We start from the raw sequence: 57,671 nt of genomic DNA, 5'->3' as shown, positions 1-57,671 counted from the left end.
GTGTATTACGTGCAATAGCAGTCGATAAAACAGGCACATTAACACAGGGAAAACCAGTTGTGACTGACTTTATTGTTCGTAAAGGAATAGATCGAGAAGCAGCATTGTCTATCCTAGCAGGGATTGAATCGCAATCAAATCATCCGCTAGCACAAGCAATCACTTCCTTTGCTAAAGCTGAGGAAGTAACTGTTTTTTCTCAGGTCACTATTAAAGATATTCCAGGTTGGGGTATAAAGGGTTACGTAAATGATATGGAGTATCTTGTTGGGAAACCTGATTTTGTGGGGGCAGAAGAGGCTAATTCCTTCGCAGATAGTGCTGCAGCAAAATTAGCAACAGAGGGTAAAACCGTTATTTTCATTCATGATAAAGACGGTATTGTCGCATTAACAGCCCTTAAGGATACTGTTCGTGATGAGGCAAAGAAAGCTGTCACATTACTTAAAGAGCTTGGTATTAATGTTATCATGCTAACAGGAGACAACGAGAAAACTGCCAAGGCTATTGCTAAAGAATCGGGTGTTACAGAATACGTTGCAGAATGCCTTCCTGAAACAAAAGTTACTGAGATGAAACGACTACTTTCGCAACATCAATTTGTAGGAATGGTTGGAGATGGGATTAATGATGCGCCAGCATTAGCAACAGCAACTACTGGTATCGCAATGGGAGAAGGCACGGATGTGGCCTTGGAAACTGCAGATGTTGTCCTTATGAAAAACGATTTATCAAAAATTGCCTATGCAGTACGCTTATCACGTAAAATGCAACGTATCGTCAAACAAAACATCTTCTTCTCTATTGGTATTATCGTATTATTAATTGCCTCAAACTTTCTACAAGTTGTCGATTTACCATTAGGTGTAATTGGACATGAGGGTAGTACTATTTTAGTTATTCTAAATGGCTTACGCATGCTTAATAAAAATATTTAAACAAACAGCCTCGTATCACAAAAAGTGATCATGAGGCTGTTTTCTTTCTAGCTATCCATTAGTGTATTTTGTTTAAGATCTTCCTTTTGTAAAGCCTTTTTCTGCATCGTCGCATTGAGAACGCCGCCAAAAATTAAAATAATACCTGTGAAATATAACCAGAGCATTAAAATAATAACTCCACCAATACTTCCATATGTAGCAGAATAATTTGCAAAATTACTAATATAAAACGAGAAAGCATACGTTACAGCTAACCAAGCAAAGGTTGAAAACAGAGCTCCCGGCCAAACGCCCATTAACTTCAATCTTGGATTTGTATTTGGAACAAATCTATAAATCGCCATTAATACAAGAAAAATTAATAGTGGCGGCATCGACCAGCGTAACCTCTGCCATATTATTTCAAACTGCTCCTCAATACCGACAATGGAAAACAAGAAATGACCAATTTGTTGTCCAAATACAGGTAATAAAAGTGCAACAGCAAATACTAAAACAAGGGCTATAGTGAAAACAAGAGACAATCCTCGATCCAATATCCCCGCCCTACTCTCCTTCGTATCATAAGCCTTATTTAAGGCTCTAATTAATGCATTAATGCCTTTTGATGCAGACCATATTGTACCCAATACCCCTATGGACAATAAACTACTATTACGATTATTTAAAATTTCGTTTAATGTATTCTCGATAAGTCTATATACTTCATCTGGCATGACATTTACTAAAAACGAATAGACCTGCGTCGTCTCTAAATTTAAATACGGTAGTAAAGTGACTAAAAAAATCAGTAGTGGGAAGAAAGATAGTAAAAAGAAATAAGCCAACTGGGCAGCAAGAGCCGATATATCAACCCGTTGTAAGCGTAGTATTAAATCTTGCAGAAAGCCTTTTGAGGTCGTTACATCTACAGTACCCTCATCAGGCATAACAAATGATTTCACCACACCAAATGCTGTATGCATGGATGTTTTATTCTTTTCCATACAATTCCCCTCCTATCGGACAAACTATTCTTTATGAGGTAGAGAAAAGGCTGATTTTGTATCATTTATCATTTCCTGAATCGTGGAAGGGAGTTCTTTGAATTCATCCACTTTTTCAGCAATTGTGTTGACATTTTCTGATACACTTTCACAAAGTACTTTAGCTGCCAATACTTTTTCCTCAACTAGAACCTGTAATTCATCACGATTAGTCGCATAATACGAAATCGCATCCTTCATCTTTTGTGTTGAAGCTATTGTTTTTTCGCGAGTAGTACGATCAAGCATACTTAAAGCAGCACCAACTACAGCGCCTGTTACAACAGAAATTAATAATTTACTTTGACCCATAATAAAAACCCCCTGCGTTTGTGTAAATGTATATTCCCTAAAATTTTATCATTAAACAATAAACGAGCTCATTACCATTACTTAGGATTGATTTTTCGTTCCCACTACAAAGAAGTATTCAGAATATTTTTTATACACGTTGCATTTAACCTAAATTTTGATAATGAGCCAATAACGACTTACTGCCCTTATTCTACCCAATAACAGTCTATTTTTAAAGCAATGCCCAAATACAGTGTTGACATTTTTTTTATTCAATGAAATGATATGTGCGAGGATGACGAAAGGAAGGTTTCAAAAAAATGGATTTATCAGTACCGTCAAAAGAGAACGTTATTTATATGGTTGACCAAATGAAAGACAAGCTACGAATGGTAAATGTTGATGCCATGAAATCGGAAAATTTTGATGAAGCAAATTATGAAGACTTAGTTTATTTATACGAAATGGTGATGAAACGAGAATCATTTAGCCCAAGTGAGATGCAGGCCATTGTTGCAGAATTAGGGTCATTACGCAAATAATAATTATTAGAGAAAAAGCTATTAGCAGGGGCAAAAGCCTTTGCTAATAGCTTTTTTCTATTGTGTACTTTTTGCTGCTGAACCATCCTCAGTAACAAGTGGTTGTATTAAAACTTCGACACGACGATTTTTCGCACGACCTTCAGCAGTGTCATTCGGAGCAATGGCTTTGTATTCACCCTCCCCTTTTGCACTAAAATATCTTGGGTCTAAATTTGAATTACTTCCCACTATAATTTTCAGGAAGTTAACTGAACGCATAACTGACAATTCCCAGTTTGAGGCAAATTCAATACTTGATTGTGGTACATTATCTGTATGCCCTGTAATTAAAATGCTACGAGCAGGATCCGATACTAATACGTCCGCAAGCTCCTTAGCAATTGGTTTATATTCTGGTTTAATGGTTGCTTTACCTGGATCAAACAGAATACTATCACGAATTGTTACTAGTAAACCTTCATCTGTCATTTCTGTTGCAAATTGACCTTCCATCTCATGAACAGCAATAAAATTTTCAACACTCTCTTTAATTTCTGCTAGCTCCTGCTGATCCTTTAAATAGGCTGAATTTTGCTGTGATTGTTGTGGCGTTTTATCACTTTCTGCATTCGGAGTTTGTACTGGCGAAGGCTGCTCTAAAAAGCTTGTGCCACCATCGAATACTTGATTAAAAACCGCTGACATTCTTTGCAATTTCTCTTGATCTACGGAACTAGATGCAAATAGTATAATAAACACAGCTAATAGCAATGTTAAAATATCTGCATATGGTACTAGCCAGGACTCATCAATATGCTCATCATGCTTTTTCTTCTTAGCTTTCTTTGCCAAGGCCACCCGCCCCGCTTTCACCCGAAATTTGACGACGTTCTTCCATCGTTAAATAAGAAGCTAGTTTTTGTTCAATAACACGTGGAGCCTCCCCTTCTAAAACCGAAAGAATCCCCTCAATCATCATTCTTTTTTGCTTAACTTCTATAGAAGATTTACGTTTAAGCTTATTTGCAAATGGATGCCATAAAACATAACCTGTAAAGATACCTAATAATGTTGCCATGAAGGCAGCGGAAATAGCGTGCCCCAATTTTTCGATATCATTCATATCTGCTAATGCGGCAATTAACCCTACTACCGCACCAAGTACCCCTAAAGTCGGAGCATATGTACCTGCTTGAGTAAAGATTGCGGAACCACTAGCATGACGATCTTCCATTGCCTCAACCTCTTCCGTTAAAACATCACGGATATAGTCAGCATTTTGTCCATCAATCGCTAATGTAAGACCATTTTTCAAAAATGGATCTTCAATTTCTGAAGCCTTACTTTCAAGTGCTAGTAATCCTTCACGTCGAGCTAAATCTGCCCATTGTGAAAACATCTTAATAATTTCTATATCATCCGCTAATTTAGTTTCTTTAAAAAGAATTTTAAATAGCTTTGGTACTCGCTTCAATTCCTTCATAGGGAAGGCGATTGTTACAGCGGAAATAGTACCGAAGATGATAATTAGAATGGCTGCTGGGTTATAAAATGCACCTAAGCTTACTCCTTTTAGCACCATCCCTGTTAATAGCGCTATAAACGCAAGTATTAACCCTACAATCGACGATATATCCATTCTAGAACCTCCAAATCTACTATTAATGTTTTTTTCGTCTTTTTTCCATATTTTTAAATATATTATATAGTATAAATGTATTTCACTAATTTTTCGATGTAATAAATGCTTTTTATTCACTTTAAGGTCATATTTGATTATATTGAATTAAGAATAGTACACTAAATTGTTTTTATTAGGAAGGAGTTAAGAATTTGTTATTATCTTTTGACACAAAATTACTAAAATATGCCGAATTAGCTGTGAAAGTAGGAGTAAATATCCAAAAAAATCAGTACCTCTATATAAGCTGTTCGACCGATAATTTAAAACTAGCACAAATTATTACTAAATTATCCTATGAAAATGGTGCAAAACAGGTATTTGTAGATTTATCTGACGATGAACTTGTACGTACTCGATACGAAAAAGCCCCAAAAGACTCATTTGATTTTTTCCCACCGTGGAAGGTACAGGAGCGCGAATGGCTTGCTGAGAATGGGGCTGCCTTTTTAAGCATTACTTCGCAAAATCCTGATTTACTAAAGGGCATTGAGCAGGAAAAAATTATGGCTTTCCAAAAAGCCTCAGGAAAAGCATTAGCTAATTATTATAGTTGGTTACAGGCAGATAAATTCAGTTGGACAGTTATTGCCGCTCCATCAGAACAATGGGCAGCAAAGGTATTTCCAAATTTGCCAGAAGATCAACAAATGAATGCTTTATGGGAAGCTATATTTGAGGCTACACGTATAAATCTCGAAAATCCAGTTGCTGCTTGGCTAGAGCATGACCAGCAATTACATAGCAAAGCTGATTATTTAACTAGCAAACAATATAAAGCGTTGCACTATTTGGCACCTGGCACAGATTTGACGATTGAATTACCGTCAAAACATATATGGACTGGCGGAAGTAGCGCAAACGTACAAGGGCAAACATTTATGGCTAATATGCCGACTGAAGAAATCTTTACCGCACCACTTAAAACAGGTGTTAACGGCTATGTATCAAGCACTAAGCCTTTGAGCTATGGTGGAAATATTATTAATAATTTCAAGCTAACATTTAAGGATGGTCGAATTGTTGATATAGTAGCTGAGCAAGGACAAGAAATTTTAACCTCTCTAATCGAAACAGATGAGGGGGCACATTATCTTGGTGAAATAGCATTAGTTGCACACAAATCACCTATTTCGCAATCTGGTTTATTATTTTACAATACATTATTCGATGAAAATGCCTCTAATCATTTAGCTCTAGGTAATGCCTATGCCTTTTGCATTGAAGGTGGCAAAGAGATGTCCTCTGAAGAACTACTTGCAAAGGGACTGAATCATAGTTTGACACATGTGGACTTTATGATTGGTTCTGAGCAAATGAATATAGACGGCATTACAAAAGATGACCAAACAGAACCTATTTTCCGCAATGGGAATTGGGCAATTTAAATAATTCATTCCTACTAATTTTCTTCTAGGTAAGGTATGTTATTGATGTCATAAATTATCCTTAGATTTTCCTAGTAACCTATTGTATAATTAATTTAGATAATATACTTGATTATTTTTAGTAAGGAGGAACTTTTATCATGTTTTTAACGACTGTCCTAGGCTTTTCAGCCGTTCTATTAATTGCTACGGCATTCTTCATCCACTATCTACAAGTTGGTTTAGATTCTAAATCTTCAGTCACTGTAGATCCAAAACCAAAAGAAAAATATTAATATTATTGAAAAACAGCTGCTTTCTAGTAGCTGTTTTTTTATGAACTTTCTTTCGATTCGCTAAATAATTTACTAAACTTCTTTCTTTTTCGTAAAAATTGCGTGAATATTGTCATTATTATTTGCATATTTAAAGTTTTGCTCTAAAATATTTTTGTAGGGAAGGGAGCAAACTTTCATGACAATGTTACAAGATATTCTGAAGTTTAATGTAGATTTCGTTCAAGAAAAAAAATATGAGCCTTTTATTACAACTAAGTATCCTGATAAACGCATCGTTGTTTTATCATGTATGGATACTCGTCTTGTAGAGCTATTACCTAAAGCGATGAATTTACGTAATGGTGATGTAAAAATTGTTAAAAGTGCTGGCGCATTAGTAAGTCATCCTTTTGGTGCAATTATGCGTAGTCTACTTGTAGCAGTTTATGAGCTGCAAGCAGATGAGGTGTATGTTGTTGGCCATTACGACTGTGGTATGAGCGCAGTCGATCCTGAAGCAATGCTTAGCAAAATGGTGGATCGTGGAATTAATCCAGAGACTATCAAGATGATGGAATACTCTGGTCTAGATTTAAAGGAATTTTTACGTGGCTTTGGCGACGTTGCGACAAGTGTAAAGAAAAGTGTTGATACTATTCGCAATCACCCATTAATGGTGAAGGATGTTCCTGTCCATGGATTAGTCATTGATCCAAATACAGGCCGTCTTGATTTAATCGAAGATGGCAGTTATTATCAAGGCTAAACACCATTTTTATACTCTGCCAAAACTTTGAGACAAAGGATCAACAGTCGATGCAGATAGAAAGAGTCTATCCTTCATTGTTTGAAAGATAGACCCTTCTTTTATTCATCCTCTAAACAGGCATACATGTAATGATCTACCCATTGACCATTGATATACAAAAGCTTTCTTAACAATCCCTCACGCTGAAATCCTGATTTTTCTAATACTCGAATAGAAGCACTATTTTGCGTTGAAACATAGGCCTCTACACGATGTAAGCCTACTTGCTCAAACGCAAAACGCACGACCATTTTCACAGCCTCTGTTACAATCCCTTTCCCAATATAAATCTCATCCATCGCATAGCCGACAAAAGCACTTGAGTAAGGTAATCGTTTGACTGCGTAAAGCGCAATATGCCCAATTAGATTATTAGTTCCTGGCTCATAAATACCAAAAGTAAATTCCCTTTTCGAGTCCATTAAGTATAGGCTTTCTTGAATTTTTTTGTATTGGGCATCAACTGTATAATATTCCGGTCGTTGTAATGGCTCGTATGTAGACCAAAAGTATTTATTACGGCTTACGAGACCAGTTAAACTTTGTGCATCTTTTTCTTGGAATGTGCGAATGTAGCATTTCTCTCCTTGAATTGATACCACATTTCCACCCTTTTTCCTTATTAAATTCCAAATTTTAAGCACCATTTTTCCACACTAGCCTTCCGATAATTGTCTTACTTGTTACTTGCTTCACCCAAAAATCAGTTAGTCACTTTATTGTATGTAAAAAAAGATGCTGCTACAACTAAAACAGCTCGTCTTGTTTGCACAGCATCTTACAATTATTATTTTGTTTTTTTCTTCTTCGAATTATCATTTAGTACTTCAAGGTTTGGTGATTCCTCATCCTCTAACTGAGCCTTATCTAAAACATTTGTTAAATGAAGCCCGCGCCTTTGTGCTTCCCGTTCAATATGCGCTATTGTTTCTTGCAGTACCTGCACACGTGCATATTTTTTATCGTCCCCTGCAACTAGAATCCATGGCGCATTCTTTTTGTCTGTTTTCTCAAACATATCATTTGCTGCTTCTACATACTTAGGTGTTTTCTCACGATTACGCCAATCTTCCTCTGTTAACTTCCAAGCCTTATAAGGGTTTTGCTCACGTTCAGTAAAACGTTTGAGCTGCTCTTCATCTGAGACATGGAGCCAAAACTTGATGATTATGTAATCCCCTGCAGTTAAGATCTTTTCAAAGTTATTAATCTCCTCAAAAGCTCGTGACCATTCATCCTTTGTTGCAAATCCTTCAATACGTTCCACTAAAACTCGTCCATACCATGAACGATCGAAAATAGCTATTTGTCCATGTTGTGGAAGCTTTCTCCAAAATCGTTGTAAATAGTTGTAGCGCAGTTCATGGGGCTGAGGTGCAGAAATTGGATGTACCACATAGCCTCGCGGATCAACACGTTCAATTAAACGTTTGATGGCCCCTCCCTTACCTGCTGCATCCATACCTTCAAATACTAATATTAGCCCAATTTTATTTTTTAATAAAAATTGCTGTGCATTTAACATTTCATATTGGAGTACTTTTAATTTCTTTTTATACATTTTTTTATCTAGTTCAATAGATAAATCTAAATCTGTTAAATTTTGAGCCATTAAAACTTCACTCCTTCTATTTGGATTATTCCTATTGTACTAAAGAATCATTTAGATGCCTATACAAATGGTAAATTGTAGATAGTTTATATGAAACAACGCGATACATTATTGGGAATTTCCGTTATAATGGAAAGAGTGCAGTCCTATACTTAATTGTCTTTTCCCTATACAATTTAATACGAAGGGAGAGGAAAACATGCCTCAATTTATTTTGATGACAATCACTTATATTGTCTCAGTCATCCTAACCTTTTCATCCTTTTTCATGAAAATAAATGGTCAATCTTCGTTAGACATCTCTAATCGTTTTCCTGTTGTATTTGCACCTTTTAATGTCAGTCATGTAATTTGGATCGTCATTTACATGTTACTTGGTTTTTGGTTAGTCATGAATTTTAAAAAGACAACAATTAAACAGACTGTTCTTTTTAGCAGCATATGTATATTGCAGATAATCACGATAGTCGTTTGGCATCAGGAGCTATTTATCGCATCTCTTGGCAATACACTACTTTTAGTTTTCTGTGTGTTTTCGCTGTACAATACATATCCTCTAAGCGATAAATCGTTGGCAGGACGTATCCCTTTCTCTATTTATTATGCATGGTCGACATTTATTTTGATGACAGATACAAGCTTTACATTGACAGCTTATGGATGGAACGGCTTTGGTCTTAGCAACCCTCTATGGGCAGTAATTTTATTGACAATCGGTGTTGCCATCGCATTACATATGCGCTTCCATCATTTCGATATTATGTATCCATCTGTATTTATTTGGGCTTATATCGGAATCGCGTTACATAATGGTTTTGAAGAGCTACTTGTAACAACAGCTGCTTTATTTTTATGTGGTGTACTATTAGTCGGTATACTTTTCATAAAAAAAAATCCTGCCTCCCCCAAATAATTGGGCAGCAGGATTTTTAATTTATGCCTCATCCAATGAAGTTAAAATAATTGGTTTGTCTTTTGTCACAATAATTGAATGTTCGATTTGGGCAACTAGTGATTTATCTGGAGTAACGAATGTCCAGCCATCACCAGCTTCAACAATATGCTCTGCTTTTGCTGAGATAAAAGGCTCAACCGCAAGTACCATGCCCTCTTTCATGATTGTAGAATCCCATGCATCATAATAGTTTAAAATATGATTTGGCTCATCATGTAAGGAAAGCCCTAAGCCATGACCTGTTAGGTTCATAATGACTGTTAAATCATTAGCATATGCTTCACGCTCAACAGCTTTACCAATTTGATTTAATTTTGATCCAGCCTTTACTTTTGTCATGGCACGATCAAAGGCACTTTTTGCCACACGACAGAGCTTTTCTTTATCTTCGTAGCCTTCTCCCACTACAAATGAAATGCCTGTATCTGCAAAGTAGCCATTTAATGAACCAGATACATCGATGTTGACGATGTCTCCTTCTTTAATCACGCGTTTTCCTGGAATACCATGTGCTACCTCCTCGTTGACACTAATACATGTGTATCCTGGGAAGTCATATTCTCCTTTAGGTCCAGAAATTGCTCCTGCCTCAGCAAACATACGGCCAGCAATTTCATCGAGTTCAAGTGTTGTTACACCAGGTTTTGTCGCAGCCTTCATTGCCTCACGAATTTCAGCACAAATACGACCGATTTTTTTAAAGGCTTCAATCTCTTCTTGCGTTTTTACAATCATTTTTAACGTCCCTTTCATCTAATATCTACTCTTTAATATAACATAACTTGTTTGACATAAAACGTTAAACGCTTTAAATATTGTATGCCCTCATAAATTGCAAAGTGCTAAAATGTAGCAATATTTCACAGCGAGTAGTTAAATACGATACAAAAACCCTCCACTACTGTGAAGGGTAGATTATTTATGATTTTCGCTGCATTAATTGTGGTGCTGCTGTAAATAACAGAACACCAACAATGGCAGTTAAAACTGTTGCTGGTAGCATATATGTTCCATTATAAATAATTGAATAAATCCATGCATTTTGATCGCCAGCATACTCCGAGAAAAATACAGCGCCAGCAATGGTATGTGCTGCATAGCGTAAAAATCCTGCTAATACAGTTCCAACAATAATATATACCGCCATTTTCGTTTTGTTTAGATTGTTTGCAGCCTCAAGAACTGGTTGACGTACGATTGCAGCCAAGCCTACTATTGTGAAGGCAACGCCATAATCGAGTAAGCCTTGTAACCAATGCACAACTGTAGCACCAAACATTGTTTGCATAACACCAATAAGTAAGCCCGTTGTCAGACCAGGTAAAAGACCCCAGCGAAAGGCTATTAAAATTATTGGTACCATCACTAGACTAACAGAGCCGCCTTGTGCCCATACTTTAAAGGAAATCTGATCAAGCACAAGGCCAATCGCTGCGAATATCGCGATCTCCACAAGCATTAAAAGTCTTTTTTTGTCCATATTATTCTCTCCTTTGTTCCGATGTAGGATACAAGAGCAGGAATAGAAATCAAATTACTTTTTGACTCTATCTGGCAAAAAAAAACAATGCCAGGACAGAGCCTCACATCGTACAAGTGTCGGTTTCTATCCACATCCCTACGCAAGTGTTAACTTACAGGTTCAAAGAGTTAAGGCATTACGTGCCCAGTCTCAGCTGACATCATCAGCTCCCCTTGTGGTCGTTACATCTTTTTTATTTGAACAACCTCATTGTACGCAAACATGGATATGATTACAACTCTCTTTCACAATTTTTTTTGAAACTTTGCTGTTTTTCATGCGTAAATATTAAAAAAGGAGGTACAACTATGGAGAACCAAAAAATTTTATCTGCCTTTAGTTATCTCAGCGTTTTTTTTGCACCCTTTATTGTGCCATTAATTGTTTACTTTGTTTCTAAAGATAGCGACGTAAAAAGACACTCTATTCGAGCACTTATATCGCATTTAATCCCGTTTGTATTTGGTATCATCTTCTTTGCTGTCTTTGTCTTCTCAACCATATCGTTTAACACCTTTGATCCACAATCAGGTAGCAATACGTTTATGATCGTTTGGTTTGCATCATTTGCCATTTACTTACTTGTCTCACTAGGGATTGTTATTTGGAATATAGTGCAAGCTGTTCGCGTTATTCGTTAATGTTTCATTTCTAATATCAATTTCGCCTTGGCGTAATTGCGTCCGGATTTTGAATTGTGCAGGCACAATTCATTCTTTTGAAAATCCGTGACATCCGCTGGAGGCTTTGGGCCAACAGATGTTTTTTGTGCGAAAGCGTAGTGTAACGCAGCGGCAGCAACATGATGTTTTTTGTGCGAAAGCGTAGTGCTAACGCAGCGGCAGCAACATGATGTTTTTTGTGCGAAAGCGTAGTGCTAACGCAGTTGCAGCAACATGATGTTTTTTGTGCGAAAGCGTAGTGCTAACGCAGTTGCAGCAACATGATGTTGGTCACTCAGTTGTGTGTTGCTGTCGCTTCGCTTTCGCACAGATAAATTGCCACAGGACGTGGCGTTCTTAGACTGAGTTCCTCTATTTCAGTAGGTGTTTGGACACCCACTGAAAAGAAACCAAAACCGCATTCATCTCACCCTATAGAGGTGGGAGTCTTCTGCTGAATGAAGATAAACAGGTAGAACTTTTAGTAAAAGGAGCTGTTTTTTTATGAAAGTATCTAAAGTTGTCAAAACCGCCGTAAAATTAGCACCTATCGTTATACCAATTGTCAAAAAAGTAATTGCTGCGAAAAAAGGAGCCCCCTCTTCTCCAAAAAACAGCTATAAGAAATAATACATCCCAAATAAAGAATCTGCTCATCTTTTTCCCAGCAGATTCTTTTTTTTGACTCTATAACTTTTTTCTAATTTGTACTTGGCATAGCAGATTTATATTAAAATAGGGTTTAGCACTACAGATGAGGGGTTGTTAAAAATAAATAGTGAAAAACAATTAATGAGCTTGGTTAAGGCAGCACAGGTTCTTACTTCAACACTCGATATTAACCAAGTATTAGAAAAATTAATGAATGAGGTACTTCATGTGATAGACGGTGCTGATGCAGGGGTATTGTTTATGTTAAATACAGAAACTAATCGTCTAGTTGCCAAGCATGCCATTGGTTATAACCTGGCTTATTTAAAAAAGATTCACCTTGCCTCAAATGAAGGGATGACTGGAAAGGTATTCTCTCAAAAACAAGCATTTAGATTTCACTCTAGCAATGATGTTACAGAAAGCATGGCGGATTTATTTCCACAGTATGAAGAAAACTATACAAAAGCAGTTGGTGATTTAACTTATCCCAAAAGTGCTGTTTGTGCTCCACTTCTTGATAAAAGTAATTCATGTATAGGCGTTTTAACAATTGTCAATTTTTCAGGAGATACACAGTTTGAAAATAGTGATTTAACGATGTTACAGGCATTTGCAAACCAATCCTCAATTGCTATTGAAAATGCAAAATTATTTACTCAAAACGAACGCTCTAAGCGCATTTATAATGCTTTAACACAGGTTTCCTTAACACGTGGCCGACTCAGCGATATGATTGATACGCTTGCATCATTACTAGACCAATCTGTAGCAATTATGACAGATTTTTACGATCTATTGTTTGCATCATCTCCTGTAGCTAAACTTGCTACTGACATTTTAAAAGAGCAAAAATCACAGCATCTTGATACAGTTGTACAGCAATGTGTAAGACATCAAGTATACATACCATTTAAAGATGAAACGTATGTAAGTTACTTATTTCCTATCCATACAGAACGAGGTGTTATAGGAATACTACTGATTGTGATGAATCAACATTTACAAATGGATCCTTTAGATTTATTTGCAGTAGAACAGGCAGGTGCATTATTTGCCTTACAGTTAGCTGAGGAGGAAAAGGAGCTAGAAAATTCCTTTAAATACGACGGATATTTGTTACAACAGCTTTTAAACTCAAATTTCAATGCCTTTTATAAACGTCAAGAAGTGCAACAAACTTCTCATTACTTATGTGCTACTCTACAACTTGATGGAAGAACATATCATGTTGCTCAGACTAATAAAATGCAGCACCAATTTAGTAAACTACTATATCGTTTAACTCGCTTATTTTCCTTACCAGTTTTCATCTCGGAGCATGATTTACACTATCATTTTTTATTTATGAACAATTTGCGAGTTTCAGTCGAACAGTTTAAAGAGCGTATTCAATATTTTTTTGTACTCCTCGAAAAAGACTCGACAAAGTACAATTCACTATCGTTTATGGTTGGTCTCGGAAGACACTTTGATACAATTGAAAACATTTTCAGTTCATATCGGGACTCCACAAAGTGTATTGACTATTTACAGACACTAGAACAGGCACCATTCATCATTTCCTATGATAAGCTTGGACCTTATACACTTTTTTTAAATAATGACCCACAGGAAATGGCAGAATATGTTGAGTTGAAGCTTGGACCAATTATGGAATACGATAATCAACATAAAACTGATTTGTTATATACACTAAAGCTATTTTTTGAACATAATCAAAACCGAAAAAAAACAGCTGAGGCATGCTTTGTACACCTAAACACCATTAAATATAGACTCCAAACGATTTTTTCATTAATAGGGATTGACGAGCAGAATGGGAAAACTATGTTCGAATTAAATCTTGCTATCTATATGTTTTCTTACTTACAAAATATAAAATTAGCCAAAACAGACAAAGGATAGTTCTTATCTTTGTCTGTTTTTACATAGTATTTTCATAGTATTCATTGTTATACTAAACCCTACTTGTTGAATTTTCAGAATATTTTTATTAAGCAGGAGGGCTGTCTAGGTATGGAAATATGGAGTTTATTTACGATTATTGCGTCACTGGCTTTATTAATATTTTTAGCATTACGTGGCTTCAGTATCATTATTATTGCGCCAGTAGCAAGTTTAATCGTCATCATTTTAAATCAAATGCCTATTTTAGATTCATTACAAGGCAATTATATGAGTGGGTTTATAAATTTTATGAAAAATTACTACCTTATCTTCTTATTTGCCGCAATTTTCGGAAAATTTATGGAAGAAAGTGGTGCTGCTCGTTCAATAGCTGAAAAACTTTTGAATATTATGGGACGTCATAGTAAATTTAACGCGCTAATGGCAGTCGTAATCATTTGTGCCTTTTTAACATTAGGTGGCATTAATACATATGTCGTAATTTTCGCCATTTTACCAATTGCTAAACCATTATTTAAAGCTATGAATATACCTTGGCATTTATTTACGGGGGCATTTTTCTTCGGAATGGCAACATTTACAATGACCATGCTACCTGGTTCACCATCTGTACAAAATATCATTCCAACAAAATATTTAGATACAACAGCTACTGCAGCACCTGTTGTTGGAATTGTTGCTACTATTACCATTATTCTTTTTAATTGCTTCTATTTAAAAAGACAATTATCTAAAACAGAGGCACGTGGTGAAACATATGAAAATATGAAAAATCCCGAAAAACAAGATTCAAAAGCTTTTGAGGCAAGTGTTAGAAGATATCCGCCATTTATCTTAAGTATTTTGCCACCTATCTTCTTAATTGTTACGTTAAACGTTTTTAAGGTAGATATCCTTTATACATTGATGCTTACTGTGCTTCTTTCTATCATTATTTTTTGGAAATACATAGACAACAAGCTACAAGCAATTAATGTGGGTGCAACAAATACCGTTCTACCAATTGTCAACACAAGTGCTGATGTCGGGTACGGTACAGTTATTGCAGCAACTGCAGGCTTTGGTGTAATAACAGAAATGCTTGCCAACATACCTGGAAGTCCCTTAATTTCTCTTTATGTCGCTATTGCAGCACTTGCAGGGATTACAGGTACTGCCTCTGGTGGACTTGGAATTGCAATGGAAACACTTGCTCAAACGTATTTAGATTTAGGGGTTGATCCAGAGGCACTTCATCGCGTTGCGACAATTGCCTCAGGTAGTTTAGATTCATTACCGCACAATGGTGCCGTTATTACTGTATTGGCTGTTATAGGATTAACACATAAAGATGCCTACAAACATATCTTTTTTGTTTCAGTAATTGGGCCCATTATTGCAGCAATACCAGCATTAATTACTGCGATCTTACTTTATTCTTAAGTAAATACTCTCAATTATTATTTAAACAGTAGGAGATGAACAAACATGAAAGTCTCACTTTTCGCAACATGTTTAGTAGATATGTTTCAAACAAATGTGGGCAAAGCAACTGTAGAACTTCTAGAACATCTTGGCTGTGAAGTTATTTTTCCAAAGGGGCAAATTTGCTGTGGACAACCTGCCTATAACTCAGGCTATGTTCAGGAAGCAAAGGAAGCCATGAAAAATATGATAAAAGCATTTGATGGTGCTGATTACGTGGTTTGCCCTTCTGGTTCCTGTGCTTACATGTTCCGAGAATATGAAAAGGTTTTTGTGAACGATGCTGAATGGGCATCTAATGCAAAGCAATTAGCTGAAAAAACGTATGAATTAACACAATTTATCGTAGAAGTTCTTGGTATTACGGACGTGGGTGCTAGCTTCAACGGAAATGTGACCTATCATATGTCTTGCCATATGACACGTTTGCTTGGTGTAAAAAGCGCACCTTTAACGTTACTAGAAAATGTTAAAGGCTTAACATATACTGAGCTTCCTAATAAAACAACTTGTTGTGGATTTGGTGGAACCTTCTCAGTAAAAATGACACCTATTTCCGAGCAAATGGTTGATGAAAAGGTACAACATATCATTGAAACTGGTGCCACTTATTTAGTAGGTGCGGATGAAGGCTGTTTAATGAATATTCGTGGACGTGCAGAACGATTAGGTACCCATATACAAGTACTTCATATAGCTGAAATTTTGAATTCTCGCAAAACGGAGGTGCGTGCATAATGCCAATGAAGGTCGGCAATGAGCCATTTAACAATCGTGTTGGAGAAGGTATTCAAAATACATTTATGCGCAGTGCCGTTTCAGGTGCACAAGATCGTTTAGAAACAAATCGTCAATTGGCTACAGATGAGCTTGGTCATTGGGAGGAGTGGCGTTCTCTTGGTGAGGAGATCCGTCAGCATGTACTTGCAAATCTTGATTATTACTTAACGAAATTAAGTGAACAGGTTGCTGCACGAGGTGGACATGTTTTCTTTGCGACTACTGCTGAGGAAGCCCAAGCTTATATTGCTAATGTTGCTAAGGAAAAAGAGGCTAAAAAAATTGTCAAATCAAAATCAATGGTAACAGAGGAAATAGACTTAAATCATTATTTAGAAAAACATGTTGGCTGTCAGGTTGTTGAAACCGATTTAGGAGAATATATTTTACAGCTAGATAATGATTTACCCTCACATATCGTGGCACCCGCTTTACACCGCAAGAAAGAGCAGGTGCGGGAAAGCTTCCAATCTCATCACCAATATGAAGGCTCTGCACGTCCTGAGGAGCTAACAAAGCATGCTCGTAAAATGCTGCGAGATGATTATTTATCAGCTGATATCGGCATTACGGGTTGTAACTTTGCGGTGGCTGAAACTGGCTCTGTTTGCATCGTAACAAATGAAGGAAATGCTGACTTATCAACAGCACTACCAAAAACTCAAATTACTGTAATGGGAATGGAAAGACTTGTACCAACATTTGAAGAGCTTGAAGTACTCGTCAATATGCTAACAAGAAGTGCAGTTGGTCAAAAACTTCCTAGTTATGTAACTGTTTTAAGTGGTCCTCGTCAAGATGGTGATGTAGATGGGCCAGAAGAGTTTCATTTAGTTATTGTTGATAATGGGCGATCTGAAATTTTAGGTAGTGAATTCCAAGCTATCTTACAATGTATTCGCTGTGGTGCTTGCGCTAATATTTGTCCTGTTTATCGACATGTAGGTGGCCATTCATATGGCTCAATTTACTCTGGACCAGTAGGAGCGGTCTTATCGCCATTGCTAGGTGGCTATGATGACTATAAGGAACTACCGTTTGCTTCAACACTTTGTGGCGCTTGCACAGATGTTTGCCCAGTAAAAATTCCTTTACATGAATTATTGCATAAGCATCGACAAACCATTGTCGAAAAAGAAGGTCGTGCACCTGTATCGGAACGCTTCCTTATGTCTATTTTCGGTATTGGTACCTCATCAAGCGGTATGTATAAATTTGGATCTAAGGTTGCTTCAAGTGTTTTAAAGCCATTAACAAAAAATGACCATTTATCAAAAGGTATCGGTCCGTTAAAAAATTGGACAAATATTCGTGAATTCCCTGCGCCTAAAAAAGAGCGCTTCCGTGACTGGTTCAAAAATCGACAAAAAGGAGATGAATAAGGAATGGTAGGTAAAATTCAAAATCGTGAGACATTTATTCGTCAATTATCTTCTAGACTTCAACGATTATCTATACCAGTGCATGTAGAGCGTCCTCAATGGCGATATTCACCACAACATAAAACATTACAAAACTTATCTCAGGATGAGCTGTTGATCATCTTACAAAAACAATGCACACGTATCAATACGAACTGCGTTGTCACATCCTCTTCTGATTTAGCTATGACACTGGAAAAAGTCATTGACGAATATGATGGTGGGCCAATTATGACTTGGCAGGATGAACGATTTGACGCTTATGGTCTGACGGGGCTGTTTTCAGATACATTACCTAAAAAGCAAATCGAACTACACACTTGGGACCCAACGATTGGCAGGGATAATATAGCACTAGTAGAGAAATCAAATATTGGAATTACAATTAGTGATATTACGCTAGCGGAATCCGGTACAGCTGTACTTTTTAGCAATCCAAATCACGGTCGTACTGTTAGTTTCTTACCTACCAAGTCTATTATCCTAATACCAAAAAGCTCTATTGTGCCTCGAATGACACAGGCAGCAATACAAATTCGAGAGCGTCTACAAAATGGAGAAACTCTCGCCTCTTGCGTTAATTTTATTTCTGGTCCTAGTAACTCTGCTGATATTGAAATGATTTTAGTCGTTGGAGTTCATGGTCCAATTTACATGACCTATATTATTATTGAGGATTTATAGAATAAAGAGGCAGGAACAAAAGTTTTTCAGCCAACAAAAATACCGAACTATCCTATGAAACGCTCATGAAGCGTTTCGGAATAGTTCGGTTTATCTATTTTTCTGTTTTGTTAATTTAGAGATTATTCGACTTTATTAAAGAACCATTTAGTTATGTCCCAGCCTCTATTTCACTTCAAAATAAGTTTGACTATAGCCATTCATTGTTTTTTCAACATGTAACACAGCAGGCATTGTAGCCTTTAACTCTGCAACGTGAGATATGACACCAATCATGCGTCCAGAATCCTGTAAATCAATCAATGTATCAATTGCTTTATTTAACGCTTCTTCATCAAGTGACCCGAAGCCCTCATCGATAAACATTGTTTCAATATGAATATTCCCCTGAAAGCTTTGAATCACATCTGCCATACCAAGGGCAAGACTTAATGATGCATTGAACTTTTCTCCACCAGATAATGTTTTCACATCTCGTAATTGATCTGTATAGGCATCATAAACGTCTAGCCCTAAACCACTTTGCTTAGCATGCTTCTCTAATCGATCAGAACGTCGAAGCTCAAATTGTCCATTGGATAAATGCAGTAAACGTACATTTGCTGCTTCTGTAATTTTATCTAAATAGTTAATTTGAATATAGCGTTCAAAGGATAGCTTTTTCGTATTCTGACCATTTAGCATTGCATAAAGCTCCTTTACTCGCCCCGCTTCTTTTTCAAGTAAACGAATCTCTTGTGCTGTTTCTTCAATTCTTTCAACAAAATCTTCGCAAGCTTTTGCAAATCCCTTCATTTGCTGCAATATTTTAAATGCTTCCTCATATGCTGCACGGTGCATTTCTAGCCTTTCTTCCATTAACGTTAAATCTTGCTTTTCTTTTCCTTGAAGATGTTTTGTTCCCTCAGTAATTTGTACCTGCAATGTGTGTATTTGTAGAGCAAAATCACTACAAGCCTTCCGTAAAGCCTCTAATTGAAACTCACTACGCTTTGCTACAGCAAACTCTTCAAAACTTCCAAAGCCTGCTTTCTTCATACTTTCTGAAAAATGCTCGTGCTTTTCATCCATTTTCAGCTTTAATTCCTCGAAAGTCTGTTTAGTTATTTCTACAGCCATTTTAGCACTATTCGCTGCTTCCTTAGAAGATTGTAGGTTTTGCTGGCTGGCATGCCATGCAGTTTGTAATACTGCCTTTTGTGACGATATATCCCCAATTGCCTGTTTTAACACTTGTAACGTCTTAATATTTTCAGGAATATGATTTTGCTGTTCCTCCACAATTGCCTGTTGTTTTGTTAATTCCTTCGTCTGATCAACAAAGTATTGTTCCAGCTTTATGTTCTTTTCTTGTAGCAACTCCAGACTTCCACGTTGATGCTTTTGTTTTATGCGTACACTAGCTAATTGCTGATTCACTACTTTTAAAATGGTAATTTGCTGCTCTACATTTTGTAAGGAAGTAACTATTTCTGTTTGATTGGATTGATCGATATGATTAGTCTCCAACTGCGCAAGTGCACCGTGTAAAAGCTCCTTGGTTGAATTCAATAAAGCTTCTTTTTCCAAAAACTTACGTTCATCGGTTGCTGCCCTTAACCGTAGAGCTTCCACTTGTGCTAATTCAATACCCTCAAATTGTTCTAAATGTGTTTCGAGGTGTGTTGTGCTACCGCAAACTGGGCATGGCTCCCCATCTTTAAGTTGCTGTGCTAAAATACTTGCCTGGCTAGTAATCCATTGCTGCTCCAGCTTTTGAAGTGCTTGTTTACTTTCTCGGTTATGGACATTAGCAGTCATTACATCCTGCTCTATTGTCTCTACTGCTTTCGTATATTTTTCAACTTGCGCTAATAATGATACTTGCTCCTTTAGCTTCGGCAGCTGCTCTAAATATCCTTCATACGGTTCTAGTTGTTTTTCATATTGTTCCATTGTTATTGTTAATTGCTTTAATTGGTTTTGTTCATTTTCTAGCAATGCAACATTATCTGCCAGTGCCCGTTTGGCTGTTACGACGTATTGCTCAGCTATTTGCATTTGCTGAAGATTATGTTCATACGCTTCAAATTTCGGTAATAATGCTTGGAGTTGTATTTCTTGCTGTAGAAGTTGCTGACGTTCAGGCTCTTTTTCCTCTTCAACGTTAAACTGTTCCTGTGCAACTATCAGCTGAGTCTCCGCCTTTTGCTGTTCTATCACCGCTTGCTGATAGGATTGTTCTTTTCTATTTTGCTCATTGCGTAAATCAATGCATTGTTGCTCAAGTAACACTAGACGTTCAGCTTTCTCTGCCAAAGCAATCTCACGTTCCTTTACAGCATACACATCCTGTTCCTGTAGTAATGCTTGCAGTTTGTTTTGGCGTTTGGATTGCTCATCAAACTGCTCATTCAGCGTTTTTGCCATACTATAATATTCTTGTTCTTTTTGGTGATGAGCATAGGCTTCATCATAGCGTTGCTGTTCTACTTGAATACACTCGACATAGTAGGCATGTTCCTCTTCTAGTGCCTTTTTCACTTGATGCATGTTTTCGGTATTATCATTTATACAAGTAAATAAAAAGGATGCTCGCTGTGGTAAGGCTCCTGCAATTTGACCAAGTAAATGTTTCTTTAATTGTTGAGCTCGTAGTAAATCACTTTCTGCTTCTTTCCGTTTTGCATCTAGTTTTTTAGTCATTGCACCGAAGCGATCTGTTTTAAATATTTTACGTAATATAACCTCTTTGTTTGTAGAATCAGAGGTTAATAGCTTACGGAACTCTCCTTGTGGCAGCATAACAATTTGACTAAACTGATCCTTTGTCAGACCTATTATTTCCTGTAACTTTTTATCTACCTCAAGTGTTTGCTGCTTTTCTACAATACCAAAATCAAGTTTACCTTCTTTAACTTCAGCCAATTCAATTTTCTTACCTGTAACACTTTTATTTTTTGCTTTGATATGGCCAGGCTGGCGTAAAATTTGATAAACTCTACCATCCATTTCAAAAGTGAGCTCTACCGCAGTGTAAACATCATCCTCTGCAAAACCGCTTCGTAGCATAGCTGTATCCTGACGATCCTCACCGCTGCCTGATCCATAAAGTGCATAACAAATAGCATCGAAAATAGTTGTTTTGCCAGCACCTGTTTTACCAGAAATTGCAAATAAACGATGGTCACCAAGCTGTTGAAAATCAATTATTTCTGTGTTTTTATATGGACCGAATGCAGTAATTGTTAACATTAATGGCTTCATTTTACTGTTTCTCGCTCCTCATCTAATAATTCCTGCAACATCTCTGTAAATAGACGCTCTGTATCTTGATCCGGCTCTATACCAATTATATCTGTAAAAAATGAACGGAATAAATCAATGTCATCTACCTTCTCCGTCTCAACTGCTTGAATTTCATGTCGTATTTCTGGACGCATGGCTTTACGCTCGACATGCATTGCATGAGGAAACACCGTACGAATACGTTCCATCGGTGAAGCCACTGGCGTCGTATCTGTTAAACGGACAAATATATAATCTTCATTTGAAGGTAATGTTAATAAATCATCCATCAAGCCCTCTACTACGCGTAAATCTCGTCTCGGTAGAAGCTTTCGTTTTGTAACAGTAATATCTCCCTGTGCATCTAGCTCAACGATTAAAAAACCCTTCTCATGTAAATGCTCAGACAATGAATATTTCAATGGAGAGCCAGCATAGCGAATTTTTTCATTCAACACAAAATGTGCTTTATGTAAATGGCCAAGTGCCGTGTAATGAAATGGCTTAAATAACGTTGCATCTATACAATCAGAGCCTCCTATTGATAGCGGGCGCTCTGAATCACTCGTATTCGCTTCCTCCTCACCATACTTCGTTACAAAGGCATGCCCTACAAATACATGTCGTTTTGTTGAATCTAAGCTCTGTCCAATATGGTCGATAATTTTTTGCATCGCATCTTGGTGAGAACGAATTGTATCATCTCCTAAAATTGTACGTACTGACGCAGGCTCCGCATATGGTACAAGATGAAAATGTACATCACCAAAGTCATCAGTTAAAATAATTGGAGCATGATCCTTCGTAAATTGACCTTTTATATGTAATCCACTATCACGCATCAGGCTGCTACCAAAATTCAATCGACCAGCACTATCATGGTTCCCAGCAACCGCTAACACCGGAATTTTTTTATCAAGCACAATTTCTGCCAAAACATCATTTAGTAAATTAACGGCCTCTATAGGGGGCATTGAACGGTCATATAAATCACCTGCTATAATGATAACATCAGGCTTTTCTTCATCAATGGCTTGCATAAATTGCTGTAAAATATAGCGCTGATCATCCGTCATATAGACTCCCTGTACCAGCTTCCCTAAATGCCAATCTGCTGTATGAAATATTTTCATTCTTTGCGCCTCCAATCTATCTCCATTCTATCACGACTACTAGAATGTTTGATTTACCTTTTATTAGTATTGTTTTATCCATCATTTCAGTTCTTCTATCCGCTGATTTGAAAGTTCTATCCGTCACTTTTGCTCTTCTATCCAATATTCCATGAAAAAAAGAGCATCTCTAATTAAATAGATACCCTTTTAATTTTTTATTAAATTGCTCTCACTTTTTCTATAAATGCTGCATATCCGATAAATCCTTGAATGGTACGTGCTATAGGATCAGGTTTCTCTTTCTCTTCTTGCGTCTCCATAGACTTTTCTTGTTTTTCTAAAATCTCCTCAAACGATTTAGGTTGAGGTTTAGGCAATTCACTAGAGGAAATTGCTAATGCATTGCCTCCACTATATTCATATAGAAATGCGTTGGCCATTTGACGATAACCCTCAAAATTCGGATGTACATCAGCAATATTTGGTAAAAAATTTGTGGCGTTTAAGCCAAAAGCATCATACACATTTACATAAGTTGCTCCAGCATGTTCTGCCTGCTGTTGTAAAATTGTATTTAGCTTTATTAGCTGTTTATTTGTGCCTTCTTTTTGCGTAGTGTGCACATTTGGATAAGCAAAATAATACCCCATCACATAGACCTTTGCTTTAGGTGCACGTACTGTTAATTCCTTTAAGATCTCCACCATATTTTTTCTGGCAATGTTTAACGCATAATCCGTTTGCAGCTGTGAAAAGGCTAAAGTACCAGCAGTTGGATTGACCTGCACAAGACGCAATAAATCATTGGCGCCTGCCGAAATTGTAATTAGAGTAGCATCTGCTAAAAGATCACTTGCTTCCTTAGATTTTATCCGTTTCAGTACATCTGTTGTTGTAAAGCCTGGGAAAGCGAGCTCCTTTGTATAGTTACTTAATTGCCCAGTCATGCCCAACCTCATGGCAATAAAATCACTATAGCCGCGATCAATCTCTTGATAGGGCGTTTGACCGGCTGCCAAGGAATCTCCGATAGCCACGTAATTTTCACTTTGAGCAAAGGCAGATGAAACACCAAATACCATTGTAAATAGAGCTATACCAAACATTAGTAAGCGCTTCATCTGCTCAACTCCTCTCCCTTACATCAACAGAATTTAAAAAGCCCAGCTACCTTTGCGGAAAATTGGCTCCACAGTACCATCTGGTAAAATACCGTCAATATCCATCTCTCCACTGCCAATCATAAAATCCTCATGTGTGACTGAAATATTTGCACCTAATGCCTCAAGCTGTCCATTTTCTAAATCTCTGCCACCTTCTAGGCAAGTTGGATACGCCTCACCGATGGCCAAATGGTTGGATGCATTTTCATCAAATAATGTATTAAAATATAAAATCTCAGATGCTGAAATTGGAGACTCATGTGGTACTAGCGCTACTTCACCTAAATAGCATGAACCCTCATCTACCTGAATAAGTTCCTGTAATAAATCATGGCCTACCTGTGCCTCAGCCTTGATAATTTTGCCTTCTTCAAATGTCAGTTTAAAGCCATCAATAATATTACCTTGGTATACTAATGGCTTTGTATTGCTTACATAACCATTTACACCTTGCTTTAATGGTAACGTATATACCTCTTCTGTCGGCATATTCGCAATAAAGACAGTATCCTCTGGTGTTTTACTTCCACCAGTAAGCCATTTATGCTGTGGAGCTAATGCAATTGTTAAATCAGTACCAGGTGCTGTATAGTGAAGCTTTGCATATTTTTTTTGATTAAGCAGCGCCGCACGAGATTCTAAATTCACAACATGTCCACGCCAATTTTCAACCGCATTGCCCTCACCAATATGAACAGTTTTAAAAATTGCCTCCCATAAAGCTGACACCTGTTCCTCAGTTGTTAAATTTGGGAAAACCTTCGCTGCCCATTTCGGAGAAGGAACTGCAACAATAGACCACGCGATTAAATCCTTCATCACAGCATTGCGATAATTTTTCAGTGCTGCTCCAGATACTTTTTGATGTGTTGCAAGACGTTCAGCTGGAATACCTGTTAATTTATCTGGATCTGCTGCATCAATCCACAATAAAGCACCCTTACGTTCGATTAGCTCATCACGCATTTTCACTACCCATTCAGGGAAACGATTGAATTCTTCATCTGAGGCATGCTCGAAATAAGTTCGATCCATTACATCATCAGAAAAGTTTACGTGAACACGTCCTGCTCCAGCCTTATAAGCCTCTTTCACTACCAAACGAGCAAAATCTAGTGCTTCCACTGAAGTATTGACTAATAAGTATTGCCCTGGTTGAATATTAACACCAACTTTTACTGCAAGCTCTGCATATGCTTGTAATTTTTCTTCAAATGTCATATTAGTTAACCTCGCTTTTGTCCAATTGTTTTTGAATTTCCTTCTACTAGCTTGGCATCATGCCATACCTTTTGCACAGGTTTGCCTGGAATTTCTCTTGTCCATTTTTTATACGTTTTTTCATCTCGATAAGCTAATAACGTTAATACCTCACCATCTGCTCCTGCACGCCCTGTACGTCCTGAACGATGTAAGTATTGCTCGATCGTTCTTGGTACATCAACATGAATAACATGTGTTAAACCTGCAATATCTAAACCTCGTGCTGCAATATCTGTAGCAATTAAAATACGTGCCTCTCCCTTGCGGAATGCATCTAATGCCTTTTTACGCTCTTCTTTTTTCATGTCAGAATGTAGTGTCACAATTGGTGCAGAACGATATTGTAGCTTTGTTTCTTTCATTAATAATTGGTCGATATTGTTTACAAAAGCTAATGCACGTAACCCTTCTGTATGTGATAAGCGACGTAGGAAATCAGTTTTATCTCGCTCTTCGACCTTGATAAAGGAATGTACTACCTTACCAACCTTCACCATATCCTCTGGCTTTATTTTAAAGCGTACTGGCTCGAACATCATGCGGCTAGCCACTAACTCAATCTCCTCTGTAATCGTTGCAGAAACAACAACTACTTGTCGCCCATATGCTGAGCCTTCGATAAAGGATTTTACAACCACACGATATTCTCGGCTAAGCAACTGGTCACATTCATCTAGAATAATTGTTTCAATTTCTTTAAGCTTTAATTTTCCTGCACGTGCTAATTCATTTAATCGACCAGGCGTTCCAACAACGATTGTCGGTTTTTTCTTTAGCTTTTCAATTTGACGTGCAGCATTTGCGCCACCAATTAATTGCTGAACTGTAATATCTGAGCCTACTGTCCATTCACGGATAACCTCTACGATTTGCATAGCCAGCTCCTGTGATGGGGCTACAATAAGTCCTTGTGTTTGTTTTTTTGCACCATTTACCTTGTTTAACAAAGGCAACACATAGGCTAAAGTCTTTCCCGATCCAGTCGGCGATTCTGCCACAATATCTTTCCCATCAAGCATTGCTGGAATCATTTCCTCTTGAATTTTCATCGGTTCTTCAAATTTCCATTTTGCTTGTAATACTTCATTTAATAAGTTTATTACTGACATGTTATTTCCCACCTTCTATCTGCTTGAGACTAGTTTAACACACTAAGCATTTTCCTACTTCATATGTACGTAAACCATTTGATAATCGTTTCACAAATTCATTAAGTGATATCTAATAACTAAAAAATCTGCAAGCCTCACGCATGGAATGTAAGCCTCTTGCGCTCTATTGAAGGCTTGGGGCTTACCTGCGAAAAGCGAGCAGATTTTTATCTGGTTAATCTACTAATTCATAGCCGCATGACAAAATTGCACATTCTGCCAAAACAATTAATGAATCAATATATTTGTCACTTAGTTTTAAATCTCTATTTACAATCGATAATTCAGTACAGCCTAAAACAATACGATCACAATTAAGTGCTAGCATGGCCTCTTCTATCGGCTGCCATTCCTCTGATGAGACATCCTTTCCAGCCTTAACAAAGTCGTAAATAATTGACATCACTTTTTCCTTGATTGGCTCATCAGGAACAACAGGTGTTAGATCGTATTCCTCTAATGCAGTCTGATACATACGTGATGTTAAAGTGCCGGTTGTTGCTAAAATACCTACACGCTTTGCACCTAAATCATAGGCTCGTTTTGCTGTTTCTCGTATCATATGAAGCACTGGAACTGGAGAGCCCTCAGCAATTTCATCATAAAAGGTATGTGCCGTATTACACGGAATAGCAATCATATTTGCCCCAATTGAAGCAAGCTTTCTTGCATCATCTATAATTACTGGAACAGGATTTTCTTTTGTTTGATCTAAAATAAAGGCAGTACGATCAGGAATATTTGTATCATTATCAATAATAGTATGCAGATGCTCCTGATCCTTCGTTGCCTTTGTACGTCTTACAATCATTTCACCGATAAACATTGTTGCAAGTGGACCGACGCCACCAATAATACCTAAAGTTTGTTTTTTCATGAGTTAGACAGACCTTTGTTGTTAAAATATTTCTTATATTTTCGATAAAAACTTAAATTATCGAGCGTTATGTTCAGCCAACGCCTAGCATTCATATCCTTATAATTGAAAATGGAGTCAGTTGCTAGTCCTTGTCGAATCAGGCTCTTTGCCTCAATCACAAGTTGTTCATTTTGAACATATTTAAAAAGTACACCGTTTGGCACAATTGTCCAAAGATGCTTGTTTTGCACATAAGTCAGCTGTAACTTGCTACCACGGATAAAATCATCTGCAACGTATTGCATTAAATTATAACCGCTTGCTGTCACATAATAATTTGAAAGCTCATTATGTAATTCAATACTTAATAGCTTATATTGCCCATCACGTTCATCATACTTCATATCAAACGTGGCAAAGCCCTGAAATTGGATTTCCTCCAAAAATTCTTTGACTTGATCCATTAAATCCCTATCATATATCGTCATAATCGCTACATAGCGACCTATTCCATCGGGAGAATGCTCCTCTAAAATGGGATTACCTATAGCTAGTAGCTTCGCTTGTCCATCTTGCCCTACATAGGCATTAACGACACGCATATTGGCATCCTCACCTGGAATATATTGCTGTACCATCAAGTCATCTCTATAGGCAGATTCCTTATATATAGCCTGGAAGATTGCATCCTTTTCCTCATTATCATATGCAATATATACCTTTTTCTTACCTGGAAAAATACATGTAGCATACTTTGTCATATTCATTGGTTTAATGACAACTGGATATTCAAAGGGAATTTCAAATTCCTCATAGTCATTAACCGTACAAACATGCATCGCAGGATACTGAAAGCCAAATTTTGCTGAAAGCTCATACATACTCTCACGCGTTAATAGTTGATTAGCTAGTGTAATATCTACATAAGGTATGATAAAAAGCTCTGCTAGCTCCTCTTTATGTTGCACTATTTTTTTCACATAAAATTCATCACAGGCCAACAATAGTAGTTTTTTATCAGCAAATTCCTCTGCGATTGCCTTTAAAGCAATTACAAAACGTTCTTCAATATTCAGTCTTGGTACTTCACGAAATGTGAGTAAATCACTTTGTTGTATTTTCGCCATATTTGTATGATTTACTGCAAGTGGTTTTACACCATAGGATTCGTAAAATGCTCTAGCCATGCCATAAGCATTCATTTCATCTCCTAATAAAACCGGTAAAAAAGCATGGGTAACAGCCATTCTACTCAACTCACTTTAGCTTTTTTTCTAAGTTTAACATACTCCTGCATTTTGACGCTTCTTAGAATCTATTTATGCACAGCAACAGCTTGTTTTCTTAGCTCTTTATAGCTTTTGAAAAATTGATCGACATTGTATGTAACATAGCCTTTTAATGGGTCCATCACAACTACTTTATCGCCTAAATGCCCTGTTAAAACAACCGCATGCAAGTTCATATACGCGGCACTCGACTTTGATTCACCCTCATAGATCCAGCCCTTGTCTGACTTTATCTTTGGCTCTGATAAATCCAATGTAACCCAAGTCACAACGGGAACGCCCTCCCGAACAAGCTGTAAAATTTCGTCCTGTGAGGCTCCACTCATATTTGTAACACGTAAATTTGCCTGTTTATCAGCTATTGCTGCCTCTGCTGCTTTGACAATTGGAGCTGCAAAGACATACATACCATTTGCTTTATCTCTAGGATCACCTGCAAAAGCCTGATTTGGATTTGGGCCAATTCGTTGCCCATTTTCAGTGTCAATTTTTTTCTTTGGTAAATACGTATCAGTCATTTCAAGCTTCGTAACTTTCATACCATAATAATTTAAGACAGCTGTTAACGATGTAATTTCACAGCCATGTGGCAGCTCAGGATTTTGCATAACAACTGGTACATCCAATTCCTGCTCATCTCTTGAAAAGTGTGTTTGTAATCGATAATATGGCTTTGTTGAATCGTATGTAAAATTTTCGATTGTTGTATAACCGTTATTTTCCATACTATTTTCAAGCGTAGTTGCAGCAATAGCATATTTCTGTCCCTCTACTAACTTTGAAAAGGTTGCCTCTCCCTCATCAGAGCCAATTACATCCTCAACTATTTTTCCCGTCTTCACATCAGTGACCGTTATATAAAGATTCGGGATAGGTGCACCACTATTAAACTCTACAGTTAAAACAGTTAGTTCACTTTTTTGCTTTTCCTGCTGCGAAAATTGATTACAGCCTGAAAGTAGCATAATGATGATAATACTTATTAATAAAAAGCGTTTATACCCCGTCCACAAGACAAATTCCGCTCCTATTCTATTTTGAAGACCTTCACTTCAAATCTATATTTCAATTTGTCGTAGACTCTATTATACGCTAATTTCATAGTCGTTCCTATTTTATCTTTCTTTAATGAACCTGCTTCAAAATGCGCAAGGAAATCTTTGTGTATGTTGCGACTTTTTTTGCTTTTCTGCAAGGCTTTTACACAGGGTAGCGGAAGCCCAAGACACAATATCTATGTCTTTTTAAAGAAACGCAATCCACAGAGATTTCCTTTTTCTATTTTAACAATATTTAATGCGTACTTACCTTTGGACGCAAGGTATGTTTTAAAACCTTTCCTGAGGCATTACGCGGCAGTTCAGCTAAAAATTCAATCTCATAAGGTACTTTATATTTTGCAAGCTGCTTTTGACAATAGGCCAATATGGATTCTTCATCAAGGGCTTTTCCTTCCTTTAATACGACAAATGCCTTTGGTACTTCACCATATACCTCATGTGGCAGTCCAACTACCGCTGCCTCTAAAATTTCAGACAGCTGATATAAAACTTCTTCTACCTCAATTGGATAAATATTTTCGCCGCCGCGAATAATCATATCCTTTTTACGATCAACAATGTAAAGGTAGCCCTCTTCATCAAAACGGCCTAAATCTCCTGATAAGAGCCAGCCATCTCTAATCGTTCTAGCTGTTTCTTCTGTATTTCGAAGATAGCCCTTCATTACTTGTGGTCCTCTTACACAAATTTCTCCTACCTCACCTGCCGGCACAGACTCTCCAAAGCTATCCACTACACGTACCTCTGTTTGTGCCAATGGTTTTCCTACTGACCCAATTTTTGTTAATGCGTCCATATCTAAAAGAGAAGTAGCCGCGGGGGAATTTTCAGTTTGACCATATAGGTTTTGAACTTTGACATTTAGAAATGCCTCTTTCACTTGCTTCACAAGCTCATAAGGCATCGGAGCTGCTCCATAACATAATAAACGCAAATGCTTAAAAGTATGTTCCATAAAGCAAGGTGTATTTAAAATCATCGTATACATCGACGGAACACCGAAAAAGATTGTCGCATCTGTCGTAGCAAGCTGTTTTAATGTATTTACTGGTGAAAAGGCTTCTTCAATGATAACTGTACCGCCTTGATAAAACATTGGCATTGCAAATACATGAAGCCCTGCACAGTGAAATAAAGGTGTACAAATAAACATTCTATCTTCCTTCGTCATATCCATCGAGGATGACCATATTTTCGCCGTTGAGACAATATTTTGATGTGTTAGCATTACTCCCTTTGGCTTACCTGTCGTTCCAGATGTATACATAACCACTGCTGTATCATCATTCACCAATTTGACAGAACGTCGCTGACAAGTATGACTCTCTATAATTTTTTCCATTTCCTTAAACCCAACAGCATGTGAAAAAGAATATGGAATATCCGCTAGTATTTCATTTAATCGCTCATCATAAATGAGTCCTTTTGCTTCTGAATGATTAAAAATAAATTCGACTTCTGGAGCCGCTAATTTTGTATTTATGGGCATAACCACAAAACCTGCTAATTGAACTCCGATATACGCAATTAAAAATAAATCTGAATTCAATGTATATAAGGCTATTACATCATCTTTCTTATAACCTTGCTCTTGTAAATAAGCTGCAAAAGTTTCGGCACATTTGAAAAATTCTTGATAGGTTAACCTTTTTCCATCATACAACGTTGCAATTCCTTCAGGTTGTTGCACAGCATAGTTTTGTAAAATATCCGTCATTAGCATTGTCATTATAAGCCCCCAATTTTTTATTTTTAACATCAACTACCACTAATTAGTCTTGGCTCTGCATAATTTTCAGAAAATTATGATTATATTCTAGCAGGCTATTAAAAAGGTGGCAATTTTTCTACCTATTCGAAAATATGAAAGACATGCTTCAAAATATACTTAGACATTTTACTTTTCTATCAATTTCTGTTAGGTGTATGATACTTGTACAATATTTTAAGAAAGGCTTGGTTAAAATGCAGTACGCACTTTTAGGAGATTTACATTCTAATACAGAAGATACAAGGGCGGTGTTAGCTCATATTCAGCAAACTGCCAAAGATGCTAAAATAATAGGTTTAGGTGATTTATATGAATGTACTGTGAGTAAGAAAAAGGCTCAGACGGTGTCCGGTTTATCACTTCAAAAAGCTGCCATTGTCAATAAAGACTTTGAAAATTTACTGACGTTTCCTTCAATTCGTGGTAATCAAGAGGAACGTATTACTCGTGTAACGGGCATTGAACGATTTATAAAACTACCTGAAACAATTGAAATTGAAGGGGCATTACTAATGCATGGCCATCAATTTAAATGGAGCGTGTCATGGCAGCCAACATTTCCTTCATTTAAAAAATCACTCCTTTTCTTTGGACATAGCCATGAATCTGGTCTTTATCATGGTAATAAAAAACTACCTATTCGAATTCGTTTTGGTCAACCAATCGTGTTACAGGACAAGCAATATGGCATCAATGTTGGCTCAGTTGTTGATCATCGTGAGTGGTGTCTCTATGACAGCGAAAAACGAACAGTAACATTTATGTGTGCATCCATACTTGAAAAGGTAAGTGTTTCATAAGCAAGAAAATAGAAAGGGCTCTCCCGCATAGGAAGGCCCCTTTGTATTAATGTATATATTGTTTTTTCTCGTTCATTAAAATTTGCTTTAGCTCTTTTAGTTTGTCGATGACAATATAGGATTCTTTTGTTATTTCAGTTAAATAAGTTTCGGCCACTGATTTATTACCTCGATTATATTCATGAACTGCCTTTTTTGCCAGTTCATGCACATGGATAAAAGGACGCTCTAATACAATGTATGCTTGCTCATTACTCAACAGCTTTTTCCCTGTACCGTAATACCATTCGCCAAGTCGAGACTCCTTTGGAGAACCAACATCCTGTTCAGTCATTGTTTCAAAGCCTAGCAATAAATTATATATTTTCCAGCGCCATAATAAATGGTCTGTAATTGCCAGTTCAATTATATCCTCTTGACTGATGATAAAGTTTTTCGAAATAGTGGATGAACGATAACCATCAATCATTTTACTTAGCTTATAAATTGCAGAACCCATGTCAAACACAATCACCTTACTTTTTTGCATGCTCTCCGTCATATTTCGATTACGCTCTGAAATTTCCGATGATGATTCTGCCTGTGCCCTAGCTGTTGTCGCAATTTCCTCAAAGCGTATTCCTTGCTGCTGAAGATTTTTATTTAATTCTGTAAGCGTTTGTGAAATTTGTAGTGTATCTGTAACACCCTGATGTAAATCCTGTGAAAATTGATTTGTTAAGTTACTAATATTATTTGTAATAAGCAGCAGCTCCTGAATATCAGTATGAATGGATTTTACCGATGTATTTGTATCATCTGCTAGCTTTCGAACCTCTTCTGCTACTACAGCAAAGCCTTTACCAGCCTCACCTGCACGTGCAGCCTCAATCGAAGCATTCAGTGCCAATAAATTTGTTTGGTCTGCGATTCTTTTAATCAGCTCCATTAGCTTCGCTACACTGTTAACCCTATCAACTAAGCGAACAATATCCCCTTGCATGGACTTATGACCTTCATCTGTTGACTGTAAAATGGAAGAAACTTGCTGTAGTGATTCTAAATCCCCGTTTAATTTTTTTAATGCCTGTTTTGTATGAGTGGAAATATCCCCTACAGAAGCTGCTATTTCCTCTATACTTGCATCTAAATCATGCATGGAGTTGTCCACCGCAATGATTTCCTTTTGTTGAATATCTTGAAATTCAATAAGCTCTTTAATTGAGTCTAATTGCGTATTATATGTAATAATTTCGCCTAAGCCATTGACTACTGAGCCTCCTTGAATTTCAATGTATGTCTCAAGAATAATTTGTTGGTCAATCGTTACTAAACTATCATAAGACAGTAATACATCAAGCATTTTATCCTGATCACGGGATAATTCCTTCACAATCAATGGGATAATTAATTGATTTATAAGCGTATAGGCAGAAATCATCCAGTTTGGCAAAACACCGATTCGTGCATGAACATAAGCAATTTTCCGTCTTTTAAACACATAGTCTAAGTCCAGCTCATCATCAAACAAGCTGATAAAATGATTGTCGAATAAGCCTTTTAAGCGTTCCACAGTTGAGTGCGTATTGATAACATGATTGAATTCTGGTATTTCTAATAAACGATCGTAAAAGTTATCTAATATTTCCCTCCTATTATTTTCGTAAATTTTTCTTAAGAAACTTACAGATTCTCTTCTAATTCTAGATAATGCGAGGAAATCTAGTTTTTCTTTAAAACGCTCATTTGCCTCAATGTCTGAATTTTTTTCGGCTGAAAAATAATCATAGTCTAGATTAATTTTCTTTCTTTTGAACATAATGGTTCACTCCCTTAATGTTAAATACAATCATCACAATCTATAATTCATTAAGCTTTCTTTTCAATTCTTATCCATTACTTGGCACCTTTTCATCCATTAGCAATTATCATAATTATGAATGAAAATTAGCATATACATTTTACCAATAATACAAAAACTAGCATAGAATCTCTATAAATTCTTTACACTTTCTTATTCTTTTGTACACCTTATTGACAATTTCATTTTGTCATATCTATTTATATTCAACAAAAAACGCCAAAATCTTCTTTTGATTTTAGCGTTTTTTTCGATAGGTCTTATTTTGCGATAAAGCTAACAATTTTCACAATCCTTTAAAGCATCTAGAAGTTTTTCCATATCGCAAATCTGCTGGCACATTGTATCAATCATACATCTTAGAATTGGTATTAACTCTTGGCAAATACAGAATCTTAACACATTCTGTGCCAGTCGAACCCCACCCTGGTGATGAACAATCATTTCTCTTAAATAGTTAATATTAATATTATTAGAGACTGGTGGTGCGCACATCGCCTGGAACATCACTTCAGTAATTTCTTTATAGGCACACATATATTCATACAATTCATACTCCGAATTTTGGACGATACAGCATCTATTTTGTATCGCTTCCAAACATTCTAATGTCTCTGTACTTGTTTTAATAATTTCTAAAGCAAGATTTTGAACAGGTATATTTGTTGTAAAGCGTAAAACATTTTCTGACATCTTAATTGCAGCTACTTGATGTGGGATAATTTGTTTAATAAAATTTTCAGAAATACTACATGTAATGGTCACATAGGTCATACCCTGCATCATCTTATCGAGGATTCGTTTATATTCCTCTAAATACGCCTTTGTTACATTACTGAGTTCAATTGATTTAGTCATTAGACACACTCCTTTCAGAGTAATGTATGCCTGAAAGGTTGATGTGCGGTAGACAATTGTACCAATGAATAATCATTAGTTCCTTCTTACAATATGTTTTTATTATTTTAGCGTGTCAGGAGTATAGTATGGCTCACTGGACGTTTTTGCTACACTTCTCTACATTACGATCAAGCTTATTTCGTATTGTTATATGTATCCATACAATTTTGACAAATGCATTTGCGTAAATCCTGTGGCACTTTTTGAAAAATTTCTTCAGGAAAATACACAGTCATGCACCAACAATCCTTTTGTCCTTGGATTACACCACAATGATTATCTTTTCCACATAACGGACAATTGTTTTCCTCTACTGTCATTGGGCAAAACACCTCCTATTCATTACTCTACATAATAGCAAAAGAGGAGTACATAGATACATACCCCTCTAAAATCGACTTATTGCTTTTTTCCCTGAATCTGCTGCTTTACCTCTGTTACGTCTGTATCACTATACTTCTCTGTACCGTGCCCGCCATTTTGAGCCAAAAGCTTTTTAACCTCATTGTAAGATAAGCCTGCCTCAGCATTTTTTCTTTTGACATCATTAATATCGGTACCAGCAGTAGTATACTGGGCTTCATTTGGGTTATTCATAGCATTTATGACCTCCTATAATTCATCAGGCTGCAATTCAATTAGTTCGTCACCTTCACGTTGCACTTTTTTATTAAGTTCTGTAATCGGTATAGCGTCTACCGTTTGCATATCTTCGTGCAAATCAAAAATACTAATCCTATCTGAATCAACCATATCAGGCTTATCCTTACTTGCTAAATTCATAAACATCTTTTTTTCATGTGGTAAATTATCTTTATCCATTATTCACACTCCTTTTACATTAATGTGTGTAATGGTGAGTATATTATGTGTTTTTCATTTTTACACTTTTATCAACGCGATGATATTCAGAAATTTGTATAACTCTCACATGCTTTGTATGCAGTTCATGATATATTCCTCTACTATCTGTAAAGGATATATATTGATCTCGTTCGCTTCGTACCAATGCTTCTGCCTTTTCCTGAGACTCAATATGAATAAATCTCCTGACATAATGCATCTCATCAAAGAAATACGTTATTTTAAACTCTTTCATTTAGCTATAGCCCCTTAATTACTGGATTTACTGCTTATCATATCTTATTATGTACTACTTTATCGGATTTTTTCATACCCTTAGCATATCTTATAGTAAAACAATAGGAGGTGATGCCATTGATTCATACAGTGAACGCAGGAGAAACATTGCCTCAAATAGCAAGTGATTATCGTACACCACTTTCATCTATCATTGCAGCTAATCCAGAAATCAATCCAAATGCACTTTATATCGGACAGCAACTAATTATCCCTGGTTTCCCTAATCCCAATACAATTCCTTATAAAATTGAAATTTCCACAGATAATCGCTGGCTTCGATTATATAAAAATGATGTTCTGCAAAAACAGTATCCCATTGCAGTTGGTAGAATGCTACATGATACACCAACCGGCTATTTTATTATTATAAATAAGGCTCCGAACCCTGGTGGTCCCTTCGGCACAATGTGGATGAGTCTTTCTAAGGAGCATTACGGCATTCATGGAACCAATGATCCAAGCTCTATTGGCCATGCCGTATCGCATGGCTGCATTCGCATGCATAATCAGGATGTTGAGGAGCTAGCGAGCATTATTCCAATCGGCACGAGTGTATTTATTCATCCTTAGAAAATTAAAAGGCTATCTCTTCTTTCGTTGTCAGATAGCCTCTTTACCAGTTATTCTACCTCTCTAGATTGCGCTAGCTTCGATAAATAATATTGCTCCTCTCTCAGCATATGATCCGCCATAAGAGCTGTAAACGTTCCTAATACTTCTGCACTTAACTCCATTTCCTCTAACTCCCGTAAAAAGGTTTTGAATAATGTCATTTCTAGCTCTACTTCTTTATTAAAGCGATTTAATGCGGGGAATGCGTCTATATTTGAACGTAAATAACCTGTAAGCTCAACCGCTTTCAAATAAAATTGATCAAAATGCTGAGCAAATTCATAGCTTTTTTGCTTCAATCTTTTTTCTACCCCATCCAAATCATCTTTAATGATTCCTGCATGCCCTGATGCATCTAAAAGCCAGAGTAAATGATGATGGAGCTCATGAAAAATGGGTGGGACTTCCCCTTTTTTGAGATAGCTGAGTACAATTTGATACTCCTCTAATTCATTAACCATATGATTAATAAAGGTCGGCGATAGATGAATATTAATATTTCCTATTAATTGCTTTCTGAGGATATAAAATTTAAATTGCTTTAGTTGTTCTACCGCATCATCAACAGTAACTGAAAAGGCTACTGCATTATTGGCATCTATCGAATTCACATAAGTAAGAAGCTGTGTAAATTGATGAATAAATGAGCTCGCTTTTTTAATTTCCTCTGTCTCTGATGGATATAATGAATCATGAATAAATTGAGCATGATCTTTCAATATCCTCAGCCAAAACCTATGCTCAAATACTGCATGTTGTAAGTAATTCGACAAGCAACTACATCTCCTTTATTCTGTTCGTTGCTCTATTCTATTCTTCTTAAAAATCTAATATTAATAATCGGATCAATTTCGCCTTGGCGTAATTGCGTCTGGATTTTGAATTGTGCCCGCACAATTCTCATTCCTTTGAAAATCCGTGACATCCGCCGGAGGCTTTATCTTCATTCAGTAGGTGTTTGGACACCCACTGAAAAGGAACCAAAACCGCATTCATCTCATCACCTGTAGAGGTGGTAGTCTTCTGCTGAATGAAGATAAAAGTTAATCCCTCAAATTGTGTTTCGTATAGGATGAAACGCTTATAGCTATACTACATAATGCTGAAGCAACAAAAAGAATTGGGAGGGATTCGCTTGTCCATAAAAAACAATATATTATCTATTTTTGCTTTAGGTGGCATTAATGAGATTGGCAAAAATATGTATGTCGTACAATATGGAGACGATATACTGATCATTGACTGTGGTGCAAAGTTTCCAGATGAAAGCTTGCTGGGGATTGATTTAATCATCCCTGACATTATGTATTTACAGGAAAATAAAGAAAAAATTAAAGCATTAATTGTGACACATGGACATGAGGATCATATTGGTGGAATTCCTTACTTTCTAAAAAAGTTGAATGTTCCTATTTATGCCACAAGATTTACGCTTGGATTAATCGAATTAAAGCTAAAAGAGCATAAGCTTTTACGAGAAACCGATTTAGTAGAAATCCACTCCGATTCATCATTAAACTTTGGACAAGTTGATGTTAGTTTCTTCCGAACAAATCATAGTATTCCTGATTGCCTAGGAATCGTTTTCCACACCCCTGAAGGAAATGTAGTACACACTGGTGATTTTAAATTTGATTTAACACCTGTTAATAATCAATTTGCAGATATTCATAAGATGGCTGAAATCGGCACAAATGGCGTATTAGTTCTTATCTCTGAAAGTACCAACGCAGAAAGACCGGGGTTAACACCATCAGAAAAGCTTGTCGGTGATCATATTGAAGAGGCATTTTTACATGCCGAGCGTAAAATTATTATTTCTACGTTTGCCTCAAATGTGAATCGTATTCAACAAATTGTCAATGCTACTATCGCTACGGATAGAAAGCTTGCATTGCTAGGTCGCAGTATGGTGAATGTGGTGGATGTAGCACTTGAGCGAGGATATTTAAACATACCAGAGGATATGTTAATTGATGCACGAGAAGTAAAATATCTCTCTCCGGAGGAAGTAGTCGTTCTATGTACTGGTAGTCAAGGAGAGCCATTGGCAGCTCTATCACGGCTAGCAAGTGGTAGTCATCGTGAGGTGAAAATCTTACCTGATGACACTGTTATTTTAGCTTCATCCCCTATCCCAGGAAATGAGAAGGGTGTTTCACGCATTGTCGATAATTTATTTCAGCTTGGCGCAAAGGTTATTTACGGCTCCTCTAGCCATACAGGTATGCATGTTTCAGGACATGGCTATCAGGAGGATTTAAAACTAATGCTCACTTTAATGAAGCCAAAATTTTTCATTCCCATTCATGGGGAGTTCCGTATGTTACACCAGCATCGTTTGCTTGCAGAATCTGTTGGTGTCAAAAGAGGACATACCTTTATTATGAAAAATGGGGATGTAGTTGATATTGAAAATGCTAAGGCTAGGCAAAACCGAAAAATCCCGTCTGGAGACACGTATGTAGACGGCATAGGTATAGGTGAGGTAGAAGGCATTGTCCTACGTGATCGTAAACAGCTTTCAGAAGATGGTATGTTAGTCATCGTTTTAACACTTAGTAAGACTGATGGAACATTTATTTCAGAACCTGATACAATTTCACGTGGTTTTGTTTATGCGAAAGATTTCGAGGAGCTTTTGACAAAAGTTAATTTTCTTGTGAAAGAAACAGTCAATGAGCTACAAGAAGAAGGTAGACAGCAAATTCATGTCTTAAAAAGAGAAATTAAACGCGCTGTTGGTCAATATCTTTTTGCACAAACAAAAAGAAAACCAATGATACTACCCATTATTATTGATATATAAAAGTCGGTGCGAGGGTTCACCTTCTCTCGCACCACTGATTTACTTTACTGAATGCTAAATGATTTAAAAAAATCTGTAGCATATATATCCTTGATTAAATCGCCCTTAAAAATTCTATATAACAAAAGATTGTAAAGATGCTGCCCCTGATTAAAGCCATGATATACATTTTTTACTTGCCCTTCTATAGTCGAGGTAAATTGATGAAAATACTGTGGTAGTCCATCTATTTTGGTCAATAGAAATTCTTTATTTTTTATTAAATGCTGCACTGTATTTAAAATTTGTACCATACTATACTGAACCTCTATTATTGGAACATTGAGGGAAATCCGATATAGATGATACCATTCTTTATTTACTTGATACCAGTTCAGAAAATGGTATAAATAATCACTTAAAATAATCGTTTCATCTGGAATAATCGCTATAAGATCATGGGCAATCCATACCTCATCTTCACACTGATATACATGTTTATTGCTAGCATTTAAATTAGCCTTCGTAAGTATGATGGTTTTCGCGGGTACTGTTGTACATTTAAAATATTTTTCATATGTACAATTAATTTTTGGTAATTCATCCATTTTACCATCAAGTATTAGCTGCTTTAAGTATTTAGCTGAAATGAAGGGAGATCCGCTTTTTGAGAAATATTTCTTTTTCGGTACTATTTCACCAGTCTCTATTATAGCTATTTCGTCTAATCGATAACATTTAACCATGCTTAAATCCTCCAATCCTAACATCAAATTTACATACATTGAAACTCATTAAAGAAACATAAATGTTGTTTTTCACATCCAGCTCACCTTAATAAGAGCTTCCTTTTATCGATTGTACCATTTTAATATAACTTTATCTCTATTATACCACTATAATAGTATATGCATTTTCAAGGTTTTTCACTAGCTTTTTACATAGAGGTGATTCATATGTCAGACTTTTTAAAGCTAGTAGGTGAACAACTCCGTATTATTAGAGTATCCAAGGGACTTAGTCAGGAAGAAGTCGCAGAAAGAACGGGAAAATTAGGTTTTAGCAAGGGGAGAGTTTCAAATATTGAACATGGGCAATCGAATATTACATTGAGCACTTTAGAAACACTAATAAAAGCGTTAGATATTGCCCCTGAGGAAGTTTTTAATTTTCAAAAATTATCTGGCGTTACTGATATTGAAGAAAAGAATCTCATGCTTGATATACATCGTTCATTATTAAGGGAACGTAATTTAGACGAGGTAAAATACGTAGTACGCATTACGAAGGATTTTTTAGATACGATTGATTCACAATCAAAGAAAAACAGCTCCAATGGTCAATAGCATTGGGGCTGTTTTAACAGTAAGATTACCACACCTAGAAAGCTATGACGTTCAACAGCCCCTATCTAGCACAAATACAAGTCAATCATGCACATATACTCATCAATTCAGCAATCTCCCCCTCAAAACGAAAATTTCCTTATATATTCGAAAACACCAAGGAATTAAGACATACCAAACTTTTGGCGGTAGCCGCATTTTCTACAAAGCTCCTCAACCGCTTCTCTCCGTGAAAAACCATCCACAATATTATTTGCTCGCTCTCCTTCTACAATTTCACCAAAGGATTTCTCATGCACATTCCCTAAATTGATGACCCCCTCACCATCTAGACAGCATGGCACGACAGTACCATCCACTAAAATAGCTGCTTGACTTCGAAGAGCATGACAAAAACCTTTGCCTTCATCCTCAGGGGCGAGTAAGCTTGGCCACCTAAATTCATGATCCTGATTTAAATAAATATTATGGGCAATTTTTACACCTTTACCAGGCTGTACTTTTTCTTCAATGCGATAGTCTAGATGGTATTCATTCTCTAGAACTTCCAATGTTTCACGGTTTCTACGGGCAGCGATATCAGAGACATGATCCTTTTGTAAATTCCATAAACGATAGGAAATAATTGTATTGTATTCTCGCGCAGCACGAACGAAATCCAATATATCTCCCAAATATTTTTCACGATTTTCTGATCCCTCATGTCCATCAAAGCTATGTAAAGAGAAATTGATTTGACGTAAGGCTGGTTTTCCTAGCAGCTTTTCACGATTTTTTTTAATCAGCGTACCATTTGTTGTAATATTCACTTTAAAACCTTTTGCATGTGCAGCATCAAGTAGCTGGTCAATCCGTGGATGTAACAGAGGCTCACCCTTTACATGCAAATAAATATATTTTGTGTGTGGACGTATTTCATCCAGTATGTTATTAAATTGTTCCACCTTTATCAGACCCTTTGCACGGGCAGTTGGCGGACAAAAGCTACAGGCTAAATTACAGACACTTGTTATCTCTATATAAACCTTTTTAAATGTTCTCAATGTTGATTCACCGTTCCAGTTCTATAAATATTCAAATCCTATTTATTTTAACAAATTTATATGATAAGGGGCATCTTTCAGTATTTATGTCTTAGTCACTCATATTATTTATCATTATCTGGCTACATGTACAAGTAAGTTTGAAAAACATTAATATTTTAATAATGATACTAAAAAGAAGGGAGTGAAAACTATGTCTGATCATAAACGTGATAACGAACATTCAAAGGATCAAGCTAAAAATCATATTACCATCAATTTTACTTTTAATATCGGCAATACAGATATCCACTTTGAACAAAGGGCTGAGGGTGGCGGGCAAATCAATAAGGATGTTGGCACTAATGCCAACCAAGGCGGGCAAAATGCAATTAATGGCAGTACTAGAAACGTAAACTCTCAATTCGCCGATGGAAATGGTCGAAGCGGTATTGCTGGGAACGATAATGATGAGGCTGGAGGTCAACAAGGAATAAAAGTAAGAGATAGTCTAGTTATCGACAGTGATATCCATTCATCCTCTAACCACAGTGAAAGTAATGAAGAGGAGAATGAATAAGTATTGACACACCGAAAAATAAAAGCTTCTATCTGGAGGAATATTTTATTCCAACAATTATAGAAGCTTTTTGTCTGAAAGAGCGTCAACCTGTAACTCTCTTTCAGACATTTCGTTTATAATTCTTTGTGCCATCATACGAATATAGCACTGGCTTACTGTCAACATTTGTTTCTAAATGAACAGGTCGCCCCCAGAGCTGATAAATATACGGCAGGACATTTTCTAAATAGTGTGGATCTAGCTCCATTCCCTCGTAGCCATGTACTAAATAAAGCTCCCCATTTCGAAGATAATCTCCATTTTTGACAACGATATAAGGAAACCCTCCATTTACACGCATAGAAACAAGCTGATCCCTTACCATCTCATATTCCTTATCCGTAATACGGTATTCATTACCCTTTTTTTGAAATAAATAGAGATCTTCTTGTTTCGCTAAATCCTTTGTTAAATAGTTGCGAATAAAGGATATATCTGATTCTATCTCTCTTACCTCAAACATTTTTTCCCTACCTGAATTGGGTTGAACACCTAACTTTTTCATTTCTTCTGTTGGATGATTAAAACGATTTTCAATATCCTCAAATATTTTCACACCAAGATAATAAGGATTTATAGATGTCTTTGAAGGCTGCACTACACCTGCATTTAATTTTGCATATTCGATTGTTTCCGCTGTTGTTAGTTTAAGCTCCCGCATAATGCGCTGATGCCAAAAGGAAGCCCAGCCCTCATTCATAATTTTTGTTTCTAGCTGGGGCCAGAAATAAAGCATCTCTTCTCGCATCATCGTCAACACATCTCGCTGCCAATCCTCTAGTTCACGGCTATGCTCTTCTAAAAATAATAATAGATCCTTTTCAGGCTTTGGCGGAAACTTCTTTATTTTTCGACGAATTGGATTCGATTGTTTTTCCTTGTTATCTAAATTCCACAAATCATCATAAGGTGATTTTGCGGGGATAATTTCCTCTTCAAATTCATCCGCTGTATCCCAGGATAGCTTTGGACGTAAAATGGATGGATCGATATGCTCCTGAATCGCTAAAACCGCATCCAAAAACTTTTCAACCTCATCCTTGCCATAGTCTCTTTCATAGCCTGCAATCCGTTCAGCAGTGGCTGTCATGCTTTCCACCATATCTCTTCTAGTATTAGAGAAGCGTACATTATTTTTAAAGAAATCACAATGTGCCAACACATGGGCAATTATTAGTTTATTTTGTGTTAAAGTATTTGTATCAAGCAAAAATGCATAGCATGGATTCGAATTAATCACTAGCTCATATATTTGACTTAGTCCTAAATCATATTGAAGCTTCATTTTATGAAACTGTTTCCCAAAGCTCCAATGTGAAAATCGTGTAGGCATACCATATGCGCCAAAGGTATAGATTATATCTGCTGGACAAATTTCATAACGCATTGGAAAAAAATCTAAGCCAAAGCCTGAGGCAATTTCCGTAATTTCATCAATCGCTCGATGCAGCTCATTCATCTCCATTTTTTCTGCCCCCTCCCTTGAACATATATGCTTGAAACGTTTCGGATTTATTCCTCATCTTTTTTGAAAAAGCTCTTTAAGGCATCATACACATCGCCCTTCTTTTTCAAAATATGATACCTAAATTTCGGATCATCTATCTTTTTGTAAGTGTACATAAGTGTAGAAAAACGATTATGCTGATTCACTTCTCCATATCCAAACATACTCGAAACTTCCATTAACTCACCAACCAGTTTCAAGCACTTTTCATTATCCATCGAAATGTTCTCACCATCTGAAAAATGCACTGGATAAATATTGTAGCGAGAAGGATTATACTTTTCTCGAATTAGCTCCAACGCCTTTATATAGGCTGACGAGCATATTGTGCCTCCGCTTTCTCCCTTTGTAAAAAATTCCTCCTCTGTTACCACTTTCGCCTCTGTATGATGCGCAATAAACTCAATTTCCACTGTTTCATACTTAGAACGTAAAAATTTTGTCATCCAGAAGAAGAAGCTTCTTGCACAATATTTTTCAAAGGAACCCATCGAACCACTTGTATCCATCATCGCAAGAACAACGGCCCTGGATTCAGGCTTATCAACCTCATCCCATGTTTTAAAACGTAAATCCTCATTATGAATTGGTGTTATTTCTGGTTTTCCCTGCATCGCATTGCGCTTAAGTGCATTTAGAATCGTGCGTTTTTTATCAACGTTCCCCATCAGACCTTTTTTCCGAATATCGTTAAACTCAATTTTTTCAGTTTTAATATCTGCTTTTTCTTTCTGTTGTAGATTAGGCAGCTCTAGCTCATTAAATAAGACATTTTGAACTTCTTCAATGCTTACCTCAGCCTCATAATAGTCTTGGCCTGGCTTATCACCAGCTTCCTTTCCTTTACCAGCAGCTTGATTGCCTCTGCCTGGCTCGCGAGCAACTACATCCCCTACATTACTGTCTCCTTGTCCTTGCCCAACATGCTTGGAATTATCATAGTTATATCGAATTTTATATTCATCCAGTGAACGAATAGGAATTTTAATAACATCACGGCCATTGGACATGACAATACTTTCCTCACTAACTAAATCAGGCAAATTATTCTTGATTGCATCTTTTACTTTTTCCATATGACGTTGCTGGTCTTGGTGCCCTTTACGATGGAGGGACCAATTTTCCTGAGAGATGACATAGCGTTTGTTTTCGTGTTCAGTCATTTTTATCCTCACCCATCTGCTCAAATTCGCTTTTTCTATACTATGCTAGAAATCCTCTTTCTTGAACTTTTTTCGAGAAATCAATTATGTTCGTTTTGTTCAATATGAAGATAAAAGGAGTGGCCCTTAAAATGGGACACTCCTATTCACTCCTATCAAACTAGTTTATCGATTTAACAGACTGCCTACATATTGCAATAATTCATTTGCAGATGCTGTATTATAGCCATGCTCATCAACTAATCTTGCAACAACCTCATTAATTTTCTTAAGCTGTGATTCATCCGGCATTTTTGAAGACGTTGTAATCTTCACGACATCCTTTAAGTCTGCAAATAATTTCTTCTGAATCGCCTCTCGTAATCGCTCATGAGAATTATAGTCAAATCGTTTACCTTTTCGTGCATAGGCAGAAATTCGAATGAGAATCTCTTCACGGAATGCCTTTTTAGCATTCTCTGAAATGCCAATCTGCTCTTCAATTGAGCGCATTAATTTTTCGTCAGGATTCATTTCCTCCCCAGTTAGAGGATCTAAAATTTTATTTTTATTACAAAACGCCTCTACATTATCGAGGTAGTTGTTCATCAATGTTTTTGCCGATTCCTCATACGAATATACAAAGGCCTTTTGTACTTCATTTTTAGCAATTTCATCGTACTCACGACGAGCAACTGCAATGTAATTCATGTATTTTTCACGGTCCTCTTGAGAAATGGAAGCATGTTGATCCAATCCATCTTTCAGTGCCCGTAAGACATCTAATGCATTAATAGATGGTATCTCTTTGCGAATAATAGCAGAAGAAATACGATTAATGATATAGCGTGGATCAATACCGTTCATGCCTTCATTTGGAAACTCTTTTTTAAGCTCCTCTAAGTCAACGGAATTAAATCCCTCCACATTTTCTCCGTCGTACAGGCGCATTTTTTTTATAAGATCCACACCTTGTTTTTTCGGTACTTCTAGTCTTGTGAGAACCGAAAAGATTGCTGCGGCCTTTAATGCATGAGGCGCAATATGCACATGAGACATATCACTCTCTTTTATCATCTTTTCATAAATATGCTCTTCCTGGCTAACTTTCAAGTTATACGGAATTGGCATAACAATAATACGTGAATGTAAAGCCTCATTTTTTTTATTGGAAATAAATGAACGATATTCCGTTTCATTTGTATGTGCTACGATTAATTCATCAGCACTAATTAATGCAAATCGACCTGCTTTAAAATTCCCCTCCTGTGTTAAAGATAATAAATTCCATAAGAATTTTTCATCAAGCTTTAACATTTCCTGGAATTCCATCATACCTCTATTTGCCTTATTTAGTTCCCCGTCAAAGCGATACGCTCGAGGATCTGATTCTGAACCAAACTCCCCAATTGTGGAGAAATCAATACTACCTGTTAAATCTGCAATATCCTGTGATTTAGGATCCGATGGTGTAAATGTTCCAATGCCTACACGTCTGTCTTCTGAAAAAGTTATACGTTCAATCATCACATTTTCAATACGTCCATCGTATTCCTTTTCAAGACGCATCGTATTTAAAGGTGATAAGCTTCCTTCAATTCTTATGCCATATTCCTCTAAAAATTCATTACGCAAATGATGAGGAATCAAATGTAGAGGATCTTCATGCATTGGACATCCCTTAATTGCGTAAACTGCGCCTTCGTCTAACCGCGAATATTGCTCAAGTCCACGTTTTAACAGGGTCACGATTGTTGATTTCCCTCCACTTACGGGTCCCATTAATAACAAAATACGTTTCCTAACATCTAATCTTCGTGCTGCTGGATGGAAATATTCCTCCACCAGTCTTTCAATTGCTGTTTCAAGCCCAAAAATTTCATGCCCAAAAAATTCGTACATTTTTTGCCCATCGCGTTCCTCTACACCAGCGCTTTTTATCATATTGTAGACGCGTGAATGGGCTGTTTGTGCAACTTCAGGTCTTTCCTTAATGATGCTTAAATAATCTGCAAATGTACCTTCCCACTTCAGCCGATTTTCTTCTTCGCGATAGCTTTTCACTTTATCTAAAATGTTAATAGCCTTCCCTCCATTCAGGGCTTGATTTATAACATAGTATGAAGTAAATGACATTATGATACCCATTACTTTTTCTTTGCCAAAGTTTCTTCCTATTGTTTCTATTTATTTACCGCATACTAGGATGGAGTTAACACTGAATAAATGAGGTGTTGCCAATCATTTTCATCGAATTTTCATTTTAAATATTGCTCCACAGTATTAGTTTAATTTAGTAACGTACCACAGCAATCCACTTCTTTTCCCACAAAAAGTGCTGAATGAAGAAAAAAAATTCGGTTATTCTAACGGTAGAAAGGAGGTCCATTATTGAATCGCCATTTTATTTTTCTTTTATCATGGATATTATTATGGAGTTATACAAGCCCTGTGATTGCTTTAGCCAATGATAAACCCTCAGAAGAAGAAATTTTACAGCAACGCATGACCTATTATGTCCAATTTGATGAATTACTCATCCCCTGGCATTTCTTAGCAGCCATTGATCAATATGAGCGCAATCTGCAATCCGTTCGCAAGGACATACCAAAAAGAGGGGGTATTATCGCCATTCAATTTTCCGATGAATATTGGTCAGGCCCTTTAAATCCTATAAAAGAAGATACTTCTCCAGAAACGATAAGCTATTTTGGAGGAATGGGTCTCGATGGTAATGGTGATGGTGTTGCCAATCCAACAGACGATGCTGATGTCATATTTTCCATGGCTAGTTTTTTAAGCAAATTTGGAACAACTGATGAGGATTTTAAATTAGCTTTATGGGATTATTATGGAAGTGAGGAAGCTGTTAATCAAATCTTCACCATTTCCACTATGTATAGACATTTTAAAACAACCGAACTTTATGCTCATACCTTCCCAATCCCTACGAATTACGATTACAGTTATCGAGGTACATGGGGAGCTAACAGAGGCTGGGGTGGACGACGCATCCATGAAGGAACAGATATTTTCGCTAGCTATGGAACTCCTGTAGTTTCTACTTCATATGGCGTAGTGGAAATAAAAGGTTGGAACCAATTTGGTGGCTGGCGAATTGGTATCCGCGATAATCATAATTCATATCATTATTATGCCCATCTTGGTAGCTATCATAAGGATATTGAAGTAGGTGACATTGTCGAGCCTGGCACGGTTCTTGGTTATGTAGGAAGCTCTGGCTATGGCAAGGAAGGTACATCGGGTAAATTCCCACCCCATCTGCATTATGGTATCTATAAATTCAATGGACGCACAGAATGGGCATTCGATCCATATCCTTCATTATTACAATGGGAACGACTAGCCAAAAAGGCAAAGGCAAAACAGTAATTACTGAGCAGCACTTGATGCATTTGCAGCAAGTGCTTTTATTATTTAGGTATAAATACTTAACGAACAGAAAATTTTTTCAAGAATATTTTGAAAACATATACATATAACTATCAACAAAATATTCCTTCATTTATTATTGTACTAAAAAACTATTTTAAATTTTTCCACTAAAAGGACTTATTTATATATTGATTTAGTTATAAAATAATATTTGTACTATAATAATTCACATGTTAACACATTACTAAAATATGCCAGCATTTCAAAATTAAACAAATAAAAGGATGGGAAAGATGAAAGGGATATTTCAGTTTAAAACACTTAAAGCAAGGATATTAAGTGCATTTCTTCTATTGTTAGTTTTTGTTGTTTGTTTCACGACCTATACTTACATTTCCAATACGCAGATGGAAAAGCAAGCAAAGGGCTTAGTAAACGAAGATTTAATTGTTATGACAGCAAGTAAACATTTAGCCATGTCTATGAGTGTACGGTTATCTTCGGCTTTAAGCTATGTTATATCAGGCGACGAAAAATACATAGAGACGTTTAATCAATATCGACAAATTGCTGAGGAAAGCAATAGTATTGTAGAGAAATTTGAAAACACACCGGAGCGTGAAAAACTAGTAGCAATGGCACGGGAGTGGAGTAATCGTGTAAATACTCAAGTATTTGATGTCTATAAAAGAGGCGACAAGGAATTGGCATTACAAAATTTAACAGCCATTAATGACCTTGTAACAGAAGTTCGCATCGGTTATGAGGAACTAGCGAATAATCGTTCTGAATCTATTACAAAGGTTGGGAATGAGGTTGTCTCTACTAGCTCTAGCAATAAAACAATTGGAACGATAGCTAGTATTGTCTTGACAATTGCTGGTATTGTTATTGCCATTATTACAGCAAGTAAAATTTCAAAGCCCATTACCATTGTTTCAGAGCGTATGGGTGAACTAGCAGAAGGAAATCTTCGGCATGACCCATTGGTTGTTGATCAACGGGATGAAATAGGTCAATTAATGCTGGCCGCAAATGAAATGAATCAAAAATTAAAGCAAACGATTAGCTCGATTCATACTGTTTCAGAAACTGTAGCAGCTAGTAGCGAGGAGCTTGCTCAATCTGCCAATGAGGTTCAAACAGGAACAGAGCAAATAACCGTAACAATGCAGGAACTTGCCTCAGGTACTGAAACTCAGGCATTTACTGCAGGTGATTTAGCGGAAACCATGACATCGTTCCAACGTAGTATTCATGACACAACACAAGAAGGAATTGAATTGAAAGAGCATTCAGGTCATGTTCAAAATTTAACATCGACGGGTAAAAATTTAATGATCCAATCAACACAGCAAATGAACGCGATTAATGAAATTGTTTTAAATTCAGTGAGAAAAGTCGAAAGTTTAAACGACCAATCAGCAGAAATTTCCAAGTTAGTTTCTGTAATTGATGAAATCTCGAACCAAACAAACTTACTTGCTTTAAATGCTGCCATTGAAGCGGCTCGTGCAGGAGAGCATGGAAAGGGCTTTGCAGTGGTAGCTGACGAGGTACGTAAGCTGGCTGAGCAAGTCCAATTCTCTGTGACAGATATTTCAACAATCGTTAACCGCATCCAAGGAGAGACTAGCAATGTAACCTTGGCACTCCAATCAGGCTATGCAGAAGTAAAAAAAGGATCAGCCCAATTAAATCAGACAAATGAAACCTTTGAACAGATATCAGGTGCTGTTGAGGATATGATTCTCAACATTAATGCCATTTCGGAAAATTTAAATAAGCTAGCCCAAAACTCTGAGTCCATCAATACCTCTGTCGATGAAATGGCCTCGATTTCCCAAGAGTCCGCAGCAGGTGTGGAGCAAACAACAGCAACAGTAGAGGAAACCGCAAGTACTATGGAGGAAATTTCAAGAAGCGCTAGTCAGCTCGCAGGTATGTCTGAAGAGCTAAACAGTCAGCTGCAACAATTTAAAATCTAAAATTTGTCACTTCTTGATAACTGTGATTTCGGGGGATACTGGGATTGTACTTTACCTTGCCTGATCGATTCTTTGGCTTACCTGAGCAGTTTTTGGGGCTACCCGAGCACTTCGGGGGGCTGCCTGAGCAGTTTTTTGCCCTACCCGAGCACTTATGGAGGACACCTGAGCACTTTCACGTCCTACCCGAGCACTTCGGGAGGACACCTGAGCACTTTCACGCCCTACCCGAGCAGTTCGGGGGGATACCTGAGCAGTTTCTTGTCCTACCCGAGCAGTTCGAGGGGCTGCCTGATCAGTTTCTTGCCCTACCCGAGCAGTTCGGGGGATACCTGAGCTATTTCATGAGCAGTTTCACGTCCTACCCAGGCACTTCCGGGGCTGCCTGATCAGTTTCCTGCCCTACCCGAGCACTTTGGGGCGATACCTGAGCAGTTTCCCTTCCTACCCGAGCAGTTCGGGGGGATACCTGAGCAGTTTCTTGTCCTACCAGAGCTATTCGAGGGGGCGCCTGAGCAGTTTCTCTCCCTACCCGACTTTTATCAAAAAAGTTATCTCGATCTATTTTAATCAGCAGAGATAGCTTTTTAATTCTTATTGCCAATGGCGAATTGGTACTCTTTCAAGTTCATAACGTTTAATAATCACACTTATCCTCTGATACCATTTCTCACATAGCTCTAAAGACTCTACGTACTCATCTTCCTCCCTAGAAATTGGCTCATCCTGATTTAAGAAAACATATTCTAAAATAGGGTCTGATAAATTATCAGCTACAATTTTCAAAGCTAAGTGAGAGACAGTATTATACTCAGGGTCATCTTCATCTATCTCCTCCACTTCAATCTCCTGATCCTCTAATAAAGAGCCACTTATTAAATGATTGCTAGTTCTTGCAATAAATATTTCGTCCTCCACTATTGCCACTTCATATATTTTATTGAAGGGAATTTCCTTTTTTATTAATTCCTCTGCTAAATCTTCCCTACTTGCGAGATAAAGTGTATTCGTCGGTTCGTCTAATAATAAAGCACTTAAGTAATCCTCTGCTAGGATACACTGTGTATGGGGAATTGCCAACAGCTCCTGTTCACTCGCATCCCTCAAATCATCTAGTCTACTTAAATATCTATTACGCTCTTTCATGTAATGGACACTTCCGGCAATTATGAGACCTAAACCTATAAAAAAATATAGCCTATTAAATAGAATCGACTCAACTGCTTTAGCTAGTAATAAATAGATAATCCCTAGAAAAAAGACAAAAAAGGTTTTCATCTATATCCCACCCTCAAAAAGATAATCGATAGAACAGTACAACCATACATAGTAGAAATTCTATTCTACTAATAACCTTTTCATTCTTAATTTTCATGGGTATTTTCATATAAAGGTAACAAAAAACATAAGGTCATCAGCCAATCAATAAAATGTTATTTCCTCTAAGTTGAACATATTGCTCACGATATGTTAATGCAACAGCTTGAAGAGACATCTAATCCCAAAACATATGAACAGCATACGTCCATTTTAGAAAAAGAAAAAAATATTTTTAAATATAAAACAAGTATTTAAAATAAACCATGATGTATATGAACTTTCCTTCTCTAGAGAAATCAAAAGTGGACTTAAAAATATGATGCCTGCACAATACGAGGGCACTAAAAAAGTCGATTTGCCACAAAAAATGTGATACAAACCGACTTTTTTTAGTTTTCAAATCTAACAAAAGACAGATTTCTAATATAAAAAAGTGAATTTATTTAGTTTTTCAATGCTCTTGCAAAATACAGACATCATCTTCGTTAGGATGTTTCTTTATAAAGGAGACTCTTTTTAGTTAGATTGCTCTACTAACTCTTCCTTACTTCCTACATCATCTAAGCTCTTATCTTGTTCTATCCTATGCATTTCAAGTACATGCTGTGTAGGAGGAATAAGCAGGCTTACTACTACGATGGTAATGCCTGTAATCACAACACCAGAGAAGACAGGAGCCTGCCATAACTCGTTTAATAAGCCTAAGAAACCTTCAGATTGGATATTGAGGCTCGGTACATATGTCAATGATGTAACAATATAGTATACCAGCCCTACTGAAATACTTGCCCAAACTGCTGGCGTACTTACTCGTTTCCAGAATGGTCCTAAAACAATTGGCCAGAAAATTGTTACAAAAATAATGTCCCATGCTAAGTACGCTAAATCAATTACTTTTTGGAAGCTCACTGCAAGGACTAAGCCTAGTAAAGCACTTGCAATAATAACAGTACGAGAAAATCTTAATAGTTTTTTAGGATCAGGATTACGGTTAATAAAGTCTAAATAAATATTTTTTGTCACAATTCCCGAAGTGGCAACATAGCATGCAGCTACCGTCGACATCCCCATAGCAGCCATTGCTGTTAAAAAGATTGCCGCTAATAATGGAGGGAAATACCCTTGCGCAAATGTAAGCATTAATGTTTCTGGATTTGAACTATCAGGATAAATGGTCTTGAATGCCTCTCCTAACATTCCTGGAATCCAACTAATTGCAATAATAATTGATCCAGCAATAATCATACTGCGCTGTGCTACTTTCGGGCTTTTGGCAGCAGCTACCCTTTGCCCTAAATCCACTGCTGGAATGTCGCCAAGTGCTAACACAAGATAAAGCGTCCAAAACTCTGCTCCGGCCTTTTCGAATAATGTACCGATATTCCACCATTCAGGATTAAATGTAACATCAGGATAATAGAACAAAATGAAAATCGTAATACCTAAGATTCCTGCTACTGCAAGAGCGCCCTGTACAATTTCCGTATAGGCTACTGCCCAGAGCCCACCAATCACTGAATAAAGGGCCGTTAGCGATACGAATAGCAATGCAGCAGGTATGAAATCAATTTGTAAAAGCTGCTGAATAATATATGTTCCACCCACCGTTAGCGCAGCCGCATTAAAGACACCAAAGGCTATTGCCATCACGACTCCTGTATATGCACCTAGCTTCTTACTACCATATCGTAATCCATAGTAATCTGCTAATGTCCATCCCTTCAATCTTCGTAGTGGCTTTGTCCAGATAAGTGCCCCAAGAATCATACAAGTGCCTAAGCCACCCATTGTTGCCGAGCCTTCAAAACCTCCACTAGTATAGCCTGAACCTACAGCAGCAAAAAAGAAGGGCGCAGCTAATAAAGCGGCAACTAAGCTTCCTGTTACGACAGATAGCGGCATGCTCCATCCAGCAACAATTAAATCCTCAGCAGTATGGACACGCTTATAGCCTTTATAGCCAATATAATAAATAAAAATTAAGTATAAGCTAAAGATGATTATATTTAACATAAGTATGGCTCCTTAGTTTTTCGCTTTATCCATTCATAACAACGCCACCATTAGGCGTTAAAAGCTGGCCTGTATAGAAATTCGCATTTTCTGATGCTAAAAATAGTACACTCTTTGCAATTTCTTCTGGCTGTGCTAATCGTTTTAAAGGATATTTAGCGGACTCTTCCTCTACGTAGTTGTCACCAAATTCCTTAAGGATATCTGTGAATGTCCCACTAGGAGCTACTGCATTGACTAAAATAGAAGGAGCTAATTCTCTAGCTAAAGCTTTTGTAAAGGCGTTAATCCCACCTTTAGCAGCCGAATAGTGCGTAAACTCTTCACAGCCCAAGCTACCAATATCAGAGGAGATATTAATAATTTTCCCGTTGTTCCGTTCCTTCATTCTTTTTACTGCTTCACGGCAATTATAGAAGCAGCCATATAAATGCACTTTAATCATTTTATCCCACTGCTCGTCAGTCAAATCTGTAATGCTTGAAGCCTGAGCAAATCCGGCGTTATTGACAAGAATATCAATTGCTCCTAAATGTGTATCCATATATTGATACATGTCTTGCACTTGCTGAGAATCCGATACATCTGCATTGAATTTAAAAGCCTGCACGCCAAACTGTTCTGCTTGTGTACGAACTTCTTCTGCTTCCTTGTCATCTCCAATATAGTTGATTAAGAGATTAGCACCGTGCTCGGCAAAGCCTAATGCGATAGCTTTGCCGATGCCTTTACTTGAACCAGTAACAAGAACATTTTTTCCTTTAAAATTAATTTCCATGATGATTATTCTCCAATTTGAATTTTGAAACGAGTGCTTGCAATTCTTCTGCTGTTTTTCCTAATGAAGAAGATGCCTCTTTTACTTCCTGCATTGCTGTCAATTGATCTTGTGTTGCTGTCGATACATTTGACGAGAATTCCGAAGACTGCTCTGCAGATTGTTTAATGTTATTTACCGATGCAGCGACTTCCTCTGATGAAGCAGATATTTGCTGAGACGCAGCCGAAATTTCACGAATTTGGCTTGCAACCTCCTCAGACGAAGTGAGAATTTCCTTAAAGATTTCTCCTACCTCATTGGTAAATTCCATACCAGCCTTTACATCCTCTTTACCCTTTTCCATAACCGTAATAGAAGCGTTGGAATCGGCTTGAATTGTACTAATTAAATTGTAGATTTCAGTAGCAGATTGTGATGATTGTTCTGCTAGACGCCTTACCTCATCAGCCACCACAGCGAAGCCCTTTCCATGCTCTCCAGCTCTAGCTGCCTCAATAGCGGCATTCAATGCTAGTAAATTTGTTTGATCTGCGATGGCTGTAATAAGGCTTACAATATCGCTAATTTTTTTCGTATTGAAATGTAACCCATTTATTGTTGTGCCGATTTGTTCCACAGAGCCGTTAATTAGCTCCATCTGTGTAATTACTTGCTGAACAACTTGATTCCCACGTTCGGAAGCTTGAGATGCAGCAATAGATGATTCAGCTGCTGTATTAGCAGAATCTGCAATTTGCTGAATGCCTGTCGCTGTTTCCTCCATTGCAGCAGCTGTTTCTTCTGTCATCACCATAGAAGCCTCAGCATTTTGTGTAATTTGTCTCATATCCTGAGCAATATTTGTAGAGCTGTTATATGTCTCACCTGCATGCACTGTAAGCTGATTAGCTGCAGAAGATACATTGTTTGATGTATTTCTTATATTTAATATAATGTGTTGCAGATTGGACACCATCTTATGAATAGATTCAGATAGATTACCAATTTCGTCCTTCGTAATTTCTAAATCAACATTAATCAATTCACCATTTGCCACCTGATTGGCTACATTTACTACTTTCTTTAATGGCTTAAATAAACGATCCATAATTATGTAAACTAAAATTAATAAGATGATAATACCAATAACAGCTATAACAATCTGTTTAGTGACACTTGTTTTAATAATGGTGTTAATATAATCAGCAGAATAATCAATACCTAATAATGCTATTAGCTGACCGTTATCATCCTTAATAGGACTAAAAACTGTTCTCCATGAACCATATGGATCCTGGAAAATATCAGTTACCTCTGTACTGTTATTTTTAATAGCTAATTTTGCTGTTTCTACATGCTCATCTGCTAAATCCTTAAAAATTTCACCTGCTTCATACACATCATTTAAATTGGTCGTATAACCTATCGGGTTGACGCCACCCTCATCCTTGACATCCCATATGTAGCTCCAACTCATAATTCCTTGTTCTTTTTGAATTTTATCAAGCTGTTTTTGAACTTTTGTAAATTTAGCGTTGGTTTCCCCTTTTTCAGTCAATAAATCTTTAATTTCATCACTATCAAGATTAATGGCTGTTAATAACCCAACACTTTTTAATTCTTGTTCTAAATCCACAGTCATTCGATTGTTTAATTCTCTAATACTTTGTGTAGTAATCACAGTTATTAGAAGTAAAACAATAATGGTAACTGTTAGTAAAAGTTTGTTTTTTAATGAAGCATTTCTTAAAAACTTCATTATTACTTCCCCCTTATCAAATTTTTTATAAAAAATAACCTATTTCAAAAAAGAAATAGGCAACAAAGAATATAACTAGCATAATATGTACGTAACTAGCAATCTTTTGCAACCCAGCCATCATAGCATTCATTGCCTTAGACCTGTGGCTTTGCGTCTCTACTTTTCAGTAGATTTGCCTATCTTTTTCCTCCTCAAATTAACACAATGGGTAAAAGTAGTCAATGGAGCCACTTTAAAATACGTATATCTTAATACTTTTTTACCATCAATTAACAAACTATAGAATGATTATAATGACACATTTTTCTCTATAAATGAACATATAAAAGAGCAGCTACAAATATTTTAAAGTTGTAGCTGCTCCTATATGTTTTATATTCACTTACCCCTAAGTGTCTATTCCTCTTAAAGTAAACTATACGTTGTGTGTCATAAGTAAGATTGTTGGTATAAAAGATAAAACAAACATACACAAATACCATACTGATGTACGACGTAATGAAAAACGAACTTGTTTTTTCTCTGCATAAAAGATGTCTAATATAATTGCAACAATGAGTGGCGTACTAACGCATGCAATAGCAACTAATAAGATGTCAAAATAAACCATAAAAGCACCCCTCTGTTCGTAAACATTTCTTTTTCCCATTTGTGACAACTTTGTGTCATCTAAAGTGTACACAATTCCGTCACAATTTGTCAACTAGATTTTAATAAGAAAAATACGATTTTTACAGTTTATTTATAACCTTACAGAGCTATTTATGCAAGATTACCTAGTAAAACCAAATGGTCAAGGGACTCTTTGTGAATACTACTAAGTCAAATGAAGGTGATTTCCGTTCCAGGCTACTCTCTTTGCCGCTGACGCTTCGCTTTCGCGCAGAGCAAGGCTTCCAGTGGGCGAGCGACGAGCCGCTTCCTGCGCTAGAGGAACGAAGACTAAGTGCGTCACGTCCTGTGACAACGCCTTCGTGACCAACATCGTGTTGGCCTCAGTTTCTCGTCTGTCTCGCTATCCCACGGGAGTCGAGTAGCCTTGCACTCCAATCAGCAATAGTGTAGAACTTTAAATATTTTCTTCCCTCAAAAGTAAAGTAAAAGCATATTACTCACCAACATTAATTAGATAGAGTAGTGGTACAATTCTATAGTTGTTTATCCTACATTCTATGGATAAAACCACTTTGT

Annotated in this window: 53 protein-coding genes and 2 riboswitches (1 of these 55 running past the window's edge); of the genes, 20 read left to right on the top strand and 33 right to left on the bottom strand. The window is 36.9% G+C overall.

Annotated features, from left to right (window positions below):
- Window positions 1-938: the 3' portion of a heavy metal translocating P-type ATPase gene (locus AC3WOM_RS06795; protein ID WP_492445766.1), read on the top strand. Its footprint begins 967 nt before the window's first position; 938 of the gene's 1,905 nt are visible here — the last part of the coding sequence; its start codon lies off the left edge, out of view; it ends in the stop codon at window positions 936-938.
- A 47-nt stretch (window positions 939-985) separates the two neighbouring features.
- On the opposite strand, the gene AC3WOM_RS06790 is transcribed toward AC3WOM_RS06795, so the two are convergent.
- Together AC3WOM_RS06790 and AC3WOM_RS06785 are read right to left on the bottom strand one after the other, a co-directional pair.
- Window positions 986-1,927 (bottom strand): YihY/virulence factor BrkB family protein, encoded by a 942-nt coding sequence (locus AC3WOM_RS06790; RefSeq protein ID WP_427542524.1) that lies wholly within the window; start codon window positions 1,925-1,927, stop codon window positions 986-988.
- A gap of 24 nt (window positions 1,928-1,951) precedes the next feature.
- Entirely contained in the window at window positions 1,952-2,278 is a 327-nt protein-coding gene (locus AC3WOM_RS06785) for a YtxH domain-containing protein (RefSeq protein ID WP_427542527.1), read from the bottom strand.
- Window positions 2,279-2,580: 302 nt separating this feature from the next.
- Between AC3WOM_RS06785 and AC3WOM_RS06780 the strand changes: the two genes are divergently transcribed.
- Window positions 2,581-2,802: a DUF1128 domain-containing protein gene (locus AC3WOM_RS06780; RefSeq protein ID WP_283869628.1), complete on the top strand. Its 222-nt coding sequence runs from the start codon at window positions 2,581-2,583 to the stop codon at window positions 2,800-2,802.
- 57 nt (window positions 2,803-2,859) lie between these two features.
- On the opposite strand, the gene motB is transcribed toward AC3WOM_RS06780, so the two are convergent.
- Both motB and motA read right to left on the bottom strand, forming a co-directional pair.
- Window positions 2,860-3,636, bottom strand: a complete 777-nt coding sequence (gene motB, locus AC3WOM_RS06775; protein ID WP_492445763.1) for a flagellar motor protein MotB — start codon at window positions 3,634-3,636, stop codon at window positions 2,860-2,862.
- Window positions 3,620-4,423, bottom strand: a complete 804-nt coding sequence (gene motA, locus AC3WOM_RS06770) for a flagellar motor stator protein MotA (protein ID WP_492445761.1) — start codon at window positions 4,421-4,423, stop codon at window positions 3,620-3,622. Before motA ends, motB begins: the two co-directional genes overlap by 17 nt.
- Before the next feature lie 194 nt (window positions 4,424-4,617).
- On the opposite strand from motA, the gene AC3WOM_RS06765 reads away from it, so the two are divergent.
- The 3 genes from AC3WOM_RS06765 (at window position 4,618) to AC3WOM_RS06755 (ending at window position 6,876) form a co-directional block, all read left to right on the top strand.
- Window positions 4,618-5,853 carry an aminopeptidase gene (locus AC3WOM_RS06765; protein WP_492445759.1) on the top strand — a complete coding sequence of 412 codons (1,236 nt, stop codon included), beginning with the start codon at window positions 4,618-4,620 and terminating at the stop codon, window positions 5,851-5,853.
- A 140-nt stretch (window positions 5,854-5,993) separates the two neighbouring features.
- On the top strand, window positions 5,994-6,128 hold the full coding sequence (locus tag AC3WOM_RS06760; protein WP_427542539.1) for a hypothetical protein: 135 nt from the start codon (window positions 5,994-5,996) through the stop codon (window positions 6,126-6,128).
- Window positions 6,129-6,306: 178 nt separating this feature from the next.
- Complete coding sequence (locus tag AC3WOM_RS06755; protein WP_427542541.1) at window positions 6,307-6,876, top strand: beta-class carbonic anhydrase; 570 nt, start codon at window positions 6,307-6,309, stop codon at window positions 6,874-6,876.
- A 101-nt stretch (window positions 6,877-6,977) separates the two neighbouring features.
- Here AC3WOM_RS06755 and AC3WOM_RS06750 read toward each other — a convergent pair whose 3' ends face one another.
- Entirely contained in the window at window positions 6,978-7,565 is a 588-nt protein-coding gene (locus AC3WOM_RS06750) for a GNAT family N-acetyltransferase (RefSeq protein ID WP_427542544.1), read from the bottom strand.
- Between the two features lie 140 nt (window positions 7,566-7,705).
- Window positions 7,706-8,530 (bottom strand): polyphosphate kinase 2 family protein, encoded by an 825-nt coding sequence (locus tag AC3WOM_RS06745; RefSeq protein ID WP_427542547.1) that lies wholly within the window; start codon window positions 8,528-8,530, stop codon window positions 7,706-7,708.
- Between the two features lie 199 nt (window positions 8,531-8,729).
- Here AC3WOM_RS06745 and AC3WOM_RS06740 point away from each other — a divergent pair, with 199 nt between their 5' ends.
- Window positions 8,730-9,443, top strand: a complete 714-nt coding sequence (locus tag AC3WOM_RS06740; protein ID WP_427542549.1) for a TspO-related membrane protein — start codon at window positions 8,730-8,732, stop codon at window positions 9,441-9,443.
- A gap of 21 nt (window positions 9,444-9,464) precedes the next feature.
- On the opposite strand, the gene map is transcribed toward AC3WOM_RS06740, so the two are convergent.
- A complete protein-coding gene (gene map, locus AC3WOM_RS06735) occupies window positions 9,465-10,220 on the bottom strand; it encodes a type I methionyl aminopeptidase (RefSeq protein ID WP_427542671.1) in 756 nt (251 codons plus the stop codon).
- Between the two features lie 184 nt (window positions 10,221-10,404).
- Entirely contained in the window at window positions 10,405-10,965 is a 561-nt protein-coding gene (gene thiT / locus AC3WOM_RS06730; protein WP_427542552.1) for an energy-coupled thiamine transporter ThiT, read from the bottom strand.
- Window positions 10,966-11,083: 118 nt separating this feature from the next.
- Window positions 11,084-11,191: riboswitch (TPP riboswitch) on the bottom strand.
- A 124-nt stretch (window positions 11,192-11,315) separates the two neighbouring features.
- On the opposite strand from thiT, the gene AC3WOM_RS06725 reads away from it, so the two are divergent.
- The 7 genes from AC3WOM_RS06725 to AC3WOM_RS06695 all read left to right on the top strand — a co-directional run bounded on the left by AC3WOM_RS06725 (window position 11,316) and on the right by AC3WOM_RS06695 (window position 18,580).
- On the top strand, window positions 11,316-11,648 hold the full coding sequence (locus AC3WOM_RS06725) for a magnetosome magnetite crystal formation protein family (protein ID WP_427542555.1): 333 nt from the start codon (window positions 11,316-11,318) through the stop codon (window positions 11,646-11,648).
- A gap of 525 nt (window positions 11,649-12,173) precedes the next feature.
- Window positions 12,174-12,299, top strand: a complete 126-nt coding sequence (locus AC3WOM_RS06720; RefSeq protein ID WP_427542558.1) for a small protein YxzF — start codon at window positions 12,174-12,176, stop codon at window positions 12,297-12,299.
- 132 nt (window positions 12,300-12,431) lie between these two features.
- Complete coding sequence (locus AC3WOM_RS06715; protein ID WP_427542561.1) at window positions 12,432-14,228, top strand: helix-turn-helix domain-containing protein; 1,797 nt, start codon at window positions 12,432-12,434, stop codon at window positions 14,226-14,228.
- Window positions 14,229-14,339: 111 nt separating this feature from the next.
- Window positions 14,340-15,653, top strand: a complete 1,314-nt coding sequence (locus AC3WOM_RS06710; RefSeq protein ID WP_427542564.1) for a GntP family permease — start codon at window positions 14,340-14,342, stop codon at window positions 15,651-15,653.
- A 45-nt stretch (window positions 15,654-15,698) separates the two neighbouring features.
- Window positions 15,699-16,433, top strand: coding sequence for a (Fe-S)-binding protein (locus AC3WOM_RS06705; protein ID WP_492445754.1), 735 nt, complete (start codon window positions 15,699-15,701; stop codon window positions 16,431-16,433).
- Window positions 16,433-17,857, top strand: coding sequence for a LutB/LldF family L-lactate oxidation iron-sulfur protein (locus AC3WOM_RS06700; RefSeq protein WP_492445752.1), 1,425 nt, complete (start codon window positions 16,433-16,435; stop codon window positions 17,855-17,857). Before AC3WOM_RS06705 ends, AC3WOM_RS06700 begins: the two co-directional genes overlap by 1 nt.
- A 3-nt stretch (window positions 17,858-17,860) precedes the next feature.
- Window positions 17,861-18,580 (top strand): LutC/YkgG family protein, encoded by a 720-nt coding sequence (locus AC3WOM_RS06695; protein WP_492445750.1) that lies wholly within the window; start codon window positions 17,861-17,863, stop codon window positions 18,578-18,580.
- 165 nt (window positions 18,581-18,745) lie between these two features.
- On the opposite strand, the gene AC3WOM_RS06690 is transcribed toward AC3WOM_RS06695, so the two are convergent.
- The 9 genes from AC3WOM_RS06690 to AC3WOM_RS06650 form a co-directional block, all read right to left on the bottom strand.
- Window positions 18,746-21,826: an SbcC/MukB-like Walker B domain-containing protein gene (locus AC3WOM_RS06690; RefSeq protein WP_492445748.1), complete on the bottom strand. Its 3,081-nt coding sequence runs from the start codon at window positions 21,824-21,826 to the stop codon at window positions 18,746-18,748.
- Complete coding sequence (locus AC3WOM_RS06685) at window positions 21,823-22,980, bottom strand: exonuclease SbcCD subunit D (RefSeq protein ID WP_427542579.1); 1,158 nt, start codon at window positions 22,978-22,980, stop codon at window positions 21,823-21,825. Before AC3WOM_RS06685 ends, AC3WOM_RS06690 begins: the two co-directional genes overlap by 4 nt.
- 200 nt (window positions 22,981-23,180) lie before the next feature.
- Complete coding sequence (locus tag AC3WOM_RS06680) at window positions 23,181-24,083, bottom strand: SGNH/GDSL hydrolase family protein (protein ID WP_492445745.1); 903 nt, start codon at window positions 24,081-24,083, stop codon at window positions 23,181-23,183.
- A 33-nt stretch (window positions 24,084-24,116) separates the two neighbouring features.
- Entirely contained in the window at window positions 24,117-25,346 is a 1,230-nt protein-coding gene (locus tag AC3WOM_RS06675) for an aminopeptidase (RefSeq protein WP_492445744.1), read from the bottom strand.
- A gap of 5 nt (window positions 25,347-25,351) precedes the next feature.
- Window positions 25,352-26,497, bottom strand: a complete 1,146-nt coding sequence (locus tag AC3WOM_RS06670) for a DEAD/DEAH box helicase (RefSeq protein ID WP_427542588.1) — start codon at window positions 26,495-26,497, stop codon at window positions 25,352-25,354.
- A gap of 217 nt (window positions 26,498-26,714) precedes the next feature.
- Window positions 26,715-27,416, bottom strand: coding sequence for a cysteate racemase (gene cuyB / locus AC3WOM_RS06665; protein WP_427542591.1), 702 nt, complete (start codon window positions 27,414-27,416; stop codon window positions 26,715-26,717).
- Window positions 27,413-28,645: a carboxylate--amine ligase gene (locus AC3WOM_RS06660; protein WP_427542594.1), complete on the bottom strand. Its 1,233-nt coding sequence runs from the start codon at window positions 28,643-28,645 to the stop codon at window positions 27,413-27,415. Before AC3WOM_RS06660 ends, cuyB begins: the two co-directional genes overlap by 4 nt.
- Window positions 28,646-28,713: 68 nt before the next feature.
- Window positions 28,714-29,700, bottom strand: coding sequence for a C39 family peptidase (locus tag AC3WOM_RS06655; RefSeq protein WP_427542597.1), 987 nt, complete (start codon window positions 29,698-29,700; stop codon window positions 28,714-28,716).
- A 280-nt stretch (window positions 29,701-29,980) separates the two neighbouring features.
- Window positions 29,981-31,477 (bottom strand): class I adenylate-forming enzyme family protein, encoded by a 1,497-nt coding sequence (locus AC3WOM_RS06650; protein ID WP_492445741.1) that lies wholly within the window; start codon window positions 31,475-31,477, stop codon window positions 29,981-29,983.
- A 236-nt stretch (window positions 31,478-31,713) separates the two neighbouring features.
- Between AC3WOM_RS06650 and AC3WOM_RS06645 the strand changes: the two genes are divergently transcribed.
- The gene (locus AC3WOM_RS06645; protein ID WP_492445817.1) at window positions 31,714-32,319 is read left to right on the top strand and encodes a metallophosphoesterase family protein; all 606 of its coding nucleotides are present in this window, start codon (window positions 31,714-31,716) and stop codon (window positions 32,317-32,319) included.
- Window positions 32,320-32,365: 46 nt separating this feature from the next.
- Here AC3WOM_RS06645 and AC3WOM_RS06640 read toward each other — a convergent pair whose 3' ends face one another.
- The 6 genes from AC3WOM_RS06640 to AC3WOM_RS06615 all read right to left on the bottom strand — a co-directional run bounded on the left by AC3WOM_RS06640 (window position 32,366) and on the right by AC3WOM_RS06615 (window position 36,158).
- Window positions 32,366-34,117: a protoglobin domain-containing protein gene (locus tag AC3WOM_RS06640; RefSeq protein ID WP_427542603.1), complete on the bottom strand. Its 1,752-nt coding sequence runs from the start codon at window positions 34,115-34,117 to the stop codon at window positions 32,366-32,368.
- A 318-nt stretch (window positions 34,118-34,435) separates the two neighbouring features.
- Window positions 34,436-35,017: a DUF305 domain-containing protein gene (locus AC3WOM_RS06635; protein WP_427542609.1), complete on the bottom strand. Its 582-nt coding sequence runs from the start codon at window positions 35,015-35,017 to the stop codon at window positions 34,436-34,438.
- Window positions 35,018-35,193: 176 nt separating this feature from the next.
- Window positions 35,194-35,379: a cysteine-rich CWC family protein gene (locus AC3WOM_RS06630; RefSeq protein ID WP_427542611.1), complete on the bottom strand. Its 186-nt coding sequence runs from the start codon at window positions 35,377-35,379 to the stop codon at window positions 35,194-35,196.
- A gap of 79 nt (window positions 35,380-35,458) precedes the next feature.
- Entirely contained in the window at window positions 35,459-35,656 is a 198-nt protein-coding gene (locus AC3WOM_RS06625; protein WP_492445738.1) for a gamma-type small acid-soluble spore protein, read from the bottom strand.
- Between the two features lie 15 nt (window positions 35,657-35,671).
- Window positions 35,672-35,881: a YczO family protein gene (locus tag AC3WOM_RS06620; protein ID WP_492445736.1), complete on the bottom strand. Its 210-nt coding sequence runs from the start codon at window positions 35,879-35,881 to the stop codon at window positions 35,672-35,674.
- 43 nt (window positions 35,882-35,924) lie between these two features.
- A complete protein-coding gene (locus AC3WOM_RS06615) occupies window positions 35,925-36,158 on the bottom strand; it encodes a hypothetical protein (protein WP_427542620.1) in 234 nt (77 codons plus the stop codon).
- A gap of 119 nt (window positions 36,159-36,277) precedes the next feature.
- On the opposite strand from AC3WOM_RS06615, the gene AC3WOM_RS06610 reads away from it, so the two are divergent.
- Entirely contained in the window at window positions 36,278-36,772 is a 495-nt protein-coding gene (locus AC3WOM_RS06610) for a L,D-transpeptidase family protein (RefSeq protein ID WP_427542623.1), read from the top strand.
- Window positions 36,773-36,822: 50 nt separating this feature from the next.
- On the opposite strand, the gene AC3WOM_RS06605 is transcribed toward AC3WOM_RS06610, so the two are convergent.
- Window positions 36,823-37,587, bottom strand: a complete 765-nt coding sequence (locus AC3WOM_RS06605) for a DUF2935 domain-containing protein (protein ID WP_427542626.1) — start codon at window positions 37,585-37,587, stop codon at window positions 36,823-36,825.
- 362 nt (window positions 37,588-37,949) lie between these two features.
- Here AC3WOM_RS06605 and AC3WOM_RS06600 point away from each other — a divergent pair, with 362 nt between their 5' ends.
- The gene (locus tag AC3WOM_RS06600; RefSeq protein ID WP_492445734.1) at window positions 37,950-39,623 is read left to right on the top strand and encodes a ribonuclease J; all 1,674 of its coding nucleotides are present in this window, start codon (window positions 37,950-37,952) and stop codon (window positions 39,621-39,623) included.
- 44 nt (window positions 39,624-39,667) lie between these two features.
- On the opposite strand, the gene AC3WOM_RS06595 is transcribed toward AC3WOM_RS06600, so the two are convergent.
- Window positions 39,668-40,348, bottom strand: a complete 681-nt coding sequence (locus AC3WOM_RS06595; RefSeq protein WP_492445732.1) for a restriction endonuclease subunit S — start codon at window positions 40,346-40,348, stop codon at window positions 39,668-39,670.
- 210 nt (window positions 40,349-40,558) lie between these two features.
- Here AC3WOM_RS06595 and AC3WOM_RS06590 point away from each other — a divergent pair, with 210 nt between their 5' ends.
- Window positions 40,559-40,948, top strand: coding sequence for a helix-turn-helix domain-containing protein (locus AC3WOM_RS06590; RefSeq protein ID WP_427542635.1), 390 nt, complete (start codon window positions 40,559-40,561; stop codon window positions 40,946-40,948).
- 164 nt (window positions 40,949-41,112) lie between these two features.
- On the opposite strand, the gene AC3WOM_RS06585 is transcribed toward AC3WOM_RS06590, so the two are convergent.
- Window positions 41,113-41,991, bottom strand: a complete 879-nt coding sequence (locus AC3WOM_RS06585) for a radical SAM/SPASM domain-containing protein (protein WP_427542638.1) — start codon at window positions 41,989-41,991, stop codon at window positions 41,113-41,115.
- Window positions 41,992-42,184: 193 nt separating this feature from the next.
- Between AC3WOM_RS06585 and AC3WOM_RS06580 the strand changes: the two genes are divergently transcribed.
- Window positions 42,185-42,550 carry a hypothetical protein gene (locus tag AC3WOM_RS06580; protein ID WP_427542641.1) on the top strand — a complete coding sequence of 122 codons (366 nt, stop codon included), beginning with the start codon at window positions 42,185-42,187 and terminating at the stop codon, window positions 42,548-42,550.
- 103 nt (window positions 42,551-42,653) lie between these two features.
- On the opposite strand, the gene AC3WOM_RS06575 is transcribed toward AC3WOM_RS06580, so the two are convergent.
- The 3 genes from AC3WOM_RS06575 to AC3WOM_RS06565 form a co-directional block, all read right to left on the bottom strand.
- Window positions 42,654-44,057, bottom strand: a complete 1,404-nt coding sequence (locus AC3WOM_RS06575; RefSeq protein ID WP_427542644.1) for a SpoVR family protein — start codon at window positions 44,055-44,057, stop codon at window positions 42,654-42,656.
- Window positions 44,058-44,104: 47 nt separating this feature from the next.
- Window positions 44,105-45,262 (bottom strand): sporulation protein YhbH, encoded by a 1,158-nt coding sequence (gene yhbH / locus AC3WOM_RS06570; RefSeq protein ID WP_427542647.1) that lies wholly within the window; start codon window positions 45,260-45,262, stop codon window positions 44,105-44,107.
- Window positions 45,263-45,427: 165 nt separating this feature from the next.
- On the bottom strand, window positions 45,428-47,323 hold the full coding sequence (locus AC3WOM_RS06565; RefSeq protein WP_427542677.1) for a PrkA family serine protein kinase: 1,896 nt from the start codon (window positions 47,321-47,323) through the stop codon (window positions 45,428-45,430).
- Window positions 47,324-47,632: 309 nt separating this feature from the next.
- Here AC3WOM_RS06565 and AC3WOM_RS06560 point away from each other — a divergent pair, with 309 nt between their 5' ends.
- A complete protein-coding gene (locus AC3WOM_RS06560) occupies window positions 47,633-48,634 on the top strand; it encodes a M23 family metallopeptidase (protein ID WP_427542650.1) in 1,002 nt (333 codons plus the stop codon).
- A gap of 296 nt (window positions 48,635-48,930) precedes the next feature.
- Window positions 48,931-50,625 carry a methyl-accepting chemotaxis protein gene (locus AC3WOM_RS06555; RefSeq protein ID WP_427542653.1) on the top strand — a complete coding sequence of 565 codons (1,695 nt, stop codon included), beginning with the start codon at window positions 48,931-48,933 and terminating at the stop codon, window positions 50,623-50,625.
- A 594-nt stretch (window positions 50,626-51,219) separates the two neighbouring features.
- On the opposite strand, the gene AC3WOM_RS06550 is transcribed toward AC3WOM_RS06555, so the two are convergent.
- The 4 genes from AC3WOM_RS06550 to AC3WOM_RS06535 all read right to left on the bottom strand — a co-directional run bounded on the left by AC3WOM_RS06550 (window position 51,220) and on the right by AC3WOM_RS06535 (window position 56,477).
- Window positions 51,220-51,903 carry a hypothetical protein gene (locus AC3WOM_RS06550; protein WP_492445729.1) on the bottom strand — a complete coding sequence of 228 codons (684 nt, stop codon included), beginning with the start codon at window positions 51,901-51,903 and terminating at the stop codon, window positions 51,220-51,222.
- A gap of 558 nt (window positions 51,904-52,461) precedes the next feature.
- The gene (locus AC3WOM_RS06545; RefSeq protein WP_427542659.1) at window positions 52,462-53,958 is read right to left on the bottom strand and encodes a sodium:solute symporter family protein; all 1,497 of its coding nucleotides are present in this window, start codon (window positions 53,956-53,958) and stop codon (window positions 52,462-52,464) included.
- Window positions 53,959-53,983: 25 nt separating this feature from the next.
- Window positions 53,984-54,736, bottom strand: coding sequence for an SDR family NAD(P)-dependent oxidoreductase (locus AC3WOM_RS06540; RefSeq protein WP_492445727.1), 753 nt, complete (start codon window positions 54,734-54,736; stop codon window positions 53,984-53,986).
- Window positions 54,726-56,477: a methyl-accepting chemotaxis protein gene (locus AC3WOM_RS06535; RefSeq protein ID WP_492445725.1), complete on the bottom strand. Its 1,752-nt coding sequence runs from the start codon at window positions 56,475-56,477 to the stop codon at window positions 54,726-54,728. The genes AC3WOM_RS06540 and AC3WOM_RS06535 overlap by 11 nt, the downstream gene beginning before the upstream one ends.
- A gap of 104 nt (window positions 56,478-56,581) precedes the next feature.
- Window positions 56,582-56,667: riboswitch (cyclic di-GMP riboswitch) on the bottom strand.
- Window positions 56,668-57,671: the final 1,004 nt, after the last annotated feature.

The organism is Lysinibacillus sp. FW301-JW8, assembly GCF_058788755.1.
This window is presented reverse-complemented; position numbering and strand designations above follow the sequence as displayed.

What these genes read in the sequence shown, in the direction of transcription:
- AC3WOM_RS06555 (WP_427542653.1), top strand. Translation starts at nt 48,931, where the DNA reads ATGAAAGGGATATTTCAGTTTAAAACACTTAAAGCAAGGATATTAAGT.
- AC3WOM_RS06615 (WP_427542620.1), bottom strand. Translation starts at nt 36,158, where the DNA reads ATGAAAGAGTTTAAAATAACGTATTTCTTTGATGAGATGCATTATGTC.
- AC3WOM_RS06675 (WP_492445744.1), bottom strand. Translation starts at nt 25,346, where the DNA reads ATGACATTTGAAGAAAAATTACAAGCATATGCAGAGCTTGCAGTAAAA.
- cuyB (WP_427542591.1), bottom strand. Translation starts at nt 27,416, where the DNA reads ATGAAAAAACAAACTTTAGGTATTATTGGTGGCGTCGGTCCACTTGCA.
- AC3WOM_RS06540 (WP_492445727.1), bottom strand. Translation starts at nt 54,736, where the DNA reads ATGGAAATTAATTTTAAAGGAAAAAATGTTCTTGTTACTGGTTCAAGT.
- AC3WOM_RS06705 (WP_492445754.1), top strand. Translation starts at nt 15,699, where the DNA reads ATGAAAGTCTCACTTTTCGCAACATGTTTAGTAGATATGTTTCAAACA.
- AC3WOM_RS06640 (WP_427542603.1), bottom strand. Translation starts at nt 34,117, where the DNA reads ATGTTCAAAAGAAAGAAAATTAATCTAGACTATGATTATTTTTCAGCC.
- AC3WOM_RS06780 (WP_283869628.1), top strand. Translation starts at nt 2,581, where the DNA reads ATGGATTTATCAGTACCGTCAAAAGAGAACGTTATTTATATGGTTGAC.
- AC3WOM_RS06725 (WP_427542555.1), top strand. Translation starts at nt 11,316, where the DNA reads ATGGAGAACCAAAAAATTTTATCTGCCTTTAGTTATCTCAGCGTTTTT.
- map (WP_427542671.1), bottom strand. Translation starts at nt 10,220, where the DNA reads ATGATTGTAAAAACGCAAGAAGAGATTGAAGCCTTTAAAAAAATCGGT.
- AC3WOM_RS06740 (WP_427542549.1), top strand. Translation starts at nt 8,730, where the DNA reads ATGCCTCAATTTATTTTGATGACAATCACTTATATTGTCTCAGTCATC.
- AC3WOM_RS06545 (WP_427542659.1), bottom strand. Translation starts at nt 53,958, where the DNA reads ATGTTAAATATAATCATCTTTAGCTTATACTTAATTTTTATTTATTAT.
- AC3WOM_RS06650 (WP_492445741.1), bottom strand. Translation starts at nt 31,477, where the DNA reads ATGACAATGCTAATGACGGATATTTTACAAAACTATGCTGTGCAACAA.
- AC3WOM_RS06755 (WP_427542541.1), top strand. Translation starts at nt 6,307, where the DNA reads ATGACAATGTTACAAGATATTCTGAAGTTTAATGTAGATTTCGTTCAA.
- AC3WOM_RS06535 (WP_492445725.1), bottom strand. Translation starts at nt 56,477, where the DNA reads ATGAAGTTTTTAAGAAATGCTTCATTAAAAAACAAACTTTTACTAACA.
- AC3WOM_RS06630 (WP_427542611.1), bottom strand. Translation starts at nt 35,379, where the DNA reads ATGACAGTAGAGGAAAACAATTGTCCGTTATGTGGAAAAGATAATCAT.
- AC3WOM_RS06580 (WP_427542641.1), top strand. Translation starts at nt 42,185, where the DNA reads ATGTCTGATCATAAACGTGATAACGAACATTCAAAGGATCAAGCTAAA.
- AC3WOM_RS06710 (WP_427542564.1), top strand. Translation starts at nt 14,340, where the DNA reads ATGGAAATATGGAGTTTATTTACGATTATTGCGTCACTGGCTTTATTA.
- AC3WOM_RS06690 (WP_492445748.1), bottom strand. Translation starts at nt 21,826, where the DNA reads ATGAAGCCATTAATGTTAACAATTACTGCATTCGGTCCATATAAAAAC.
- AC3WOM_RS06645 (WP_492445817.1), top strand. Translation starts at nt 31,714, where the DNA reads ATGCAGTACGCACTTTTAGGAGATTTACATTCTAATACAGAAGATACA.
- AC3WOM_RS06750 (WP_427542544.1), bottom strand. Translation starts at nt 7,565, where the DNA reads ATGGTGCTTAAAATTTGGAATTTAATAAGGAAAAAGGGTGGAAATGTG.
- AC3WOM_RS06635 (WP_427542609.1), bottom strand. Translation starts at nt 35,017, where the DNA reads ATGACTAAATCAATTGAACTCAGTAATGTAACAAAGGCGTATTTAGAG.
- AC3WOM_RS06670 (WP_427542588.1), bottom strand. Translation starts at nt 26,497, where the DNA reads ATGTCAGTAATAAACTTATTAAATGAAGTATTACAAGCAAAATGGAAA.
- AC3WOM_RS06790 (WP_427542524.1), bottom strand. Translation starts at nt 1,927, where the DNA reads ATGGAAAAGAATAAAACATCCATGCATACAGCATTTGGTGTGGTGAAA.
- AC3WOM_RS06590 (WP_427542635.1), top strand. Translation starts at nt 40,559, where the DNA reads ATGTCAGACTTTTTAAAGCTAGTAGGTGAACAACTCCGTATTATTAGA.
- AC3WOM_RS06685 (WP_427542579.1), bottom strand. Translation starts at nt 22,980, where the DNA reads ATGAAAATATTTCATACAGCAGATTGGCATTTAGGGAAGCTGGTACAG.
- thiT (WP_427542552.1), bottom strand. Translation starts at nt 10,965, where the DNA reads ATGGACAAAAAAAGACTTTTAATGCTTGTGGAGATCGCGATATTCGCA.
- AC3WOM_RS06595 (WP_492445732.1), bottom strand. Translation starts at nt 40,348, where the DNA reads ATGGTTAAATGTTATCGATTAGACGAAATAGCTATAATAGAGACTGGT.
- AC3WOM_RS06575 (WP_427542644.1), bottom strand. Translation starts at nt 44,057, where the DNA reads ATGGAGATGAATGAGCTGCATCGAGCGATTGATGAAATTACGGAAATT.
- AC3WOM_RS06700 (WP_492445752.1), top strand. Translation starts at nt 16,433, where the DNA reads ATGCCAATGAAGGTCGGCAATGAGCCATTTAACAATCGTGTTGGAGAA.
- AC3WOM_RS06550 (WP_492445729.1), bottom strand. Translation starts at nt 51,903, where the DNA reads ATGAAAACCTTTTTTGTCTTTTTTCTAGGGATTATCTATTTATTACTA.
- AC3WOM_RS06720 (WP_427542558.1), top strand. Translation starts at nt 12,174, where the DNA reads ATGAAAGTATCTAAAGTTGTCAAAACCGCCGTAAAATTAGCACCTATC.
- AC3WOM_RS06660 (WP_427542594.1), bottom strand. Translation starts at nt 28,645, where the DNA reads ATGGCTGTTACCCATGCTTTTTTACCGGTTTTATTAGGAGATGAAATG.
- AC3WOM_RS06760 (WP_427542539.1), top strand. Translation starts at nt 5,994, where the DNA reads ATGTTTTTAACGACTGTCCTAGGCTTTTCAGCCGTTCTATTAATTGCT.
- AC3WOM_RS06695 (WP_492445750.1), top strand. Translation starts at nt 17,861, where the DNA reads ATGGTAGGTAAAATTCAAAATCGTGAGACATTTATTCGTCAATTATCT.
- AC3WOM_RS06625 (WP_492445738.1), bottom strand. Translation starts at nt 35,656, where the DNA reads ATGAATAACCCAAATGAAGCCCAGTATACTACTGCTGGTACCGATATT.
- AC3WOM_RS06620 (WP_492445736.1), bottom strand. Translation starts at nt 35,881, where the DNA reads ATGGATAAAGATAATTTACCACATGAAAAAAAGATGTTTATGAATTTA.
- yhbH (WP_427542647.1), bottom strand. Translation starts at nt 45,262, where the DNA reads ATGACTGAACACGAAAACAAACGCTATGTCATCTCTCAGGAAAATTGG.
- motA (WP_492445761.1), bottom strand. Translation starts at nt 4,423, where the DNA reads ATGGATATATCGTCGATTGTAGGGTTAATACTTGCGTTTATAGCGCTA.
- AC3WOM_RS06680 (WP_492445745.1), bottom strand. Translation starts at nt 24,083, where the DNA reads ATGAAGCGCTTACTAATGTTTGGTATAGCTCTATTTACAATGGTATTT.
- AC3WOM_RS06785 (WP_427542527.1), bottom strand. Translation starts at nt 2,278, where the DNA reads ATGGGTCAAAGTAAATTATTAATTTCTGTTGTAACAGGCGCTGTAGTT.
- AC3WOM_RS06745 (WP_427542547.1), bottom strand. Translation starts at nt 8,530, where the DNA reads ATGGCTCAAAATTTAACAGATTTAGATTTATCTATTGAACTAGATAAA.